Origin of the sequence: Streptomyces sp. NPDC001902 (assembly GCF_042891295.1) — a bacterium.
Classification (GTDB): Bacteria; Actinomycetota; Actinomycetes; order Streptomycetales; family Streptomycetaceae; genus Actinacidiphila.
The window spans coordinates 1-54,736 of the sequence record NZ_JBIATA010000039.1 but is presented as its reverse complement, the minus strand read 5'-3'; the positions used below and the strand labels follow the sequence as shown (position 1 = coordinate 54,736).

57 protein-coding genes and 1 pseudogene (1 of these 58 cut by a window edge) are annotated in these 54,736 nt (G+C 72.9%); 38 read left to right on the top strand and 20 right to left on the bottom strand.

The features are described 5' to 3' along the window. Window positions 1–212, top strand: the 3' portion of a protein-coding gene (locus tag ACFYYN_RS39760) for a DUF5959 family protein (RefSeq protein WP_500549659.1). 22 nt of this gene lie to the left of the window's left edge; the window shows 212 of its 234 coding nt (coding positions 23–234); the start codon falls outside the window, past its left edge; the stop codon is at window positions 210–212. 129 nt (window positions 213–341) lie between these two features. On the opposite strand, the gene ACFYYN_RS39755 is transcribed toward ACFYYN_RS39760, so the two are convergent. Next, window positions 342–1,418, bottom strand: coding sequence for a protein kinase family protein (locus ACFYYN_RS39755; protein WP_500549676.1), 1,077 nt, complete (start codon window positions 1,416–1,418; stop codon window positions 342–344). Window positions 1,419–1,583: 165 nt separating this feature from the next. On the opposite strand from ACFYYN_RS39755, the gene ACFYYN_RS39750 reads away from it, so the two are divergent. After that, entirely contained in the window at window positions 1,584–2,039 is a 456-nt protein-coding gene (locus tag ACFYYN_RS39750) for a hypothetical protein (protein WP_500549658.1), read from the top strand. A gap of 11 nt (window positions 2,040–2,050) precedes the next feature. On the opposite strand, the gene ACFYYN_RS39745 is transcribed toward ACFYYN_RS39750, so the two are convergent. Beyond that, window positions 2,051–2,434, bottom strand: a complete 384-nt coding sequence (locus ACFYYN_RS39745; protein ID WP_500549657.1) for a hypothetical protein — start codon at window positions 2,432–2,434, stop codon at window positions 2,051–2,053. Between the two features lie 169 nt (window positions 2,435–2,603). Between ACFYYN_RS39745 and sigJ the strand changes: the two genes are divergently transcribed. Continuing rightward, window positions 2,604–3,560: an RNA polymerase sigma factor SigJ gene (gene sigJ / locus ACFYYN_RS39740; protein ID WP_500549656.1), complete on the top strand. Its 957-nt coding sequence runs from the start codon at window positions 2,604–2,606 to the stop codon at window positions 3,558–3,560. A 9-nt stretch (window positions 3,561–3,569) separates the two neighbouring features. On the opposite strand, the gene ACFYYN_RS39735 is transcribed toward sigJ, so the two are convergent. From ACFYYN_RS39735 to ACFYYN_RS39720, 4 genes are all read right to left on the bottom strand, one after another. Beyond that, window positions 3,570–3,929, bottom strand: a complete 360-nt coding sequence (locus ACFYYN_RS39735) for a nuclear transport factor 2 family protein (protein ID WP_500549655.1) — start codon at window positions 3,927–3,929, stop codon at window positions 3,570–3,572. 102 nt (window positions 3,930–4,031) lie between these two features. Next, a complete protein-coding gene (locus tag ACFYYN_RS39730; protein WP_500549654.1) occupies window positions 4,032–5,675 on the bottom strand; it encodes a M4 family metallopeptidase in 1,644 nt (547 codons plus the stop codon). Between the two features lie 239 nt (window positions 5,676–5,914). Continuing rightward, a complete protein-coding gene (locus tag ACFYYN_RS39725) occupies window positions 5,915–6,694 on the bottom strand; it encodes a crotonase/enoyl-CoA hydratase family protein (RefSeq protein ID WP_500549653.1) in 780 nt (259 codons plus the stop codon). Window positions 6,695–6,730: 36 nt separating this feature from the next. After that, window positions 6,731–7,927 carry an alginate lyase family protein gene (locus ACFYYN_RS39720; RefSeq protein ID WP_500324061.1) on the bottom strand — a complete coding sequence of 399 codons (1,197 nt, stop codon included), beginning with the start codon at window positions 7,925–7,927 and terminating at the stop codon, window positions 6,731–6,733. A gap of 293 nt (window positions 7,928–8,220) precedes the next feature. On the opposite strand from ACFYYN_RS39720, the gene ACFYYN_RS39715 reads away from it, so the two are divergent. Then, the gene (locus ACFYYN_RS39715; protein WP_500549652.1) at window positions 8,221–9,015 is read left to right on the top strand and encodes an SDR family NAD(P)-dependent oxidoreductase; all 795 of its coding nucleotides are present in this window, start codon (window positions 8,221–8,223) and stop codon (window positions 9,013–9,015) included. A gap of 123 nt (window positions 9,016–9,138) precedes the next feature. Here ACFYYN_RS39715 and ACFYYN_RS39710 read toward each other — a convergent pair whose 3' ends face one another. Further along, window positions 9,139–9,576 carry a subtilase-type protease inhibitor gene (locus ACFYYN_RS39710; RefSeq protein WP_500324059.1) on the bottom strand — a complete coding sequence of 146 codons (438 nt, stop codon included), beginning with the start codon at window positions 9,574–9,576 and terminating at the stop codon, window positions 9,139–9,141. 298 nt (window positions 9,577–9,874) lie between these two features. Beyond that, window positions 9,875–11,443: a cellulose binding domain-containing protein gene (locus tag ACFYYN_RS39705; protein ID WP_500549651.1), complete on the bottom strand. Its 1,569-nt coding sequence runs from the start codon at window positions 11,441–11,443 to the stop codon at window positions 9,875–9,877. Between the two features lie 264 nt (window positions 11,444–11,707). Here ACFYYN_RS39705 and ACFYYN_RS39700 point away from each other — a divergent pair, with 264 nt between their 5' ends. The 18 genes from ACFYYN_RS39700 to ACFYYN_RS39615 all read left to right on the top strand — a co-directional run bounded on the left by ACFYYN_RS39700 (window position 11,708) and on the right by ACFYYN_RS39615 (window position 28,459). Then, on the top strand, window positions 11,708–13,420 hold the full coding sequence (locus tag ACFYYN_RS39700) for a hydrogenase maturation protein (protein ID WP_500549650.1): 1,713 nt from the start codon (window positions 11,708–11,710) through the stop codon (window positions 13,418–13,420). A gap of 132 nt (window positions 13,421–13,552) precedes the next feature. Further along, window positions 13,553–14,638, top strand: a complete 1,086-nt coding sequence (locus ACFYYN_RS39695) for an NADH-quinone oxidoreductase subunit B family protein (protein WP_500549649.1) — start codon at window positions 13,553–13,555, stop codon at window positions 14,636–14,638. 65 nt (window positions 14,639–14,703) lie between these two features. Next, window positions 14,704–16,488 carry a nickel-dependent hydrogenase large subunit gene (locus ACFYYN_RS39690; protein ID WP_500549648.1) on the top strand — a complete coding sequence of 595 codons (1,785 nt, stop codon included), beginning with the start codon at window positions 14,704–14,706 and terminating at the stop codon, window positions 16,486–16,488. Then, window positions 16,485–17,006, top strand: coding sequence for a NifU-related iron-sulfur-binding protein (locus tag ACFYYN_RS39685; RefSeq protein WP_499509583.1), 522 nt, complete (start codon window positions 16,485–16,487; stop codon window positions 17,004–17,006). The genes ACFYYN_RS39690 and ACFYYN_RS39685 overlap by 4 nt, the downstream gene beginning before the upstream one ends. Beyond that, complete coding sequence (locus tag ACFYYN_RS39680) at window positions 17,003–17,650, top strand: DUF5947 family protein (protein ID WP_500549647.1); 648 nt, start codon at window positions 17,003–17,005, stop codon at window positions 17,648–17,650. Before ACFYYN_RS39685 ends, ACFYYN_RS39680 begins: the two co-directional genes overlap by 4 nt. Next, on the top strand, window positions 17,647–18,297 hold the full coding sequence (locus ACFYYN_RS39675) for a DUF6084 family protein (protein ID WP_500324053.1): 651 nt from the start codon (window positions 17,647–17,649) through the stop codon (window positions 18,295–18,297). The genes ACFYYN_RS39680 and ACFYYN_RS39675 overlap by 4 nt, the downstream gene beginning before the upstream one ends. Further along, on the top strand, window positions 18,294–19,658 hold the full coding sequence (locus ACFYYN_RS39670; protein WP_500549646.1) for a hypothetical protein: 1,365 nt from the start codon (window positions 18,294–18,296) through the stop codon (window positions 19,656–19,658). Before ACFYYN_RS39675 ends, ACFYYN_RS39670 begins: the two co-directional genes overlap by 4 nt. Continuing rightward, window positions 19,655–20,173, top strand: a complete 519-nt coding sequence (locus ACFYYN_RS39665; protein ID WP_500549645.1) for a hydrogenase maturation protease — start codon at window positions 19,655–19,657, stop codon at window positions 20,171–20,173. The genes ACFYYN_RS39670 and ACFYYN_RS39665 overlap by 4 nt, the downstream gene beginning before the upstream one ends. 52 nt (window positions 20,174–20,225) lie before the next feature. Continuing rightward, window positions 20,226–20,330, top strand: coding sequence for a DUF6893 family small protein (locus tag ACFYYN_RS39660; RefSeq protein WP_499509588.1), 105 nt, complete (start codon window positions 20,226–20,228; stop codon window positions 20,328–20,330). A 155-nt stretch (window positions 20,331–20,485) separates the two neighbouring features. Next, a complete protein-coding gene (locus ACFYYN_RS39655; RefSeq protein ID WP_499509589.1) occupies window positions 20,486–20,884 on the top strand; it encodes a hydrogenase maturation nickel metallochaperone HypA/HybF in 399 nt (132 codons plus the stop codon). 5 nt (window positions 20,885–20,889) lie between these two features. Next, on the top strand, window positions 20,890–21,675 hold the full coding sequence (gene hypB / locus ACFYYN_RS39650; protein WP_500549644.1) for a hydrogenase nickel incorporation protein HypB: 786 nt from the start codon (window positions 20,890–20,892) through the stop codon (window positions 21,673–21,675). Beyond that, window positions 21,675–24,086: a carbamoyltransferase HypF gene (hypF, locus tag ACFYYN_RS39645; RefSeq protein WP_500549643.1), complete on the top strand. Its 2,412-nt coding sequence runs from the start codon at window positions 21,675–21,677 to the stop codon at window positions 24,084–24,086. The genes hypB and hypF overlap by 1 nt, the downstream gene beginning before the upstream one ends. Continuing rightward, window positions 24,086–24,382 (top strand): HypC/HybG/HupF family hydrogenase formation chaperone, encoded by a 297-nt coding sequence (locus ACFYYN_RS39640; protein WP_500324048.1) that lies wholly within the window; start codon window positions 24,086–24,088, stop codon window positions 24,380–24,382. Before hypF ends, ACFYYN_RS39640 begins: the two co-directional genes overlap by 1 nt. Further along, a complete protein-coding gene (gene hypD, locus ACFYYN_RS39635) occupies window positions 24,379–25,503 on the top strand; it encodes a hydrogenase formation protein HypD (RefSeq protein ID WP_500324047.1) in 1,125 nt (374 codons plus the stop codon). Before ACFYYN_RS39640 ends, hypD begins: the two co-directional genes overlap by 4 nt. 1 nt (window position 25,504) lies before the next feature. Continuing rightward, window positions 25,505–26,572 carry a hydrogenase expression/formation protein HypE gene (gene hypE / locus ACFYYN_RS39630; RefSeq protein WP_500372856.1) on the top strand — a complete coding sequence of 356 codons (1,068 nt, stop codon included), beginning with the start codon at window positions 25,505–25,507 and terminating at the stop codon, window positions 26,570–26,572. Window positions 26,573–26,669: 97 nt separating this feature from the next. Continuing rightward, window positions 26,670–27,041, top strand: a complete 372-nt coding sequence (locus tag ACFYYN_RS39625; RefSeq protein ID WP_500549642.1) for a low affinity iron permease family protein — start codon at window positions 26,670–26,672, stop codon at window positions 27,039–27,041. A gap of 277 nt (window positions 27,042–27,318) precedes the next feature. After that, window positions 27,319–27,756: a sortase gene (locus ACFYYN_RS39620; protein WP_499509594.1), complete on the top strand. Its 438-nt coding sequence runs from the start codon at window positions 27,319–27,321 to the stop codon at window positions 27,754–27,756. A gap of 241 nt (window positions 27,757–27,997) precedes the next feature. Beyond that, on the top strand, window positions 27,998–28,459 hold the full coding sequence (locus ACFYYN_RS39615) for a DUF5709 domain-containing protein (protein WP_499509595.1): 462 nt from the start codon (window positions 27,998–28,000) through the stop codon (window positions 28,457–28,459). Window positions 28,460–28,513: 54 nt separating this feature from the next. On the opposite strand, the gene ACFYYN_RS39610 is transcribed toward ACFYYN_RS39615, so the two are convergent. Next, the gene (locus ACFYYN_RS39610) at window positions 28,514–30,088 is read right to left on the bottom strand and encodes a DHA2 family efflux MFS transporter permease subunit (RefSeq protein ID WP_500549641.1); all 1,575 of its coding nucleotides are present in this window, start codon (window positions 30,086–30,088) and stop codon (window positions 28,514–28,516) included. A gap of 139 nt (window positions 30,089–30,227) precedes the next feature. Here ACFYYN_RS39610 and ACFYYN_RS39605 point away from each other — a divergent pair, with 139 nt between their 5' ends. Together ACFYYN_RS39605 and ACFYYN_RS39600 are read left to right on the top strand one after the other, a co-directional pair. Beyond that, a complete protein-coding gene (locus tag ACFYYN_RS39605; RefSeq protein ID WP_500549640.1) occupies window positions 30,228–30,806 on the top strand; it encodes a dihydrofolate reductase family protein in 579 nt (192 codons plus the stop codon). A gap of 42 nt (window positions 30,807–30,848) precedes the next feature. Next, window positions 30,849–31,895 carry an MsnO8 family LLM class oxidoreductase gene (locus ACFYYN_RS39600; protein WP_500549639.1) on the top strand — a complete coding sequence of 349 codons (1,047 nt, stop codon included), beginning with the start codon at window positions 30,849–30,851 and terminating at the stop codon, window positions 31,893–31,895. 206 nt (window positions 31,896–32,101) lie between these two features. On the opposite strand, the gene ACFYYN_RS39595 is transcribed toward ACFYYN_RS39600, so the two are convergent. After that, the gene (locus tag ACFYYN_RS39595) at window positions 32,102–32,299 is read right to left on the bottom strand and encodes a hypothetical protein (RefSeq protein ID WP_500549638.1); all 198 of its coding nucleotides are present in this window, start codon (window positions 32,297–32,299) and stop codon (window positions 32,102–32,104) included. 142 nt (window positions 32,300–32,441) lie between these two features. Between ACFYYN_RS39595 and ACFYYN_RS39590 the strand changes: the two genes are divergently transcribed. Continuing rightward, a complete protein-coding gene (locus tag ACFYYN_RS39590; RefSeq protein ID WP_500549637.1) occupies window positions 32,442–33,584 on the top strand; it encodes a glutathione-independent formaldehyde dehydrogenase in 1,143 nt (380 codons plus the stop codon). A gap of 30 nt (window positions 33,585–33,614) precedes the next feature. On the opposite strand, the gene ACFYYN_RS39585 is transcribed toward ACFYYN_RS39590, so the two are convergent. From ACFYYN_RS39585 to ACFYYN_RS39575, 3 genes are all read right to left on the bottom strand, one after another. Next, the gene (locus tag ACFYYN_RS39585; protein ID WP_499509601.1) at window positions 33,615–33,854 is read right to left on the bottom strand and encodes a hypothetical protein; all 240 of its coding nucleotides are present in this window, start codon (window positions 33,852–33,854) and stop codon (window positions 33,615–33,617) included. 109 nt (window positions 33,855–33,963) lie between these two features. After that, a complete protein-coding gene (locus tag ACFYYN_RS39580) occupies window positions 33,964–34,203 on the bottom strand; it encodes a DUF397 domain-containing protein (protein WP_499509602.1) in 240 nt (79 codons plus the stop codon). Window positions 34,204–34,208: 5 nt separating this feature from the next. Next, complete coding sequence (locus ACFYYN_RS39575) at window positions 34,209–35,030, bottom strand: Sco1979 family transcriptional regulator (protein WP_500549675.1); 822 nt, start codon at window positions 35,028–35,030, stop codon at window positions 34,209–34,211. A gap of 167 nt (window positions 35,031–35,197) precedes the next feature. Here ACFYYN_RS39575 and ACFYYN_RS39570 point away from each other — a divergent pair, with 167 nt between their 5' ends. Together ACFYYN_RS39570 and ACFYYN_RS39565 are read left to right on the top strand one after the other, a co-directional pair. Further along, entirely contained in the window at window positions 35,198–35,632 is a 435-nt protein-coding gene (locus ACFYYN_RS39570) for an ATP-binding protein (RefSeq protein WP_500324041.1), read from the top strand. 290 nt (window positions 35,633–35,922) lie between these two features. Next, the gene (locus ACFYYN_RS39565) at window positions 35,923–36,093 is read left to right on the top strand and encodes a hypothetical protein (protein WP_500324040.1); all 171 of its coding nucleotides are present in this window, start codon (window positions 35,923–35,925) and stop codon (window positions 36,091–36,093) included. Between the two features lie 94 nt (window positions 36,094–36,187). Here the strand turns inward: ACFYYN_RS39565 and ACFYYN_RS39560 are convergent, their stop codons facing one another. Genes ACFYYN_RS39560 through ACFYYN_RS39550 form a run of 3 tightly spaced genes read right to left on the bottom strand, consistent with a single transcriptional unit; the run spans window position 36,188 to window position 37,476 of the window. After that, the gene (locus ACFYYN_RS39560; RefSeq protein ID WP_500549636.1) at window positions 36,188–36,583 is read right to left on the bottom strand and encodes a (2Fe-2S) ferredoxin domain-containing protein; all 396 of its coding nucleotides are present in this window, start codon (window positions 36,581–36,583) and stop codon (window positions 36,188–36,190) included. Further along, the gene (locus tag ACFYYN_RS39555) at window positions 36,580–36,966 is read right to left on the bottom strand and encodes a PPOX class F420-dependent oxidoreductase (RefSeq protein WP_500549635.1); all 387 of its coding nucleotides are present in this window, start codon (window positions 36,964–36,966) and stop codon (window positions 36,580–36,582) included. The genes ACFYYN_RS39560 and ACFYYN_RS39555 overlap by 4 nt, the downstream gene beginning before the upstream one ends. Before the next feature lie 9 nt (window positions 36,967–36,975). Further along, entirely contained in the window at window positions 36,976–37,476 is a 501-nt protein-coding gene (locus ACFYYN_RS39550; protein ID WP_499509606.1) for a GNAT family N-acetyltransferase, read from the bottom strand. Window positions 37,477–37,548: 72 nt separating this feature from the next. On the opposite strand from ACFYYN_RS39550, the gene ACFYYN_RS39545 reads away from it, so the two are divergent. From ACFYYN_RS39545 to ACFYYN_RS39515, 7 genes are all read left to right on the top strand, one after another. Further along, entirely contained in the window at window positions 37,549–38,352 is an 804-nt protein-coding gene (locus tag ACFYYN_RS39545) for an exodeoxyribonuclease III (protein WP_500324036.1), read from the top strand. A gap of 27 nt (window positions 38,353–38,379) precedes the next feature. Further along, the gene (locus ACFYYN_RS39540) at window positions 38,380–39,558 is read left to right on the top strand and encodes a barstar family protein (RefSeq protein WP_500549634.1); all 1,179 of its coding nucleotides are present in this window, start codon (window positions 38,380–38,382) and stop codon (window positions 39,556–39,558) included. A 93-nt stretch (window positions 39,559–39,651) separates the two neighbouring features. Continuing rightward, window positions 39,652–40,278, top strand: coding sequence for a GntR family transcriptional regulator (locus ACFYYN_RS39535; protein ID WP_499509609.1), 627 nt, complete (start codon window positions 39,652–39,654; stop codon window positions 40,276–40,278). 147 nt (window positions 40,279–40,425) lie between these two features. Next, window positions 40,426–43,101: a pyruvate dehydrogenase (acetyl-transferring), homodimeric type gene (gene aceE / locus ACFYYN_RS39530; protein ID WP_500549633.1), complete on the top strand. Its 2,676-nt coding sequence runs from the start codon at window positions 40,426–40,428 to the stop codon at window positions 43,099–43,101. A 144-nt stretch (window positions 43,102–43,245) separates the two neighbouring features. Next, entirely contained in the window at window positions 43,246–43,725 is a 480-nt protein-coding gene (locus ACFYYN_RS39525) for a MarR family winged helix-turn-helix transcriptional regulator (protein ID WP_500549632.1), read from the top strand. A gap of 32 nt (window positions 43,726–43,757) precedes the next feature. Beyond that, a complete protein-coding gene (locus ACFYYN_RS39520) occupies window positions 43,758–45,506 on the top strand; it encodes an MFS transporter (RefSeq protein WP_500549631.1) in 1,749 nt (582 codons plus the stop codon). A gap of 138 nt (window positions 45,507–45,644) precedes the next feature. Further along, window positions 45,645–47,171 carry a glutamate synthase subunit beta gene (locus ACFYYN_RS39515; RefSeq protein WP_500549674.1) on the top strand — a complete coding sequence of 509 codons (1,527 nt, stop codon included), beginning with the start codon at window positions 45,645–45,647 and terminating at the stop codon, window positions 47,169–47,171. Here ACFYYN_RS39515 and ACFYYN_RS39510 read toward each other — a convergent pair. From ACFYYN_RS39510 to ACFYYN_RS39500, 3 genes are all read right to left on the bottom strand, one after another. After that, window positions 47,140–48,177, bottom strand: coding sequence for a Gfo/Idh/MocA family protein (locus ACFYYN_RS39510; protein WP_500549630.1), 1,038 nt, complete (start codon window positions 48,175–48,177; stop codon window positions 47,140–47,142). The genes ACFYYN_RS39515 and ACFYYN_RS39510 overlap by 32 nt on opposite strands. Window positions 48,178–48,410: 233 nt before the next feature. Continuing rightward, on the bottom strand, window positions 48,411–49,049 hold the full coding sequence (locus ACFYYN_RS39505; RefSeq protein ID WP_500549629.1) for a mycothiol-dependent nitroreductase Rv2466c family protein: 639 nt from the start codon (window positions 49,047–49,049) through the stop codon (window positions 48,411–48,413). A gap of 67 nt (window positions 49,050–49,116) precedes the next feature. Then, window positions 49,117–49,971: an oxidoreductase gene (locus ACFYYN_RS39500; protein ID WP_500549628.1), complete on the bottom strand. Its 855-nt coding sequence runs from the start codon at window positions 49,969–49,971 to the stop codon at window positions 49,117–49,119. Between the two features lie 138 nt (window positions 49,972–50,109). Between ACFYYN_RS39500 and ACFYYN_RS39495 the strand changes: the two genes are divergently transcribed. The 3 genes from ACFYYN_RS39495 to ACFYYN_RS39485 all read left to right on the top strand — a co-directional run bounded on the left by ACFYYN_RS39495 (window position 50,110) and on the right by ACFYYN_RS39485 (window position 53,638). Then, entirely contained in the window at window positions 50,110–50,688 is a 579-nt protein-coding gene (locus ACFYYN_RS39495; protein ID WP_500549627.1) for a helix-turn-helix domain-containing protein, read from the top strand. Next, window positions 50,685–51,275, top strand: a complete 591-nt coding sequence (locus ACFYYN_RS39490; RefSeq protein WP_500549626.1) for a GNAT family N-acetyltransferase — start codon at window positions 50,685–50,687, stop codon at window positions 51,273–51,275. Before ACFYYN_RS39495 ends, ACFYYN_RS39490 begins: the two co-directional genes overlap by 4 nt. Window positions 51,276–51,481: 206 nt before the next feature. After that, the gene (locus ACFYYN_RS39485) at window positions 51,482–53,638 is read left to right on the top strand and encodes an acyltransferase family protein (RefSeq protein WP_500549625.1); all 2,157 of its coding nucleotides are present in this window, start codon (window positions 51,482–51,484) and stop codon (window positions 53,636–53,638) included. Here the strand turns inward: ACFYYN_RS39485 and ACFYYN_RS39480 are convergent. Further along, on the bottom strand, window positions 53,532–54,005 hold the full coding sequence (locus tag ACFYYN_RS39480) for a GNAT family N-acetyltransferase (protein WP_500549673.1): 474 nt from the start codon (window positions 54,003–54,005) through the stop codon (window positions 53,532–53,534). The genes ACFYYN_RS39485 and ACFYYN_RS39480 overlap by 107 nt on opposite strands. A gap of 535 nt (window positions 54,006–54,540) precedes the next feature. On the opposite strand from ACFYYN_RS39480, the pseudogene ACFYYN_RS39475 reads away from it, so the two are divergent. Continuing rightward, window positions 54,541–54,736 (top strand): annotated as a pseudogene (locus ACFYYN_RS39475) (ABC transporter ATP-binding protein); the annotation flags it as partial.

The window sequence follows — 54,736 nt, the reverse complement described above, 5'->3', positions numbered from 1 at the left end:
ACCTCATCTCGCTGACCGACGGGGAGGGCCGTCTCCTCGTCCGGGTGCTGGGGCGGCACGTGCCCGGCGTGCTGCCCCGGCACGACGTCCTTGACGCGGAGATCACCGTGACGAGCGGGTTCGCGCAGCGGCGCCTGGGAGTCTGCCTCGATCCGGACGACCTGGACCGCTGGTCCGATGTCCTTACGGCTGCCCGACGGCTGGTCCGATGAGCACGTCGAGCGCCTGCGCCGGGTGCGCGAGGCATGGCCCCGTGATGGCGGAGACCTCACCGAACGCCTACGAGCGGCCTCGTTGACACGTGCTGCGCGTCGTCGGCTGTGAGACCGCCCTGAGGTCCGTCAGCGAAGGAGGGAGCCGTCCATCGCGCCGAGCCGGCGGATCTCGTCGAGCGGGAACGGGGTCTGCCTGCTCTGACGCTGGAAGGAGAGGTTGAAGTCGGAGATCACCGCGGCGACCGGCGCGTGCCGGGCGAGGATCGCCGTGGCCACCTCCGGGATTCCCGTGGGGCGTTTGCCCTCCGCGTAGGCGCGCACCAGCGCGTAACGGCCTTCCCGGTCCTCCCTCCGGAATCCGTACAGTGCGGTGACCAGCCAGTTCACCAGGTATGTGGCGGTGTAACAGCGGTCGTAGGCCTGATGCCGGTCGAAGAAGTCGGCTTCCTCCTGCGACAGTTCGAACCCGGAGGACAGGGCGAGGCCGTAGTCCGCGAAGTACAGCCGCCGGCCGTCGGTCAGGATGTTCTCGAAGTGCGCGTCGAAGTGCAGGAGCCCGTGGCCGTTCATGAACGAGATGCCGGCCTCCAGTTCCCTCTCCACCATGGCGCAGGCCCGGTCGGCGGTCTCGTCCCCTGCTTCGACCTGGGTGCCCAGCCACTGGTGCAGGTTCTGCGGGATGTACTCCAGGAAGAGCGCGACGCTCGCCGAGGACTGCTGGAGCGCCTCGATCCGGCGGCGCACCTGCGGTCCGCCGCCCCAGTAGGCGACGGCCCTTTCGATGTCGGCCAGTTCTTCGGGCAGGGGCGTCGAGTCCGGCAGCACCCGCCAGTGGTACATCAGGGGGAAGCCCTCGTGTTCCCCCGCGAGCACCCAGTTGGTCGTCATGGTGTGCACGGCGAGCTCGCGCCAGGCCCCGAAGCCCGGCCCGCCGATGGTGCCGACGCCGTACTGGCAGAAGACGGGCATCTCGAACAGGTTCGCCGTGGACCGGACGTGCTCGGGTTGCCTCTCCAGATCGGTGAGGGGCACCCGTTTCACGAAGACCGGGGTTCCGGCGACCTCCAGCAGGGCCGCCTTCCCCCCGATGCCGGACCCGAGCGGTACGGCCGTGTCGACGAGCTCGCGCAGGGCACGGTCACTGCGCAGGGCCAGGGAGGTGGAGACGGCACCATGGGCGGCCAGACGCCCACCACGCGACATGTCGGGGCACTTCACTGCGGCCTCCACCTTGACACTCCCGCCGAGCGCAACGACCACACTCTATGTCACGCTCCACGACGGAATCCGGGGAGGGCCGGCCCCGGCGGACCGCCGCCGGGGAAAAATGCCTGGCCCCGGCGTTCCGCTCCGTCGCAAGATGCCCGCATGGGCGAACGGTTGCGGAACAGCGCATGGCAGTACGTCGCGGGGATCGTGCCCGTCGAGGACCTGCCCATGCTGGCGGCCCACGCGCTCGTGGACGGTGACGATTCGCCGGCACTGAGGGAGCTCGCCGGGCTGTCGCGCCGCGACGACGCGGCCGGGATCCGTGAGCTGTACCACCGGGCCCTGAGTGAGCTGGGCATCCCGGTGCCGGACGAGGAGACCGCCGGCCGGCGGGTGCTCCTCGACCGTGCGCGGGCGCTCGTCCGGGGTGAGCTGACCGCGGTCGAGGTGGCGTGCGGGCTCTACGCGGCCGCGGCGGACACCCCGGAGGAGACCCACTTCCTCGAGACCGCTGCCGTGTACAGCGAATGGCTCCTCCCCGCGCTCCTGCCTGGCTGGGAGCGTGATCTGTGCGCCGCGGCCCTCGCCTTGGTGACGTCCGCCGGCCGGCCGTGACTGCGGGCCGGCTAGGACCGGCGCGCGTACAGCGCGTTGCCCAGCGCCAGCACGCTCAGGCCGAACATCAGCACGCCAAGGGGGACATGGACCGACGGTATGTGGGCGATGCCCAGCACCACCTGTGCCGAGGCGAGGACGAGGAAGCAGGAGGCGTACAGGATGGGGCGGGGCGATCCGCCGCCCGGCCGCCACGCGAGGATCGCGGCGAGCACGTACAGCATCGAGGCGCCGTACATCACGCGTGCTCCCACACCGTGCAGCACCTCGCCGTGGGACGAGGAGAGCAGTACTCCGGCGGTGACCGCCTGGAAGAAGATCGCCGAGGTCTGCAGGACGATCGCGACCTGGAGGAAGGTGAGGCTGCGGTGTTCTGCCGTTGTCCGTGTGGCCATGACGCGGTCCCTCTTCTGTCGCACGGGTGCGGATCGGTACTGTCCCGTCACTCCGACGACCTGGACCCGTGAACTGTCAGGCGGGGCACCGGCCTGACGAACGGGTGCGGTGTCCCGTCGAAGTGACGGGAGCAGAAGCGGACGGGACGAACAGGGAGCGGTCGCGAGGATGAGCAGCACCCCATTCCGGTCAGGGCACGACCGGTCGGAGCCGGACCTGAGCGTGGTCGTCGGCGAGCGGCGCCATCTCATCAACCTCGCCTACCGGCTGCTCGGTTCGCTGGCCGAGGCCGAGGACGCCGTGCAGGAGACCTACGCCCGCTGGTACGCGATGTCGCGGCAGCAGCAGGAGGCCATCGAGTCGCCCGGCGCCTGGCTGACGACGGTGGCGAGTCGCGTCTGCCTGGACCTGCTCGGCTCGGCCCGCGTCCGGCGCGAGCGCTACGTCGGCTCCTGGATACCCGAGCCGCTGCCCGACCGTGCGGAGTGGACCGGCGGGCGCACCGTCGGGGGCGGGGCGGAGTCGGCCGACCCCGCCGACCGGGTCACCCTGGACGAGTCGGTGACCATGGCCTTCCTGGTCGTGCTGGAGGCGATGACGCCGGCCGAACGCGTGGCGTTCGTCCTCCACGACGTCTTCCGGTTCCCCTTCCCGGAGGTCGCCGGGATCGTCGGCCGGACACCGGCGGCCTGCCGGCAGTTGGCGTACTCGGCCCGCCGGCGTGTGCGCGACGAGCGGGACCCGGCGGTGCCGGCTGCCGGACAGGCCGGTGTGGTGCGGCACTTCAAGGAGGCCTGGGAGGCCGGGGACATCAAGGCCCTCGTCGGCCTCCTCGACCCCGATGCCACGATGGTCGCGGACGGCGGCGGGCAGGTCGGCACCGTCCTGCGCCCGGCCGAAGGCGGCGAGCGCATCGCCCGGTACCTGGTCCACATCGCGGCGAAGTCGCCGGGTCTGACGCTCCTGGAGCGGACGGTCAACGGCCTGCCCGGCCTGGTGGCCCAGCACGCCGGGGTCACCGTCACCGTGGCGGCGTTCGGCGTCACCGGCGACCGCGTCACCCGCATCTGGGCGGTCCGCAACCCGGACAAGCTCCGGCCGTGGACGGCGAGCGGATCCGCCTGACGTCGCCGCTCAGGCGACGTCCGCGCTGCCTTCGCGGTAGACCTTCGCCGAGGCGATCCGCCCCTCGCGGAGCTCGTAGAAGGCGGCGATGGGGCAGGTGCGGCGCTCGCCGCGGTAGGTGAGGGTCTCGGTCATCTGGCAGGCCGCACGGTCGTCCGCGGCAATGAGGTCGTGCACCTCCAGCGTCGGGAGCAGCCCGCGCATCGCCTCGTCGAAGAGTCCGGTCAGCGCGGCGCGGCCGCGCACCGTGGTGGTACCGGTGATCCACACGGCGTCGTCGGTGAAGCCGGCGAGGAGCGCGTCCAGGTCCCGGGCGTTGAAGGCCGCTACGTGCGCGTGTATCGCCGCCGCGGCGTCAGTGGTGGTCACGGGTGCCAGTGTGGCAGGGCCCCGCGGGGCCGACCTGGCAGTGGTCGGTCCCCCGGGGCCGGTGGTGCGGTCCCGGCGTCAGTGCCGGCGTCGGCGTCGGCGTCAGTTGACGTTGACGGCGGACCAGGCGGCGGCGACGGCGGTGTACTCGGCGCTCGACGCGCCGTAGAGGTCGGTGGCGGCCTTGAGGGCGGCGGTGCGGGCGCCCGCGTAGTTGGTGCCGGAGGTCATGTACACCGTGAGGGCGCGGTACCAGATCTTGCCGAGCTTGTCGCGGCCGATGCCGCCCACCGTGGAGCCGTTGCAGGTGGGGCTGTCGTAGCTGACGCCGTTGATCGTCCTGGCGCCGCTGCCTTCGGCCAGCAGGTAGGCGAAGTGGTTGGCGACGCCGGAGGAGTAGTGGACGTCGAGGTTGCCGACGCCCGAGCTCCAGCAGTCGGCGGAACTTCCGTCCTTGGAGGGCTTGTCCATGAAGCGCAGCGCTGCCTTGCCGAAGCCGGGCTTCACGATGCGTTCGCCGATGAGGTAGTCGCCGGTGTCGGAGGCGTTGCCCGCGTACCACTCGACCAGCGTGCCGAAGATGTCCGAAGTGGCCTCGTTGAGGCCACCGGACTCCCCGGAGTAGGTGAGGCCCGCGGTGCGCGAGGTGACCCCGTGGGACATCTCGTGCCCGGCGACGTCGAGGGCGACCAGCGGCCCGAAGGTGGTGCCGTCACCGTCGCCGTAGGTCATGCAGAAGCAGCTGTCGTCCCAGAAGGCGTTGTTGTAGTTGTTGCCGTAGTGGACGCGGTTGTACGAGCCCTTGCCGTCGCCGGCGATGCCGCTGCGGCCGTGGACGGTCTTGTAGTAGTCCCAGGTCTCGTCGGTGCCGTACTGGGCGTCGACGGCGGCCGTCGCGCGGTCGGCGGTGGTGCCGGTGCCCCAGTGATTGTCGGCGTCGGTGAAGAGGACCGCGGGGGCCCGGGAGAAGCAGATGCCGAAGATGCACAGGTCGGTCTTGTTCTGCGCGTCGCCGGTGTAGGTGTTGCCGCGGGTGGGGTCCTTCAGCTGGTAGGTGCTGCCGCTGAGGGTGGTCTCCAGGGACACGGTGCCGGCGTACAGGGACTTGCCGTCCCCGGCGGCGGTCTCCAGGGCGTCCCAGGCGTCGATGCGGGCGCCGGTGCGGGCGTCGGTGAGGACGACGCGGGCGGCGGGGTTGCCCAGGCTGTCGAGGCCTACGGCCGTGGTGCGCCAGGCCAGCCGGGGCGTGCCGTGCAGCGCGTCGACGACGAGCTGCGGCTTGGCCTTGGCCTGCCGGAAGGTGGTCCCGCGGTGGGCGGAACGGAGCGCGGCCAGGCCCTTGTCGGCGGCGGTCGCGGCCTTGACTGCGGGGGTGGTGCTCGGGACGGCGAGGTCGGAGCGGGTGGCACGCTCGGCGCCCTCGTAGGCACCGCCCGGGGCGAGGTGGACGACGAGGTCGCCGCCGAGGACCGGCAGTCCGCGGTAGGTCCGGTCGTAGCGGACGTGCTGGGCGCCGTCCGTGTCGGTGACGACGTCGCGGACGGTACGGCCCTGCGCGGACGTGAGGGAGAGCCGGCCGGCGTTGGCCGTGACGGCGGCGTCGGCGCGGGCGACGCCGGTGGCCCGGGAGGGGAGGTCCCGTCCGGACGCGGAGGCCGCGGAGGGCGTCAGGAGGGCGGCCGTGACGGCGGTCGCGGCGAGCGCCGCGGATATGGCGGTCGCGGCACGTCTGGTGCTGGGCTGCATCGTGCTCCTCTGGTGGGGGGCGTGCGCGGTCCCCGCATCTGCGTCCGGCCACGGTGGGGCGGCCCCGGGTGCGGAGGTGAGGCGGTGCCAGATTTAAGTGCCCATGACATACGGATGTCCAGAGCGCGTCCGTGGTCCACACACGGGAACCGGCCGAACCACACACGGCGGACACGCGATGGGCGCAGGTCAGCCGGACGACCGGCGCGGATCGGCCCCCGTCGGACGCTCCGCGCCGGTCAGCTCACCTCGAACGCGCCGTGCCTCCCGGCCCCCGCCGAGAAACGCGCCGCGCCCTCCCCCGCTTCCGCGAGGGACACCCGGCCGTGCCGCAACTCGACCTCGAGCGCGGCCGTTTCCTCCAGACCCTCGGCCTCCAGCACCGCGAGCCGGTCGTGCCGTACGCAGGTCTGCGGGAAGGCCGCGATCTCCGCGGCGAGCCCCTCGGCGGCGGCGCGTGCCCCGCCGACCGGGGCCACCCGGTTGACCAGGCCCATGGCGTACGCCTCGGCCGCGGCGACCGGACGCCCCGTCAGGATCAGGTCCATCGCGCGGGAGGTGCCGATCAGCCGCGGCAGCCGTACCGTCCCGCCGTCGATCAGGGGCACGCCCCAGCGCCGGCAGAACACCCCGAGCACGGCGTCCTCCTCGGCGACCCGCAGGTCGCACCAGAGGGCGAGTTCCAGGCCGCCGGCCACCGCGTGACCCGAGATCGCCGCGATGACCGGCTTGCCCAGCCGCAGGCGGGTGGGCCCCATGGGCCCGTCCCCGCCGCCCCCCTCGGTCACGCCGGTCACCTCGTTGCCGCGCGGGGTGCCGATGGCCTTGAGGTCGGCACCCGCACAGAAGGTGCCGCCCTCGCCCCACAGCACGGCGACCGAGGCGCCGGGGTCGGCGTCGAACTCGCGGAAGGCGTCGGCCAGCTCGCGCGCCGTCGGGCCGTCGACGGCGTTGCGCGCCTCGGGGCGCGAGAGCACCACCGTGGTGACGGGTCCGCTGCGCTCGACACGTACGGGCATGGCCTGTTCCCTCCGCCGCCGGTCACCTCTGCCTGGTCAGGAGAGGTTATCGCCGTGGGTCAGGGTCTCCCAGGCGACGAAGAGGTTGTTGCTGCCGGCCGGGCGCTGGGACTCGGTGAGCGCCTGGGTGTTGGTCATGGCGTAGCCGAGCCGGTTGTGGATCGCGTTGTAGCCGACCTCGGTGACCGGCCCGAGCCCCAGGTTGAGGTGCCCGCCGCACAGCCAGGACGGCACGGCCTCGCCCCGCTGGTACTTGGACTGGAAGCCCAGCGCCTGCCGGAGCCGTTCGCCGACCTGCGGGTAGAGGTCCTCGCCCTGGATGCGGCTGGTCTCCGCGACGTGCGAGATCGACGAGATGCCGTAGCCGGTGTGCGTGAAGTCGCGGCAGGTCTCCTGGGTGAGACCGGTCACGAAGGTGGACTGGCCCTGCCAGTAGCCGACGATCTCGTCGCGGGTGTCGAGCCCGCTGCCGGGCACGGTCCTGGGCAGCGCGCCGTCGGTGTCCAGGTAGACGTACGCGGCGACCCGGTTGAGGTAGCGGGTCACGGCCTTGTCGTACGAGGTGCGGTCGTCGAGGAAGACGGAGATGCCGACGGCGGCCTCCATCATGCTGAGCTCCCAGTTGCCGTTGCTCTTGGAGCCGTTGATGACCTCGGGGAGGTAGACGTTGCGCAGCATGGTGGCGAAGCGGTTCACGTTCGGCCAGCTGGTGTACGTGTAGCGGATGATCTCCGCCGCGCGCGGCCACACCGAGCCCGCCCAGCCGGTCTGCAGCGGGGCGTTGCTGTTGGTGTGGTCGGTGATGGTGGCCGACCAGGCGTCCATCAGCTGGATCGCCTTCTGGGCGTACTTGGCGTCACGGGTGACGTACCAGGCCAGCGCGTTGGTGTAGGCGGCGATCGCGTCCTCGCGCTCATCGGTGCAGCCGTAGTTGGGGTTGGAGTAGGAGCCGCACTCGACGACCGCGCGCGGCTTGGGGGTGCGCGACTGCGAGGCGTACGCCGACGCCATCATCTGGTCGTAAGCGCCCTTCCAGGGCTGCGCTCCGGCCTGCACCTTGCTGCGCGCGAAGTCGAGTTGGGCTCGGCTGACCAGGACGCCGGGGTGGCTGAAGGCAGCGGGCGCGGCGTCGGCGCGACCACTGCCGGGCAACGCGGTCAGGAGGGCGGCGACCAGCGCCGCGACGAGGGCGAAGACGCCCTTGGTGAGGAGACCTTGTGACCTGTGGGACATGGGGGGACGCCTTCCCAGGAGACGGCATATTCACATGGGTGAACCGCGGATGCACCCGTGAACACTGCGATTGACGGATGACGGTAGGACTAGACCAATGCCCCGTCAAGTCCCTTGTCGTGCACGGCTGATACCTGCCACCGCGATGCACACGGCTCGGACGGGCCGACGGGGCGCGAGGACACGTATCTGACCCACCCTCACACCTGCCCCCGCCCGGCGGCGCTCCGATGGCGGGCCCGCCTCCCCTCCCCCAGGCTCGATACGCATGCGCCCATCCCGAAGGGGTCCCCATGGAACTGCAGCTTCAGGGCAAGGTCGCGGTGGTCACCGGAGCCGGCCGGGGCATCGGCCTGACGGTGGCGCAGACGCTCGCGCGTGAGGGCGTGCGCGTCGTCGCGGGCAGCCGCAGCATCACCCCGCAGGCGCGAGGCCTCCAGGACGCCTACGACGTGACCCCCGTGGCCGTCGACCTCTCCACCCCGGACGGCCCCGCCGAACTCGTACGGCAGGCCGCCGAACGCTACGGAGCCGTCGACGTCCTGGTCAACAACGTAGGCTCCGGGACGTCCCGCAGCGGCTTCCTCGAGGTGGACGACGCGGAGTGGCGGCGCGTCTTCGAGATCTCCTTCTTCAGCGCGGTCCGCACCACCCGCGCCGCGCTCCCCCACATGCTGGCGGCGGGCGGCGGCGCGATCGTGAACATCACGTCCGTCAACGCACGCCTCCCCTTCCCCATGGTCGTGGACTACTCGGCCGCCAAGGCCGCACTGGCGAACCTGACGAAGTCACTGTCCGAGGAGTTCGCCCCGCGGGGCGTCCGCGTCAACGCGGTCGCCCCCGGCCCCGTCCGCACGCCCTTCTGGACCGCTCCCGGGGCCTTCGCCGACCAGACGGCCGCGGCCGCCGGGACCAGCACCCAGGAGGCCCTGGACGAGGTCGTGCCGCGCACCATGGGCATCTCCACCGGGCGCATCACCGAGCCCGAGGAGGTCGCCGCCCTGGTCGCCTTCCTCGCCTCGCCCGTCGCGGGCAACGTCACGGGCGCCGAGTTCACCATCGACGGCGGCCAGATCAAGACGACCTGACGCCCCGCCACGACGGGGAACACGCGAAAACAGGGGCGGCCGACCCCGTCCCACGAGTCGGCCGCCCCCTCACAGGGCTCTCCCCCACGGTGAACCCCGTGGCCTTGGTTCACGGCATCGGCGTCAGAAGGCGAAGACGCCGGCCGTGTCGCTGCCGCGCAGCATGCACGGGTTGCCGAAGGTCTGCGCGAAGGTGACGCGCCGGCCTTCCCAGACCCCGTCGGCGGTGACCACGACCGGGTCCCACACCCGGGTGCAGGTCACGCCCCCGGCGTCGGCCGTCATCGCCGCGAAGTCCCCGTGGACCGCGGTGAGCTCCGCGCAGGCGGCCACCGGGTCCGGGTGGTCCCCGTACGGGGTGGGCTTGCACCGCAGCACGACCGCGCGCTGTATCGTCGCCGTCGCGGGGTCCTCCCCCTTCCCCACGGACAGGACGAGCGCGGACGGCGCGTACAGGCTCGTCGCCCCGGCCGGCCGGGCTTCCGCCGAGCCGGCCGCGACCCCCGCCGAACACACCGCCGCCACCAGGGCCAGGCAGGTCCCCACCGCACTGAACCGCATAGCGAACACTCCTTCGGCAATTGATCCGGTTATCGGACGTCGAGGAGTCTTGTGCATCGAACGCCCGCCCGTCACATCGCTCCGCGACTTTCGGTCACCGGTTGTTCACAGTGTGTACTATCCGTTGTGTCGCACTTGCGGTGAGCTGGGCGTCCGGGTGAATGGACTCAGCGGAGCCGGGGCCTCCGTGAAAGCGCCTTCACGGATCGACACATCGTCTCCACATCGGCCGGAAAGCAGCGGGCCGCCGCCGTGTTCTGCACACGCCGACGACCCGCGAGGACGGTGCCAGGGGGCGCTATCCGGTGTAGCCCGCGAAGATCCGCGAGAACTCGTACGGGGACTGCGGGATGTTGGTGCACATGTAGAGCGCGCCGGTGCAGGCGTTGCGGTCCCGGGTCGTCTCCCAGAAGGCCAGCAGGCCCAGGTGCTTGCCCTGGGCGAAGCTCACCAACTGGCGCGCGTCGGCCTGGTCGTAGATCCGGCCGTCGTCGTTCTGCCCGAGCATCGGCGTGACGCCCACCATCGCCCACAGCTGGGCGTCGGACTTGGCGGGGTAGAGCGACTTGAGCTGGGTGAAGGTGCTGTTGGCCGCCTGGATCGCCGCGTCGCCGTAGTCGGCGCTGCGGTAGTAGTCCATCGCCATGATGTTGACAACGTCGAGGTTCACCCCGGCGTCCCGGGCCGAGCGCACGACGCCCAGACCGTCCGCCGTGAGCCCCTCCGGCAGGACGGGCAGGGTGAGCGAGATCCGCAGCCCCGGATGGGCCTGCTGGAGGCGGGCCAGTGCCTGGGAGCGGCGGGCGACGGACGCGGGGTCGGCGGTGGCGGCGCCCTCGATGTCGAAGTCGGCGTACGTCAGGCCGTAGGCGTTGACCACCGCGTTGTACTCGGCGTACAACGCGTCGACGGAGCCGCAGGCCTGCGCGAGTTCGATGCCGCTGGCACCACCGAAGGAGATCTTGACGTCACCGCCGGCCGCGCGGATCGCGTCGATCTGGTCCTTGTTCCAGGCGTCGCGCGGGTCATAGGCGTTGAACCACATCGCCTTGCAGGACGAGGCGGTGATGAAGGCCATCGTGAAGCTCTTCAGGCCGCTCGCCGAGGACAGCGTGGTGAGGCTGGGCGTCGGCCAGGCGCCCATGTCGACGTACGGCGCGGTACGCACGCCGCCCGGGGGCGGGTTGGTGCCGCCGGAGGTGGTCGTGCCGCTCACGGCGGTGCTGTACGCCGAGGTGTTGCCCGCCGCGTCCTTGGCGCGGACCCGGAAGGAGTAGGCGGTGCTCGCCTGCAGCCCGCCGGCGGTGTACGAGGTGCCGGTCACGGCGACGGGCGCGGCGCCGTCCCGGGAGACCTCGTAGCCGGCGACGCTGCCGGAGTTGTCCGTGGAGGCCGTCCAGCGGACGGTGAGGGAGGAGGAGGTGGCCGAGCCGACGCTCACCCCGCCGGGGACGCTGGGCGCGGTGGTGTCCGGTCCGCCGCCGGTGCCCGTGCAGGACCCACCGTTGAGCTTGCAGTTCGCAGGCGCCCCGGTGCCCGAGGAGACCCAGCCGAAGGCGGCGGTCGCGCCGGGCGCGAGGGTGCCGTTGTAGTCGCGGTTCTTGAAGGTGTAGTGGCTGCCGCTCTGGGTCATCAGGGTGTCCCAGTACGAGCCGACGCTCGTCCCCGACGGCAGGTCGAACTCGACGGTCCATCCGCTGAGCGTGGTGGTGCCGCCGTTGGTGATCGTGTACTGCCCCTGGTATCCGGTCTCCCAGGTGGACGTCTTGACGAAGGCCGCGCTCGGCGCCGCTGCGGCGGCGGGCGGGGCGAGGAGCAGGACGAGCGCTCCGACGAGCGCCGTGACCAGGGCCAGAGTTCTTCGCATCCGGGCCTCCCGTGGGGGGAACGCGCAGTTGGTCTGTACCAAATGCATCTGGTGTAGACCTATCGAGTTGATGCGTTCGCGTCAATACGCGGAGCGGTCCGGGATCACGGAGCCGCACCCCCTGAGTGGCGGCCGGCCCGGTGGCAACCGGGTGAACGACGGCCGGGCCGCACCCGCGGACGCCCACGGGGCAGGCATCATCGCTGAAGGCCGGGGCCGGTGCTCCCTCCTCCCCGATCGTGCCGGGCGGCCCGGGAGGTCGTCATGCACATCCTGCTCATGGCGTCGGCGTTCAACAGCCTGACGCAGCGCATGTACGCGGAACTCGGCGAGCTGGGCCACGCCGTCGCCGTGGAGGTGACACCGGACGGCGACGCCATGCGCACGGCGGTCGCCCGCCACGAGCCGGAACTCGTCGTGGCACCCATGCTCAAGGCGGCGATCCCCGCGGACGTCAGGACCGCCCGCACCTGCCTCGTCGTGCACCCGGGGCCACCCGGCGACCGCGGCCCCGCCTCCCTGGACCGTGCCGTCCAGGAGGGCGTCGCCGCATGGGGCGTGACGGTCCTGCAGGCCGAGGAGGAGATGGACGCGGGCCCGGTCTGGGCCGCGGTGGACTGCGCGGTGCCCCCGGTCGGCAAGAGCGACCTGTACCGGGGCGAGATCTCGGACGCCGCCATGGAGGCCGTCCTGCTGGCCGTCGACCGGTTCGCGACGGGCGCGTACGTCCCGCGGCAGCAGGGCGACCCGGCCCTCGGAGCGGTCGTCCGCCTCCGCCCCGCCCTCGGCCAGGACGAGCGGCGCATCGACTGGGCCGCCGACCCGACCACGACCGTGCTGCGCAAGCTGCGCGCCGCCGACTCGCGGCCGGGCGTCCTGGACGAGCTCCTCGGCGCCCGCTGGTTCCTGCACGGCGGCCACCCCGAGGACCGGCTGCGCGGCGAGCCGGGGCGGCTGCTGGCCACCCGCGCGGGCGCGGTCTGCCGGGCCACCCGCGACGGCGCCGTGTGGATCCCCCGGCTGCGGCCCCGTCCCGCCCCCGGCGGCCCGCCCACGTTCGCGCTGCCCGCCGTCACCGCCCTCGGCGCGCTCCTGCCGCCGCTGCCGGAGGAACCGTTGCCCCCGGAGCTCGCCGGCGACCGTGCCACCTGGGCCGACATCCGCTACCGCGAGTACGGCGCGGCGGGCGTCCTGTCGTTCACGTTCGCGGGCGGCGCGATGTCCGCCGCCGACTGCCGCCGGCTCCTCACCGCGTACCGCCACGCCTGCACGCGGCCCACCTCGGTGCTCGTGCTGGGCGGCACCCGGGACGTCTTCTCCAACGGCATCGACCTCAAGACCATCGAGGCCGCCGCGGACCCGGGCGCCGAGTCCTGGGCGAACATCACCGCCATCGACGACCTGGTCGAGGCGGTCCTCACCACCACCGACCGCCTGGTGATCGCCGCGCTCGGCGGCAACGCGGGCGCGGGCGGCGTGATGCTCGCCCTCGCCGCCGACGAGGTCTGGTGCCGCCAGGGCGCGGTGCTCAACCCGCACTACCGCCTGATGGGCCTGTACGGCTCCGAGTACTGGACGTACACCCTGCCCCGCCGGGTCGGCCCCGCCATGACCGCGCGCCTGACGGAGCAGGCGCTCCCGGTCGGCGCGGCCGCCGCCCTGCGGATCGGCCTGGTGGACCGGCTGCTGATGTGCGGCCCGCAGGAGTTCGGCGCCGACGTCGCCCGCCTCGCGGCCCGCCTGGCCCGTACGGCCGGGACCCAGCCCAGGATCGCCGCCAAGAAGGCGGAGACCGAGCGCCGCGAGGCGGAGCGCCCCCTGGCGTCCCACCGCGCCGAGGAGCTGTCCCGCATGCGCGAGGCCTTCTTCGACCCCCGCTCCCCGTACCACGCCCTCCGCTCCGCCTTCGTCCACCGCCGCACCCCCGCCGGCACCCCAGCGCACCTGCGGGAGGCGTCGGCGGCCTCCTGCCCCTGAGGGGCGGCTGCGCGGATCGCGGGGCGGTCACCGTATTGGCCCTCTTCGACGTCCCCTCCCGGCGAGCCACTCGCTATCAAGGGGGATAGATGCCTTTATGTGGCATTTGTCGCTCGATGAGGAGGCATCCCGATGGATGCGACTGCTTCGACCAAGAACGACGCCGCGCGTACCCCGGCAGCCGGGGACGAGCAGGCCCCGATCCACATTCTCTGGATCAACGCGGGGCTCAGTTGCGACGGCGACTCGGTGTCGCTGACCGCCGCGACGTTGCCCAGCATCGAGGAGATCGTCCTGGGCGGCCTTCCCGGGCTCCCCAAGATCCAGGTGCACTGGCCGCTGATCGACTTCGAGTGCGGTCCGGTCGGGGGCGCCGACACCTTCATCGAGTGGTTCTTCAAGGCCGAGCGCGGCGAGATCGATCCGTTCGTCCTGGTCGTCGAGGGGTCCGTCCCCAACGAGGCGATCAAGGCGGAGGGCTACTGGTGCGGTTTCGGCGACAACCCCGAGACGGGCCAGCCGATCACCACCAGCGAGTGGATCGACCGGCTCGCGCCCAAGGCCCTGGCCGTGGTCGCCATCGGCACGTGTGCCACCTACGGGGGCATCCACGCCATAGAGGGCAACCCGACCGGCGCCATGGGCGTGCCGGACTACCTGGGCTGGGAGTGGAAGTCGAAGGCGGGCATCCCGATCGTCTGCGTACCCGGCTGCCCCATCCAGCCGGACAACTTCGCCGAGACGCTGACGTACCTGCTCTACCAGGCGGCCGGCTCCGCGCCGATGATCCCGCTGGACGACAAGCTGCGCCCGGCATGGCTGTTCGGCGCGACCGTGCACGAGGGCTGCGACCGGGCGGGCTACTACGAGCAGGGCCAGTTCGCCGACCGCTACGACTCGCCGCAGTGCCTGGTGAAGATCGGCTGCTGGGGCCCGGTCGTGAAGTGCAACGTCCCCAAGCGCGGCTGGATGGACGGCATCGGCGGCTGCCCCAACGTCGGCGGCATCTGCATTGCCTGCACCATGCCCGGCTTCCCGGACATGTTCATGCCGTTCATGGACGAGCCCCCCGGCGCGCGGCTGTCCAGCACCGCCAGCGGCGCGTACGGCGCGGCGATCCGGCGGCTGCGCTCCATCACGGCCAGGACCGTGGACAAGGAGCCCAAGTGGCGTCACACCGGCCGGAAGCTCACCACCGGCTACAAGGCGCCCTGGTGACCTCACGGCACCGCCCCGGCCACTGACCACCCCCTCCCCCGCTTGACGAAGGGCACGCACACACCATGGCTCCGAAGACGAAGACGGCCGGAGACGGCAGTGGCCTGATGGAGATGTCCTGGGATCCGATCACCCGGATCGTGGGCAGCCTCGGTATCCACACGAAGATCGACTTCAAGCAGAAGCGCGTCGCGGAGTGTTACAGCACCTCGTCGGTCTTCCGCGGCTACAGCGTCTTCATGCGGGGCAAGGACCCCCGCGACGCGCACTTCATCACCAGCCGGATCTGCGGCATCTGCGGCGACAACCACGCCACCTGCTCGGTCTACACGCAGAACATGGCGTACGGGGTGAAGCCGCCGCACCTCGGCGAGTGGATCATCAACCTCGGCGAGGCCGCGGAGTTCATGTTCGACCACAACATCTTCCAGGAGAACCTGGTCGGGGTCGACTACTGCGAAAAGATGGTCCGCGAGACCAACCCGGGCGTCCTGGAGCAGGCCAACCGCACCGAGGCCCCGCACGCCGCCGAGCACGGCTACCGCACCATCGGCGACATCATGCGCTCGCTCAACCCGCTCGAGGGAGAGTTCTACCGCGAGGCGCTGCAGGTCAGCCGCTACACCCGCGAGATGTTCTGTCTGATGGAGGGCCGGCACGTCCACCCCTCCACCCTCTACGCGGGCGGCGTCGGCACCATCGCGTCGGTGCAGTTGTTCACCGACTACCTCACCCGGCTGATGCGGTACGTGGAGTTCATGAAGCGCGTCGTGCCGCTCCACGACGACCTCTTCGACTTCTTCTACGAAGCCCTGCCCGGCTACGAGGAGGTCGGCCGCCGCCGCGTCATGCTCGGCTGCTGGGGCGCGTTCAACGACCCCGAGCACTGCGACTTCACGTATGCCAACATGACCGACTGGGGACGGAAGATGTTCGTCTCCCCCGGCATCGTGGTGGACGGGAAGCTGGTCACCAACGACCTCACGCAGATCAACCTGGGCATCCGCATCCTGCTGGGCAGCTCCTACTACCAGGACTGGGAGGGCCAGCAGCAGTTCGTCACCCACGACCCGCTCGGCAACCCGGTCGACCCGCGGCACCCGTGGAACCAGCACACCATCCCGGCGCCCCAGAAGCGCGACTTCGGCGACAAGTACAGCTGGGTGATGTCCCCGCGCTGGTTCGACGGCAAGGAGCACCTGGCGCTGGACACCGGCGGCGGACCGCTCGCCCGGCTGTGGTCCACCGCGCTCAACGGACTGGTCGACCTGGGGTACGTGAAGGCCACCGGGCACAGCGTGGTGATCAACCTGCCCAGGACGCTCACCAAGCCGGAGACCACCTTCGAGTGGAAGATCCCGCAGTGGAGCAACGCCCTGGAGCGCAACCGGGCCCGCACGTACTTCCAGGCCTACGCCGCCGCCTGCGCCCTGCACTTCGCCGAGATGGGGCTGGAGGAGGTCCGCGCGGGCCGCACCCAGACGTGGGAGAAGTTCGAGGTCCCGGACGAGAGCATCGGCGTGGGATTCACCGAGGCGGTGCGCGGTGTGCTCTCGCACCACATGGTCATCCGTGACGGCAAGATCGCCAACTACCACCCGTACCCGCCGACCCCGTGGAACGCCAGCGTGCGCGACAGCTACGGCACCCCGGGCCCGTACGAGGACGCGGTGCAGAACACCCCGATCTTCGAGGAGAACTCCCCGGAGAACTTCAAGGGCATCGACATCATGCGGGCCGTGCGCAGCTTCGACCCGTGTCTGCCGTGCGGCGTCCACATGTACGTCGGCGGCGGGCGCACCGTGGAGAAGCTCCACGTCCCCACCGGTCTGAGCGGCATGGCCGGATGAGCGCGGAGCAGACGGCGCGGCGCGTCGAGGAGATCCTCGACGCGTTCGCGGCCTCCGGTGACGGCGAGACGGCACGCGCCGCCGAGGAACTGGTGCGCACCCTCATGGAGTTCTACGGCGCGGGCCTGACGCGCGCCGTCACGCTCCTCAAGAACGGCACGGCCGACCCGCTCGCCGTGCTGATCGCCGACGAGATGGTGGCGGGTCTGCTGACCCTGCACGACCTGCACCCCGAGGACACCCTCACCCGGGTCGGCCGCGCCGTCGAAGCGGCGCGCGCCGGGGCGACGGTGGGCATCGAGCACTTCGACCCCGAGACCGGCACGCTGCGGCTGAACGCCCGCGAGGACGGCGGCTGCGGCTGCCCCAGCACCATGGACGCCACCCGGCAGCGCATCGAGGCCGCACTGTCCTGCTTCGCGCCCGAGGTGACGGTGGTCGAGATGCCGCGCTCCGGCCCGGCGGCGGGCGAGCCCGCGCTGCTGCAGATCGGCAACCGTCCACCGGGGGCGCCGTGAGCCCGCGGACCCCCGCGGCCGGACTGCGCCGTTTCGTGGCGCCCCGGCAGCCCGCGATCGAGCGCTGCGAGCTGTGCGGGGTGGAGCTGACGGGACCCCACCGGCACCTGGTCGACACCGGCAAGCGCGCGCTGGCCTGCGCCTGCGTACCGTGCGCGCTGCTCTTCGAACGGCCCGGCGCCGGCGGGGGCCGCTTCGCCTCCGTGCCCGACCGGATGCTCAGCGACCCGGGCTCGGTGCCCGGCACGGCCTCCTGGCAGCGGCTGCGCATCCCCGTCTCGGTCGCCTTCTTCTTCCACAACTCGGTGCTCGACCGGCCGGTGGTCCTCTACCCGAGCCCGGCCGGCGCCACCGAGAGCGAGGTCGATCCGGGCACCTGGCGGGAGGTCTTCGGCGACTCGCCGCTGGCGGCCGCGCTGCGGCCGGACGTGGAGGCGCTGCTCGTCCGCCGGGACGGCGACGGGGGCGACGGGGGCGAGTGCTTCCTCCTCCCGGTCGACCGGGCCTACGAGCTGGTGGGCCGGCTGCGCCTGAACTGGCAGGGGTTCGACGGCGGTTCCGGCGCCCGCGCCGAACTGGCCGCCTTCTTCGACGACGTACGACAGCGGGCCGCACCGGTGCCGCGGGAGGGGTTGCCGACGTGACCGAGCTGGACTTCGCCTGCACGGGCGTACGGGCGGACCGGTACGCCGCCGGACCGACGCTGGTCTTCCGGCTGCGCATCACCGCCCCTGGCGGGGAACGGGTGCACGCCCTCGCGCTGCGCTGCCAGTTGCGCATCGAACCGGCGCAGCGGGCGTACGGCGAGGCCGAGGCGCAGGGCCTCGGCGACCTGTTCGGCGAGCGCGAGCGGTGGGGCAGCACGCTGCAGCCGATGCAGTTCGCCCAGGTGTCGCTGATGGTGCCGGGCTTCACCGGCGAGACCGAGGTGGACCTGCCGGTGCCGTGCACCTACGACATGGACGTCGCCTCGACGAAGTACTTCGAGGCCCTGGAGGACGGCGAGGCGCCGCTGCTGCTGCTCTTCTCCGGCACCGCCTTCCTCGGCCCGGCCGGCTTCCAGGTGCAGCCGGTGCCCTGGGACAAGGAGGCCGTGTGCCGCATGCCGGTGGCGGTGTGGCGCGAGACCATCGACGCCCACTTCCCGGGGTGCGGCTGGATCCGGCTCCCGCGTACGGCGCTGGAGTCGCTGCGGTCCTTCCGCAGCGCGAACGCGCTGCCCTCCTGGGAGGCGACCGTCGAGGCCCTGCTCGCCGGCGCCGCCGCCCCGGCGGGAGGTGCCGCCCGGTGACGGCCGCCACGGAACGCTTCGCGACGGCCCGTCAGGCCGCCGACGCCGTCCTGTTCGAGGGCTACGTGCTCTACCCGTACCGGGCGTCCTCGGCGAAGAACCGGATGCGCTGGCAGTTCGGGGTGCTCGTGCCCCCGGTGTGGGCGGACGCGTCCGGCGAACCCGTCCTGCAGCGGACCCAGATCCTCATGGAGCCGCGCGCGGACGCCGCGCTCCACGCGGAACTGCGCTTCCTGCACACCCAGCGGCGCACGGTGGAACGGATCCTGCCCGACGGCGAGTTCGAGCCCACCGACGAACTCCAGCTGCCGGACCGGGTGCTGGTCCCGTGGGACGAGGGCGTGGAGGAACGCGTCGAGGTGTCCGTCGACATCGCGGCGCTGACCGCCGAGGACGTCGTCCTGCCCTTCACCGTCCCCGCGACGGAGGAGAGCGAGATCGTCACCGGCGCCGACGGCAGCCCCGCCGGGCGCGTCCTGCGCCGCCGGGCACGCCTGGAGGGCGTCCTGCGGATCTCCGCCGAGGAACTGCCCGGCCCCTACCGGGTGCTGAGGCTCACCGCCGTCGCGGAGAACACCGGGTGCGCCCTGGCCTCCAGCCGCGAGGAGGCACTGCCGCACGCGCTGGTCTCGGCCCATCTGATGCTGGGCCTGACCTCCGGCTACTTCGTGTCGATGACGGACCCGCCGGAATGGGCGAAGGCCGCCGTCGCCGAGTGCCGCAACGAGAACACCTGGCCGGTGCTGGCGGGCGACCACGGCGCGGCGAACGTGGTGCTCTCCTCCCCGATCATCCTGGAGGACCATCCGCGGATCGCCCCGGAAAGCCCGGGGGCGCTCTACGACGCCACCGAGATCGACGAGATCCTGGCGCTGCGCACCGCCGCCCTCACCGACGAGGAGAAGCGGCAGGCGCGCGGTACGGACGACCGGGCCGCCGCGGTGATCGACCTGGCCGAGTCCATGCCGCCGGAGGTGATGGAGCGTCTGCACGGGGCCGTGCGCGCGCTGCGCGAGGTCACCGCTCCGGCAGGCCCGCCCTCCGCGGCTCCCCGGACCCCCTGGTGGGACCCCGGCGCCGACGCCTCGGTCGACCCGGCCCGGGACCGCGTGATGGTGGGCGACACCTGGGTGGCCGCGGGGAGCCGGGTCGTACTGCAGCCGGGACGGCGGCGCACCGACGCACAGGACCTGTTCCTGCACGGGCGCAGCGCCCAGGTGGAGGCGGTGCTGCACGACGTGGACGGCGGGGTGCACCTCGCGGTCACCGTCGACGGCGACCCCGGCGCGGAGATCCGCCGCGAACAGGGCCGGTTCCTGTACTTCCAGCCCGACGAACTCGCTCCCCTGGAGGACGCGTGAGCACGGGCGGCGTGCTGGTCGCCGGCATCGGCAACATCTTCCTGGGTGACGACGGCTTCGGCGTCGAAGTGGTGCGCCGGCTGTCCGGGCACCCGCTGCCCGACGGCGTCCACGTCACCGACACCGGCGTGCGGGGCGTGCACCTGGCCTACCAGCTCCTCGACGGGTACCGCAGCGTGGTCCTCGTCGACGCCGTCGCGCGCGGCGGCTCCCCCGGCACGCTGCACCTCATCGAGGCTCCGCCGCCCGGCGGCGAAGGCCCGGGCGAGGCCCTCGTGGACGGGCACCGGATGACCCCGGACACCGTACTGGCGCTGCTCGACACCCTCAGCGCCGGGACGGATGCCCCCAGGCCCTCCCGGGTCCTGGTGGTGGGCTGCGAGCCGGCCTGCCTGGAGGAGGGCATCGGTCTGAGCGCTCCCGTGGCCGCCGCCGTGGACGAGGCCGTACGCCTGGTGCTGCGGGTCGTCGGCGAGGAGTGCGACCGGCCCGCGGACCCGCACGCGGTGGCCTGACCGGCCCGCCGCGCCACAGATCCCGGCAACGAGCAGAAAGGAGCACCCCGCCATGTGGAAGATCGCCCTGAGCGCGGTGGGCGCGGCCGTGGCCGCCCTCGCCTTGTCCCGCGTCCTGCCCGACGTGAAGCGCTACCTGCACATCCGGTCCATGTGAGGCCGAACGGGTAGGCCGTCGCCGCCCCGGCGGCGTGGCGGGCCGGGTGCCCCGGGCGCCGGGCCTTCAATGAGCCGCGTCAGCCGCCGGCACCGCCCACCGGGCGCGCCGGCAGCCGGGGCCCGGCCGGCACCCGCACACCGGAGAAGAGACCGATGCACGAGATGTCCATCGCAGTGGCGGTGGTGGAGCAGGTCGAGGAGGCCGCCGCCCGGCTCGCGGACGGTACGGGGGCGGCGCCCTCCGCGGAGTCCGTCCACCTGGAGGTCGGCGAACTCGCCGGTGTCGTGGCGGACGCCCTCGCCTTCAGCTTCGACCTCGCCTGCACCGGCACCGTACTGGAGGGCGCGGCCCTCACCACCGAGACCGTCCCCGGCCGGGCCCGCTGTGCGCGCTGCGCGCGGGACTGGCCCACCGGCATGCCCCCGCGGCTGACCTGTCCCGGCTGTGACAGCGCGGCGACGGAGCTGCTGTCCGGCCGTGAACTGCGGATCACCGAGGTGCGGTGGGCCGCGCAGCGCCGGCCGGCCGCCACACTCCCCGAGGAGCGCTGAGGACCATGTGCAAAGTGACCGATCTGCAGCAGTCCGTGCTCGCCAGGAACGACCGCGGCGCACAGGACCTGCGCCGGGAACTGGCCGCACGCGGAACCGTCATGGTGAACCTGCTGTCGAGCCCGGGCAGCGGCAAGACGGCGCTGCTGGAGTCGGAACTGGGGCTGGCCCGGTTGCGGGGGGTGCCGGTGGCGGCGCTCACCGCCGACCTGGCCACCGAGAACGACGCGACCCGGCTGGCCCGCTCAGGTGCCCCGGTGCGGCAGGTGCTCACCGACGGGCTGTGCCACCTGGAGTCGGCGATGGTGCGGTCGCAGGTGGACTCGTGGCTGCCGGAGGGCACGCACCTGCTGTTCGTGGAGAACGTCGGCAACCTCGTCTGCCCCGCCTCGTACGACCTCGGCGAGTCACTGCGCGTGGTGCTGGCCTCGGTCACCGAGGGCGAGGACAAGCCGCTGAAGTACCCGACGGCCTTCGGCCTGGCGCATCTGGTGATCGTGACGAAGCACGACATCGCCGAGGCGGCCGGCTTCGACGAGGCGGCCTTCCTGGCGGCCGTCGCCCAGGTCAACCCGGGCGTGGAGGTGGTCGTCACGTCCACGCGGGACGGCGACGGCGCGGGCGTGCTGCTGGAGCGGGCGCTGGCCGTGCACGCGGGGGCCGCGGTGCACCGTCCGGTGATGGCGCGCACCGCCGTGGAGAACGGCCACGCGCACGGGCACACCCATGCGCACGGGCACCCGCACCAGGACGCCGCCGGGCACACCCACTCCGTGGGCCACACGCACTGATGCCGGGTCAGCCGGGGCCCGCGGCCCGGACCGCGCAGCGCCGCAGGGTGCTGGTCCGGGGGGTCGTGCAGGGGGTGGGCTTCCGGCCGTTCGTGTTCGGTCTGGCCCGTGAGCTGGGGCTCGCGGGCCACGTCGGCAACACCGGCGACGGGGTGGTCGCCGAGGTAGAGGGCGCCCCCGGCGCGGTGGCGTCCTTCTGCACACGGATCGGCTCCGAAGCGCCGCCGCTGGCGGTGGTGGAGTCGGTCTCCCATCATCTGCTCCCCCTCGCGGGCGGCACGGACTTCACCATCAGCCCCTCGCGCCCCGGCGACGCGGCCTCCCGCACCCTGGTCTCCCCCGACACCGCCACCTGCGAGGCGTGCCTGGCCGAGCTGCGCGACCCCGCGGACCGCCGCCACCGGCACCCGTTCATCACCTGCACGCACTGCGGGCCGCGCTTCACGATCGTCACCGGCCTGCCGTACGACCGGCCCAACACCACGATGGCCCGGTTCCCGATGTGCGCGACGTGCCGGGCCGAGTACGAGGACCCCGCCGACCGCCGCTTCCACGCCCAGCCCGTCTCCTGCCACGACTGCGGTCCCCGGCTGCGGCTGGTCCTGCCCGGCCCGAAGGGCGCGGACGGCACGAAGGGCGCGGACGGCACGGACGGCACGACATGGCAGGGCGAACCGCTCGCGGAGACACGGCGGCTGCTGGCGGCGGGCGCGGTCGTCGCGGTGAAGGGCCTGGGCGGCTACCACCTGGCCTGCGACGCGGGCAACGAGGAGAGCGTACGGCTGCTGCGGGCCCGCAAGGACCGCGGCGACAAGCCGTTCGCCCTGATGGCGCGGGACGTCGCGGACGTGGAGCGGCTGGCCCACGTCGGCCCGGCGGAGCGGGAGTTGCTGACCGGCGCGCGTCGGCCGATCGTCCTGCTGCGGCGGCGCGCGGGGGTGCGCGGGGTCGCGGAGGCCGTGGCGCCGCGGGTCGCCGACCTCGGGGTCATGCTGCCGTACACCCCGGTCCACCATCTGCTGCTGGGGCTGCCGGGCGATCCCCCGGGGCCCCGGCTGCTGGTGATGACCAGCGGCAACCTGGGCGGGGAGCCCATCGTCACCGACGACGAGCAGGCGCTGGAACGGCTGGCGGGCCTGGCCGACGCATGGCTGACGCACGACCGGCCCATCCATGTGCCGTGCGACGACTCGGTGGTGCGGATCTGCGACGGCGAGGAACTGCCCGTACGCCGCTCGCGCGGTTACGCGCCCTTCCCGGTGCCCCTGCCCGTGCAGGTGGCACCGGCGCTCGCCGTGGGCGGCGACCTGAAGAACACCTTCTGCGTGGGCGAGGGACGGCACGCCTGGCTGTCGGCCCACGTCGGCGACATGGACGACCTGGCGACGCTGACCGCCTTCACGGCCGCCGAACGCCAGTTGGAGGAGATCACCGGAGTCAGGCCCGTGCTGCTCGCCGCGGACCGGCACCCCGGTTACCGCTCGGTGGGCTGGGCCCGGCGCTCCGCGGGCGAGCGGCCGCTGCGGCTGGTGCAGCACCACCACGCGCACGTCGCGGCGGCGATGGCCGAGGCAGGACTGGACGGGACACGTCCGGTGATCGGCGTCGCCTTCGACGGGACGGGCCACGGCGACGACGGCGCGGTGTGGGGCGGTGAGTTCCTGCTCGCCGACTACGACGGCTTCCGGCGGCCCGCGCACCTGGCGTACGTGCCGCTGCCCGGCGGGGACGCGGCGGTGCGCCGCCCCTACCGGATGGCGCTGGCGCATCTGCGGGCGGCCGGTCTGCCCTGGGCGCCGGAACTGCCCTGCACGGCCGCCTGCCCGGAGGACGAACGACCGGTGCTGGCCGCCCAGTTGGAGCGGGGGCTGCACTGCGTCCCGACCTCCAGCATGGGCCGGCTCTTCGACGCCGTCGCCTCGCTGGCCGGGGTGTGCCACGAGGCGGGGTACGAAGCGCAGGCCGCCGTCGAACTGGAGGCCGCGGCGGTGGCGGCGGGCCGACTGCCCACGGAGGGCTACGCCTTCACCCTGCGCATCGGCGCCGGCGCCGACGGAGCGACCGCCTGCGACCCCGGCCCGGTGCTGGCGGCCGTCGTCGCCGACCTGCACGCGGGCGTGCCCGCCGGGGTGGTCGCCGGGCGCTTCCACCGGGCGGTGGCCGACCTGGTGCACCGGGTGTGCGCGGCGGTTCGGGAGGCGGAGGGCACCACGACCGTGGCGCTCAGCGGCGGCGTCTTCGCCAACGCCCTGCTGTCCTCCGCGTGCGCGCGGGACCTGCGCGAGGACGGGTTCACGGTGCTGCGCCACCGGCTCGTCCCGCCCAACGACGGAGGCCTGGCGCTCGGCCAGTTGGTCGTCGCCACCCGCGGCGGCCCCACGAACCCCCACCCACAGCGAGGAGACAGCTGATGTGCCTGGCGGTACCCGGCAAGGTGCTGGAGATCGAGGAACGGGACGGCACCAAGATGGCGACCGTCGACTTCGGCGGCGTGGTGAAGGACGTGTGCCTGGAGTACCTGCCCGACCTCCAGGTCGGCGAGTACGCCATCGTCCACGTCGGCTTCGCGTTGCAGCGGCTCGACGAGGAGTCGGCGCGGCAGACGCTCGCCCTCTTCGGGAACCTCGGGCTGCTGGAGGAGGAGTTCGGCGACCCCTGGCAGCAGGCGGCCGCCGAGGCGGGAACGACGGCGGAGGCGGAGCGGTGAAGTACATCGACGAGTTCCAGGACCCGGAGCTGGCGCGGAGGCTGCTGGACGACATCCACGCGACCGTGACCAGGCCCTGGGCGCTGATGGAGGTGTGCGGCGGCCAGACCCACACCATCATCCGGCACGGCATCGACCAGCTCCTGCCGAAGGAGGTGGAACTCATCCACGGCCCCGGCTGCCCGGTCTGCGTGACCCCGCTGGAGGTCATCGACAAGGCACTGGAGATCGCCTCCCGCCCCGGGGTGATCTTCTGCTCCTTCGGCGACATGCTGCGCGTCCCCGGCACCGGGCGCGACCTCTTCGGCGTCCGCGGCGAGGGCGGTGACGTGCGCGTCGTCTACTCCCCGCTGGACGCCCTGCGGATCGCCCGGGAGAACCCCGACCGCGAGGTCGTCTTCTTCGGCATCGGGTTCGAGACCACCGCCCCGCCCAACGCGATGACGGTGTACCAGGCCCGGAAGCTCGGCATCGCCAACTTCAGCCTGCTGGTGTCCCACGTGCGCGTCCCCCCGGCGATCGAGGCGATCATGCGCTCGTCGGACTGCCGCGTGCAGGGGTTCCTGGCGGCCGGTCATGTGTGCAGCGTGATGGGGACGGAGGAGTACCCGGAGCTGGCGGACGGGTTCGGTGTGCCGATCGTCGTCACCGGCTTCGAACCGCTGGACATCCTGGAGGGCGTGCGCCGGGCGGTGCACCAGCTGGAGCGCGGCGAGTACCGGGTGGAGAACGCCTACCCGCGCGCCGTGCGCCCAGAGGGCAACCCCGCGGCGAAGGCGATGCTCGCGGACGTCTTCGAGGTCACCGACCGCGCCTGGCGCGGCATCGGGGTCATCCCCGACAGCGGGTGGCGGCTGTCGGAGCGGTACCGCGAGTACGACGCCGAGCACCGGTTCTCCGTCACGGGCATCACCACGCGGGAGCCGGCCGCCTGCCGCAGCGGCGAGGTCCTGCAGGGCCTGATCAAGCCGCACGAGTGCGAGGCGTTCGGCGGTGCCTGCACGCCCCGCACGCCTCTGGGCGCCACGATGGTCTCCAGCGAGGGGGCCTGCGCCGCGTACTACCTCTACCGCCGGCTCGGCGGGACCAGCGCACCCCTGGAGGCGAGCCCCGTTGGCTGACATCGCAGAGACCCTCGCCGCCCCGGACTTCTCCGGCTGGACCTGCCCGGCGCCGCTGCGCGACCAGCCACGGGTGGTGATGGGCCACGGCGGCGGGGGCGCGCTGTCCGCGGAACTCGTCCGGTACGTCTTCGCCCCCGCCTTCGGCGGCGAGGTGCTGGCCGGGCTCGCCGACTCCGCGGCCGTGACGCTGGGCGGGGCCCGGCTGGCGTTCTCCACCGACTCCTACGTGGTGCGGCCGCTGTTCTTCCCCGGCGGCAGCATCGGCGACCTCGCCGTCAACGGCACGGTCAACGACCTGGCGATGAGCGGGGCCAGGGCCGCCTACCTCTCCTGCGGCTTCATCCTGGAGGAGGGGGTGGAGATGCCGCTGGTGGCGCGGGTCGCCGAGGCGCTCGGCGCGGCCGCGCGCACCGCGGGGGTGGAGGTCGTCACCGGCGACACCAAGGTCGTCGAGGCCGGCCACGGCGACGGGCTGTACGTCAACACCGCGGGCATCGGCCTGATCCCCGACGGTGTCGACATCCGTCCGCAGCGCGCGGCGCCGGGCGACGTGGTCATCGTCAGCGGGGAGATCGGGGCGCACGGCGTCGCCGTGATGAGCGTGCGCGAGGGCCTGGAGTTCGGGGTCGAGATCGAGAGCGACACGGCGGCGCTCGGCGGGCTCGTCGAGGCCGTGCTGCGCGTCACGACGGACGTGCACGTGCTGCGCGACCCCACGCGTGGCGGTCTGGCGGCGGCCCTCAACGAGATCGCGGCCGCCTCGGGTGTCGGTGTCGTCCTGCAGGAGCGGGCGGTGCCCGTGCCACCCGCGGTGGCCAACGCCTGCGCGGTGCTGGGCCTGGACCCGATGTACGTCGCCAACGAGGGCAGGCTCGTCGCCTTCGTGCCCCGCGCGGTGGCCGAGGAGGTGCTGGCCGCGATGCGCGCGCATCCGCTCGGCGCGGACGCGGCGGTCATCGGGGAGTGCGTGGCGGACCACGCGGGCATGGTCGTCGCCCGTACGGGCCTGGGCGGGACGCGGGTGGTGGACCTGCCGCTGGGCGAGCAGTTGCCGCGCATCTGCTGACCGCGGACCGGATCCGGCCGGTCCGCGGACGCGGGCCGGCCGGGCACGTCCCGCGCACCGCACCGCCCATCGTCGACGACCCCCCGGGGAGGACGGCGTGGCGTTCCGGCATCCGGCCGAGCGGACCGACGAGGACGGCGGACGGGGCCGGTTCGAGCGGCTCGCCGAGGCGACGTCCAACTTCACGGCGTCGCCGCTCTTCTACTGCCTCTGCCTGCTCCTGGTGGCCGGCTTCCTCGTCGTCCACGCCCTCGGGCTGCCCTTGAAGTGGCAGCTGTTCGCCGCGGATCTGATGACGGCGGTCACGCTGCTGCTGCTCGCCCTGCTCAAGAACGCCGAACGCCGCGCCGAGCACGCCGTCCAGCGCAAGCTGGACGCGATCGCCGCCGCGCTGCTGGAGCAGGGGGGCAGCTCCCGCGAGGCACGGGACGCGCTGCGTGAGGTGATCGGCCTCCACGAGGAAGCATGACCGCCCCCATTTTCTGATGCTCCGTCAATCCTGTTTCGGCGGAGCATCCCTGTCGGTCCGTCACCTGATTGCGGGTAAGGCAGCCCACTTTCGCCGGCGATCGTCCGCAGGGCGCGTGACCTGCGGTGACGTGGCGAGCCGGGGCTGCGCGGGGACGCGTTCGGCGCCGTGAGCACCGCTTTCGGGTGGCAGGCGCCCCGGGGTGCTGTTTTGCTCCGCGTGGAGCGGACGCCCTGGGACCGCTCCTCTCCCTGCCCGTTCGACCTGGAGCTGCCTCATGCCTACAACACGCGTTCTTGGCGGTGTCGCCATGGCCGCGGCCGTCATCGGTCTCACCGTTCCCACCGCCTCCGCCTCCGCCCCTGCCTCCGACTTCCCCAATGCATGGGTCACCCCCTACTACGCCGTCCCCGGAATGCGGCTCATGGTCACCACCACGGCCTGCGGCCGTGACGCCAACTACTCCAAGGGTCAGTCCGAAGCCGGCGGCCAGGTGAACCTGCTGCCCCTGGGCAGGGGCGGCGGCCTGCTGGCCGGCAGCTTCCGGGTGCCGAAGCACACCCGGCCGGGCTGGTACACCGTGACGCTGCGGTGCCCGCCGCGCGTCCAGACCACCGCCTCCTTCCGGGTGGTCAGGGGCTTCGCGCACGGGTTCTCCGGCCGCGACTGCGACGACGACTTCGGTCCCGTCGGCCGGCGGTCCGCCCGACGCTGACCCCCGGTGCCCGGGTCCTCGGACCGCTGCCCCGGCCGCCGCTCAGGATGACGGTGGCGCGGCCGGGGCGGCGGGGGCACGGGACGGCGGGTGAAGGTCCGGGGAACGCTCCCGCACCGACCTTTTTCACGCTTCCGGGTGGCGATCGGCGTCCGGACGGAAGAGTGTGGAGGGAAAGAGGGGGCGCGCGGCCCGCGAGGCGGCGCCGAGGCGGTGGCGGCGCGTGAGCGAGGAGACGGACATGCGAGAGAACGAGATGGGTGACGAGGTCTACCAGCCCGACGGGTCAGAGGTGCAGGACGACGCCGGGCTGCTGGAGCCCGAGGACACCCTGGACTACCACGGTGTCGACCAGATACTCGACGAGGGCTACTCACCGCCGGAGCGGCCCTGGGCGGTGAACAAGCCCGCCATCACCGCGGCGGGCCGCCTGCGGGGCGAGACGCTCGACGAACGCCTGGCCGAGGAGCTCCCGGACCTGCCGGTCCCCGACGGGGACGGCATCGGGGACGCGTGGGACACCGACGGGGAGCTGATCGACGGCGAGGTCGGGGGCCCGCGCGCCGGGCGTCTGGTCGCCCCCGACGAGGGCGCGCACTACGAGACCGAGGGCATGGTCGCCCAGGACATCGGCATCGACGGGGCGGCCGCCTCCGCCGAGGAGGCCGCGATGCATCTCGTACCGGAGTCCGAGGAGTACTGACCCCTCCTGACCCGGTCGCGCCGGGACCCGGTGGCGCGGACCCGGTCGCACGGGTCACCCGGCCGGGGGGCGGTCCTTGCGCATGTCCGGCCCGCCGCCGGTCACCGTCCCGCATGCGGACTCCTCGCCGCTCTGCAGGGGCGGAGCGCCGATGGCGCAGTAGTGCTTGCACGCCGGAGCCGGCTTGGCCGGCTCCTCGGGGGTCTCGCGCAGCACGTCGGAACGGATGCCGAACCAGGCGAGGAGCGAGCCCACCACGAGCATCCCGGCGCAGATCGTCACGGCGACCCGGAACCCGTGGCCGAAGGCCGCCGGGTCCTCGTAGTCGTCGCCGGAGAGCCCGGCCATGAGCGGCAGGGCGGCCACCGCGAGGAGGCCCGCCGCACGGGCCACGGCGTTGTTCACACCGGACGCGGTGCCCGCGAGCCGTACCTCGGCGGCGCCCAGGACGGTGGCGGTGAGCGGGGCGACCGTGGTCGCCAGGCCCAGGGCGAAGACGCACACCGCGGGCAGGACGTCGGCGAGGTACGACGCGTCCGCGCCGATCCGCAGCATCAGCAGCAGGCCGACGGCGGAGACCGCCGGCCCGACCGTCATGGGGATCCGCGGCCCGATGCGCTCGGCGAGCCGGCCCGCGCGCTCGGACAGCGCCAGCATGATGACGGTGATGGGCAGCAGCGCCGTCCCGGAGGCCAGGGGGGAGTACCCGGCCTCGGTCTGCAGTTCGAGCACCAGGAAGAAGAACAGGCCGCCGAGCGCCGCGTAGACCGCGAAGGTGACCAGGTTCGCGGCGGTGAACTGGCGGTTCGAGAAGAGCCTCGGCGGCAGCATCGGGTGCGGGCTGCGCCGCTCGGTCACCACGAACCCGGCGAACGCGGCCAGGCCCGCCACGCCGGAGACGCAGACGGCGGCGATGTCCGGGTGGCTTCCGCCCGCGGAGATCAGGGCGTAGGTGACCCCGGCGAGGCCGACCGCACCGAGCACCGCGCCCGCGACGTCGAAGCCGCCGGTGACGCTCTCGTCGCGGCTCTCCGGGACGTGCCGGGAGGCGACCGCGATGACCAGGACGGCCAACGGGAGGTTGATGAAGAACACCCAGCGCCAGCTGACGGCGTCGACCAGCCAGCCGCCGAGCAGCGGCCCCAGGGCCCCCGCGATGCCACCCAGGCCCGACCACACGCCGATCGCGCGGGCCCGGTCCTGGGACGCGAAGGACGCCTGGATCAGGGCCAGCGACCCGGGGGTGAGCAGCGCCCCGCCGACACCCTGCAGGGCGCGGGCGGCGATCAGCACCTCGATGCTGGGGGCGATGCCGCACAGCAGGGAGGCCAGTGCGAACCACACCGTACCGATCATGAAGACCTTGCGCCGCCCGAAGCGGTCGCCGAGCGAGCCGCCCAGCAGGATGAGCGCGGCGAGGGTCAGCGTGTAGGCGTTGATCGTCCACTGGAGGCCGGCGAGCGTGGCGCCGAGCTCCTTGCCGATCGTCGGGAGCGCGACGTTGACGACGGTGCCGTCGAGAAGGGTCATGCCCGATCCCAGGACCACCGCCGCGAGGACCCATCGCCCGCTCGCCCCGCCCAGCGTCAGCGTGCCGGCCCGGTCCGTCGCGCCCGCGGCTTCCGTCATCCCAGCCTCCGCCATCCCCCGCCGTCCCCCGCGGGTCGTCACCGAATCTACTCTGAGGGCCGGGGTATCGCGTGGCGGTGGGATCCGTCCACGGACTACCTTGGCCCCGGTCGACGATCATCGCGTACCTGGGGGAAGCATGCGCAGGCTGACGTATTTCGTGGCGTCCACGATCGACGGTTTCGTGGCCGGGCCGGAGGGCGAGTACGACTTCCTCGCGGCCGTGGGCGACCACATGGAGACGGTCCTCGCCGAGTACCCGGAGACCCTGCCGGCGCAGGCCCGCGGCCCGCTGGGCATCGCCGACGCGCCGAACCGGCGGTTCGACACGGTACTGATGGGCCGGGCCACCTACGAGGTGGGGGTGCCCTTCGGGCTGACCAGTCCCTATCCGCACCTGCGGCAGTACGTGGTGTCCGGGAGCATGACGGCGAGCCCGGACCCCGCGGTGGAGCTGGTCTCCGGTGACCCGCTGGAGTTCGTGCGCGGGCTGAAGCGGCGGGACGGGGCGGGCATCTGGCTGTGCGGGGGCGGCCGGCTGGCGGCCTCGCTGCGCCCGGAGATCGACGAGCTGGTCGTCAAGCTCAACCCCGTGGTCGCGGGCGCCGGCGTCCCGCTGTTCGCGGGCGGTTTCGCCCCGCAGGCGTACGACGTGACCGGGGTGCGGGCGCACAAGAGCGGCGTGCTGATGGTGACGTACGCCCGCCGGGAGGACTGAGCGGCGTCCGGGGCGCCGCGACCCGGGGAATCCCGCGCCGCGGTGGGCGTTGCACCAAAGGTGATCGCACCGCAGCTCCCCCCGATTCCGTTCTCGATCCTCGACCGCTCCCCCGTCCGCGAGGGCGCCGAGGCCGCGCAGGCGTTGCGGGACACGGTGTGGCTGGCGCGGCACGCCGAGGAACTGGGCTACCGGCGCTTCTGGGTGTCGGAGCACCACGGGGTGCCGGGGGTGGCGGGATCCTCGCCTGCGGTGCTGGCCGCGGCGGTCGCCGCAGCCACGTCCCGGATCCGGGTGGGCACGGGCGGGGTCATGCTGCCCAACCACCGACCGCTGGTGGTGGCGGAGCAGTTCGGGGTGCTGGAGTCGCTGTTCCCCGGGCGGATCGACATGGGGCTGGGGCGGTCGGTGGGCTTCACGGACGGAGTGCGCCGGGCGTTGGGGCGCGATGCCCAGGCCGCCGGGGACTTCGAGGAACTGCTGACGGAGCTGCTCGGCTACTTCACCGGCACGGCTAGCCCCGGCGCGGTGCACGCGCGGCCGCCGGAGGGGATGCGCGTCCCGGCGTTCGTACTGGCCACCGGCGCGGGAGCGGCCACGGCGGCGACCTTCGGGCTCCCCCTGGTGATCGCCGCGGTGCGGGGCGAGGAGCGCATGCGGGAGGCGATCGAGGGCTACCGCGCGGCGTTCCGGCCCTCGGCGTGGGCGGCGCGGCCGTACGTCGTGGTGTCGACGACCGTGTCCGTCGCGGAGACGACGGAGGCCGCACGGCGGCTTCTGGTGTCGGAGGCCTGGTCGCTGGCGCACTCGCGTACGCAGGGCGAATTCCCGCCGCTGGCGCCGCCGGACGAGGTGCTGGCCAGGCACATGACGTCGCGCGAGCGCGACGTGTTCGAGGGGACGCTGTCGGGGGGCGTCCACGGCACCGAGGCCGAGGTGACGGCCGCGCTGTCGGGCCTGGTCGGACGCACCGGGGCGGACGAGGTGCTGGTCACCACGGCCGGCTACGACCGGTCGGCACTGCTGGACTCGCACCGCCGACTGGCGCGGCTCGCGGGGCTGGGCACACAGGCCGTGGCGGCGCGCTGACCGGTGGCGGGAAGGTGCCTGCGGTGGTCGCCGCCGTCACGGCGGCCGAGGCAAGCACCCGCGCCCCCAACTCGGCCGCCACAGGCCGGTCATGGTCCGCGAGGACGCCGACCTCGGTGGCCCGCTGGGCGAGTTGCCGTTACCGGCTGGGCAACTCGTCGCCCTGCGACGGCTGCCGAAGCGGCGTCACGGGCACGGGAGGGACGTCAGGGGGTGGGGCCCTCGTACACGTCGTCGTTGCGGCCCTCGGCGAACTCCCACCACGACAGCGGCAGCCAGTCGCCGTCCACGAAGGCGTCGACGGCCGAGCCCCGTCCGCTGATGGCCACGCGCGTGCCCACCGGGTACACCGTGCCGGACAGGCCGGGCACGGGGACGAGCAGCGTTCCTGAGCGGTGGGCCATTCTTCCCGCCTTTCCTCGCGGTCAATCACAAATCGCCATATTCCACGTGAAGAATAGCTGGCTTGTCTCGCACTGCCCAAGGGGGCAGCATGAGAAATAGGTCACGTAAGCCGCGAATCAGACACCAATCGGAGGTGTCCACGTGAAGGCCGTCGTCTACAAAGGACCGTTCGAAGTAGCCGTCGAGGAAGTCGACAATCCACGCCTGCAGCACCCCAACGACGTGATCGTCAGGGTGACGTCGACCGCGATCTGCGGCTCCGACCTGCACATGTACGAGGGCCGGACCGCCGCGGAGCCCGGCATCGTGTTCGGCCACGAGAACCTGGGCATCATCGACCAGGTCGGCGAGGGGGTCACCACCCTCAAGCAGGGCGACCGCGTGGTCATGCCCTTCAACGTCGCCTGCGGATTCTGCAAGAACTGCTCGGCGGGTTTCACCGGCTACTGCCTGACGGTCAATCCGGGGTTCGCCGGAGGCGCTTACGGCTATGTGGCCATGGGCCCCTGGCCGGGCGGTCAGGCGGAATACGTGCGCGTACCGTACGCGGACTTCAACTGTCTGAAACTGCCGGAGGGCACTGCCAACGAGTCCGACTTCGTGCTCCTCGCCGACATCTTCCCGACCGGGTACCACGGCTGTGAGCTCGCCCAGGTCTCCCCCGGCGAGAGCGTCTCGGTGTACGGCGGCGGCCCGGTCGGGCTGATGGCCGCGTACTCGGCGATGCTGCGCGGGGCGGCCAAGGTGTTCGTCGTGGACCGCGTGCCGGAACGGCTGCAGAAGGCCGAGGAGATCGGCGCGGTCCCGATCGACTTCACCAAGGGCAGTCCGGTGGACCAGATCAAGGAGCACACCAAGGGCGAGGGCACCGACAAGGGCGTCGACGCGGTCGGCTACCAGGCCCAGGCCGGCGGCGCGGGCCGCGAGGAGCCCGCGGCGGTGCTGAACTCCCTGATCGACACCGTGCGCCCCACCGGTGCCCTGGGCATCCCGGGCCTGTACGTGCCGTCCGACCCCGGCGGCCCGGACGAGCAGGCCAAGAGCGGCCGGCTGCTGGTCGCCATCGGCCGGCTCTTCGAGAAGGGCCTGCGGCTGGGCACCGGGCAGTGCAACGTCAAGCGCTACAACCGGCAGCTGCGCGACATGATCATCGAAGGCCGCGCCCGCCCGAGCTTCGTGGTCTCCCACGAGCTGCCCCTGACGGACGCGCCGTCGGCATACGAGAAGTTCGACAAGCGGATCGAGGGCTACACCAAGGTCGTCCTCCACCCGGGTCAGAGCTGATCCGGCGCAAGCGCGGCGCCCGGGGTCCGGTCAGCAGCTCTCCGGGCCCTGGGCGTCGTAGGGCCCGGAGGGGCTGACCTCCTCCAGGGTGTACGTGTACAGGTCGAACTCCACCAACCCGTCCGCGTGCGTGGTGACCCGCGGCGGGCGGGTCCCCGGATACCGGGAGGCGATGACGTCGGCGACCCTGTGGGCGGTCGCCGCGTCGGCAGCGGCGATGCGCACGTAGGCCACTCCCGGTTCGTACAGCGGTCCGAGTTGTCCGGTCATGCTGCTCCCCTTGTCCCGTCCGTCCGGCGGATTACCGCTGGAGACAGCCCGTCGGTCGTCGCGGTTGCCCGCGCGGGCTGGGTTCACTCGAAGATGTCAATGCGGGGGCTCAGGACAGCAGGAAGTCGGCCTTCCCGTCCTTGGCGCCCTGGATGAACATCCTGATCTCGTGGTCCGTGTAGATGAGGGCCGGCCCGTCGGGGTCGGTGGACTGCCGCAGCGCGACCCTGCCGTCGGCCAGTTTCATGGCCTCCACGCAACTTCCCCCGTTGCCGCCGCTCCACGGCTTGTGCCAGCCCTCGGTACCGAGGTCGACGGCGCGCATGCCGTTGTATATGCGGTCGTCCATGTATGTCAGATCTCCTTGCGGATGCCATCGAGGATGGCTGCGGTGCTGTGTGCCGGCGCGGCTTGCGCGCACATCCGGTCGAGGGCCTCGAGGAACGCCGAGACGTCGTCCACGTCGTCCAGGTAGGCGGCGCCCACCAGGCTCTCGGTGAACACGACGTCCGGCAGCTCGCGGATCTGGAACCGGAAGATGTGGAAAGGCCCGTACATCGCCGGGTGCGGCCCGGCGTCGAAGGGCATGATCTGCAGTCTCACCTGCGGCAGCTCACAAGCCTCGGCCAGCCGGTCCAGCTGGGCGCGCATGATGCCGGGACTGCCGATGGGGCGGCGCAGCACGGTCTCGTCCATCACCACCCACAGCAGCGGGGCCTCGGGCCGGGCGATCAGCGCCTGCCGTTCCCGGCGGAGCGCGACCAGGCGCTCGAGTTCCTCCGCGGAGGCGCCCGGGCGTCCGGCCTTCAGCACGGCGCGGGCGTAGTCCTCGGTCTGCAGCAGGCCGGGGACGTAGTGCGGCTCGTAGGCGCGGATGATGGCCGCCTCGCCCTCGAGGCTGACGAAGGCGCTGAACCAGGACGGCAGGACGTCACGGTAACGGTGCCACCAGCCGGGGCGGTTGCCCTGCCGGGCGAGGTCGATGAAGGTCGCCGCCTCGGCGGCGTCGACGCCGTACAGCGCCAGCAGCTTCTCGACGTACGGGATGCGCAGGCCGACCTCGGCCTTCTCCATCCGGCGCACGGTGGCATGGGTGACGTCCAGCTCGCGCGCGGCCTGTTCGTACGAGCAACCCGCCTTCTCCCGCAGGTCTTGGAGGCGTTTGCCGAGGATCACGCGGAGGACGGTCGGCGCCCCGCTCGCCTTCGCCTCACCCACGTCGCAACTCACGCATGGCAGCAGTGTGCCATGTCAGGAATGGAACCCACACCCTGATACTGGCGATTGTGCAATTTGCAGAATGACCCTTGCCTTCTGTGCAAGCAGTGGCCATAGTTGCGTGTGTGCTCTTTGCCCTCAGCGCCCGGGACACCTTTCGGCTCCGACTGCCGGCGCAGGCCTCGTCGGTCGGCGTCGCGCGGCGCCAGGTGCGTTCCGCGCTGAGCAGCTGGGGCCTGGAGGAATTGGGCGACGACGCCGGCCTCGTGGTGAGCGAACTCTTCACCAACGCGGTCGTGCACAGCGGCAGCGACCACGTCGCGTGCCTGCTCTGGACGGCGGGCGGCACGCTGCACATCGAGGTCGTCGACGAAGGGCGCGGGCCCGCGGGTCCCCAGGCACGCGCAGCCGCCGACGCCGACGAGAACGGCCGCGGGCTCGCCCTCGTCGCCCATTTGGCCCAAGGCTGGGGCGTGCGTCCGCCGGCGCACGGCACCGGTCGCGCGGTGTGGGCGACCCTCTCCTGCGCCCGTCCCGGGGCGGTCCGGCGCAGCGGTTGAACACCGGGAGACGACCGCCCGGCGTCCGCGGGAAGGGTGGCCGTCGCCGCGGCGCGCCGTATTGGGATGGTGGCACCCCGCGTCCGGGCATAGGCTTCTCCCGACGGAAAGGCCCTCGGGGGAGCACCAACACCCCCTGCCTCCGCCCCGGGAGGAACCGCCCACCGCGGTCCCCGCCCGGTTCCGCAACCGGCGCCACCGCGTCCGCTCAGCCATCAGCCCGACCGGGCGGTCGGCGTCCGGCAGCGGCCGGGCCGGCGTCCGGCTCACCCGACACGAAGGAGTGCGCGGTGACACCCGAGAAGTCAAAGCGGAACCAGCTCCCCAAGGAGCCTGACGATCAGCCCGCGCAACAGCGGGAGGTGCGGAACCTGGACGTCTGGGCCAGGTCGGCACCGATCCGACTGGCCGGCTACGAGGACGATCTGAACGAACCGCACATCCTGCGCGGCATCGACTGACCCTCCGGCACGGCCGGTTCACGGGCCGTACGGGCAACGAAGCCCGTACGGCCCCTGCCGTGTCCCGGGCCTCCCGGCGGCGTTTCCGGCCCGCTCAGCCCGCCGCGTCCACGGCGCCCACGCTACGGCCGCCCGGCAGTTCGATGGCGTAGAGGTCCAGGACGTCGGGCGGTACGGCGCGGCCCGGTCCCCCGGCGCGCACCCACGCGACGATGTCGCCGAGGGCGCCGGAATCGTTGACCAGGCCGAGCCAGACCGGCCGGCCTCCGGCCGCGCGCCCCTCCGGCGAGGGCTGCACGACGACGACGTTGGCCTGTTCGCACACGTCGAGGCACTCGGTGACGCGTACCCGGCAGACCCCGGCGAGTTCCCGCCGGAGCAGGTCGAGTTGAGCGTCGTGGTCGACGCCGGGGACCTTCTCCGTACCGCAGCAGCAGTCGCGGCAGACGCTCACCGTGCAGGCGCCCTGCCGCGGCGCACCGCCGCTCACGTGAGGGTGATCCGCACGCCCACCGAGCCCTCGCGGCCGCGGCGCAGCCGGCTGCCGAACAGGGTCAGCCGTCCGAGCAGGCCGTACTTGCGGGCGACCAGGGAACGGTAGCGCTCGGTCTCCTGCGGTCCGAGGATCTCGGCGCGCGCGGGCACCTGCTCCCCGGTGGGGTTGCCGCGTACGTCGCAGGGGCCGACCAGCACGTCGGCACGGTTGCGGATCCGCTTGACCTTGCCGGAGTCCGCCGCGGTCCAGGCACCGACCGCCTCACCGTCGCGGACCACCCAGACCGGGGTGGCAACGGTACGGCCGTCCCGCCGGTAGGTGGTCACCAGTAGGTACTTGCCCGCCGCGAGCCGGGCGGACGCGCTGTCCTCGATCACGGACCAAGGCTACGCGGGAACGGCCTCCTCGGCCGGTGCCCGGAGCGTTTTGCCCAGGCACACGCTGAGCGGACTGTCCTTGTAGTGGCCGAACTTGGTCACCGGCGTGTAGCCGCAGGAGGCGTACAGGGCGATCGCCTCCGGCTGCATCTGCCCCGTCTCCAGCACCATCCGGGTGCGGCCCGCCGCGGCGGCGCCGGCCTCCAGTGCGGCGAGCATCCGGCGTGCGAAGCCCCGGCCCCGGGCCTGCGGCACCACGTACATGCGCTTGACCTCGGCGTCGCCGTCCTCGAAGCCCTCCGGGGAGGCGTCCTGACCGCGCCAGCCGCCGGTCGCCACGGGGGCGCCGTCGAGGTAACCGACCATGAACTCGCCCTGCGGGCCGTCGAAGTGGTCGGGGTCCATCGCCGTCTCGTCGGGGCCGCCGTACCGCACGACGTACTCCTGCTGCACCTGCTCGGTCAGCAGCACGGCGTCGGGGTGGTCGTAGCGCGTCTTCCGGATCTCCACCCGCACATCGTACGGGTGTGCGGCCTACGCCCCGGTACGGGCACCCTCCGGCGGGCCGGTATCGTCCCCGTCATGCTCACCGTGACCACCGTGAACGTGAACGGGCTGCGCGCCGCGGCCAAGAAGGGCTTCCTCCCCTGGCTGGAGGCGACCACGGCCGACGTGGTGTGCCTGCAGGAGGTCCGCGCCGAGGCCGCGCAGCTGCCCGAGGAGGTCCGTGCCCCCGAGGGCTGGCACGTGCTCCACGCCCCGGCGGCCGCGAAGGGCCGGGCCGGGGTGTCCCTCTACTCGCGGCAGGAACCGTCCGCGAGCCGGATCGGCTTCGGCTCGGAGGAGTTCGACGGCTCCGGCCGCTACGCGGAGATCGACCTGCCCGGCGTGACGGTCGCCAGCCTCTACCTCCCCTCGGGCGAGGTCGGCACGGAGCGGCAGGAGGAGAAGGAGCGCTTCATGGCCGCGTTCCTGGAGCACATGGTCAAGCTGCGGGAGAAGGCCGCCGCCGCCGGCCGCGAGGTGCTGATCTGCGGTGACTGGAACATCGCGCACACCGAGCGCGACCTCAGGAACTGGCGGGCCAACCAGAAGAACGCCGGCTTCCTCCCCGAGGAACGGGCGTGGCTCTCCCGCGTCTACGACGAGGCCGGGTACACCGACGTCGTGCGCCACCTCACCCCGGAGGGCGAGGGCCCGTACACGTGGTGGTCCTACCGCGGCCGCGCGTTCGACAACGACAGCGGCTGGCGCATCGACCTCCACGTCGCGACCCGCGGCCTGGCGGCCCGGGCCTCGCAGACCCGGGTCGAGCGCGCGGACACGCACCCCGAGCGCTGGTCCGACCACGCGCCGGTGACGGTCGCCTACGATCTCGGCCGGTAGATCCTCCAGGGGGGAGCAGGGGGGAGCATGCGGCGGCACCACTGGCCGCGGGGCGTCGAGCGCGGGGACCGTCCGGGCTTCGCCCTGTCCCGGTCCGGGGACGGCCTGCTGTGGGGCGTGTGCGCGCGGGTGTCGGGGCTGCTCGTGGACCCGTACCGGCGTCCGCACCAGCTCGTCGCGTGCGAACCGTCCAGCCCCCTGCTCGACGTCCTGGACGGGCCGGGCACGGGGTTCCTCGGTGACCTCTGGCTGAGCCCGCGGGACTGCGGGCGGCACGCCGCGCCGGATCCGTTCGACGACCCGCACGCGCCGTGGCGACTGGAGGACGCGCGGATCACGGGTCACCGCCGTCGCCCCGGCGCGCCCGCCGCGTGGGACGTGTTCCTGGACGCCGTGGACGGGTGGCCCGAACCGCCCGGCGAACCCTGCCTCTCGGCGGGGCTGCTGATCCACGACGGACACCGGGCGCTGGGGCGCTGCCGGGACGCCTCGGACGTCGTCCCGCCGGACGGAGAGCCGTCCCGGACGCCGCTGCGGCTGCTCGGCTGCGCGCCCGGCGCGGAGCTGCGGGCCGCCCTCGCAACCGGCACCCGCCGCGCCCTGCGCCTGGACGAGGCCGTGCTGGAGGTCCTCGGCGGCGGAGGCGAGGTCGTCCTGGACCGGTACGTGACCGCGGAGGTCGCCGGGTGGCGGCCGTCTGCACTCGGCCCCGGGCTCGTCGACGTCGATCTCACCGACGGCGTGTGCGAGCCCTTCCCGGCTCGCGCCCGGGCGCTGTGGGACCGGTGGCTCGCCGGGCCCCCGGCGGAGTCCGGTACCTGGTCCGGGTACGCCACCCGTGACCGGTCGTTGTGGCTGGGCCTCGTCCGGGACCGCGGCTGCGCGGACCCGCGTCCGGCGCGGCCCGCCGGGCTCGTGCACGACCTGGACGGCCGGCACGTCACTGACGAGCCCGGCCTCTACCTCGCGCTGGGTGAGGCGATGAACGGTCCGGGCGGCTACCTCGGATGCAATGCGGACGCCCTGGCCGACTGCCTCCGCGGCGGCTTCGGGGTCACCACACCGTGCACCCTGGTGTGGCGGGATTCCGCGGTCGCCCGCCGGGCGCTGGGCGGGACGCTGAACTCCCACGGGGAGCCGGACAGCCGCTTCGGCCTGGTCCTCAAGGTGCTGGCCGAGGGCGGCGTGGAAGTCGTCCTCGCCTGAGGGCGCGGCGGCACCCGGTGCCGCCGTACGGGACCGCCGGAGGGCGCCGTCGCCGTATCGTCTAGTCAGCTGCCCTTTTCCGGAGGAGTACCCATGGCGCCGCCCGTCGTCCGCTCTCTGCGCGAGCAGATCCGCGAGTTCATCGTGGACGGCATCGTCAGCGGGCGGTGGAAGCCCGGGGAGCGGATCGTCGAGCGGGGCATCGCCACCGAGCTGGAGGTCAGCCAGACGCCCGTACGGGAGGCGCTGCGGGAGCTGGAGGTCATGCGGCTGATCGAGTCCGCCCCGAACAAGGGGGTGCGGGTGCGCCGGCTGACCGCCGGGGACCTGGAGGAGATCTACCCGGTGCGGGCGGGCCTGGAGCAGATCGCCGCGGAGCTGGCGGCGCCGCGCCTGCGGCACGACCTGTCGGCGCTGGAGGCCGAGGTCGCGCTGCTGCACGAGGCGGACGAGGAGGGCGACGCCGGGGCGCAGGTTCGGCACACCGTGGCGTTCCACCGCGAGCTGGTGCGCGCCTCCGGCAACAGCGTGCTGCTGCACACCTGGGAGTCGCTGGGCATCGAGGTGTGGACGGCGCTGTCGATCCGCTGGCTGGGCACCCGGCAGCGGCTGTACGCCGAGGAGCACCAGGCGGTGGTGGAGGCCTTCCGCAGGGACGACCCGCGGGTCGGTGAGCTGGTCAAGGAGCATGTGCTGGGCTGTGCCCCGCAGGGCGGCTGACGCCGGCCCGGAACACCCCGCCGGCAAGGCCGGAGCTCCCCCTTTGTGACCCTCGCCACAAGGTATTTGATCGATCATCGATCAGTCTTACTCTGTGAGACACGGGGACACCCCTGCCCGCACGGAACCAACTGGGAGGCGTTCACCATGACCGACGCCACGCTGAGCGCGCTCGATCACCTGCCGGACCCGGACCCGGAGGAGACCGGCGAATGGGCCGCCTCACTCGACGCGGTCACCCACGCCGCCGGCCCCGATCGCGCGGCGTACCTGATGCGCCGCACCTTCGACCACGCGCAGGCGTCCGGTCTCGCGGTGCCGTCGCTGCTGGAGACCGAGCACATCAACACCATCCCGACCGCCGCGGAGCCCGAGCTCCCCGGTGACCTGGAGATGGAGCGGCGCATCGCCGGATGGAACCGCTGGAACGCCGCCGCCATGGTGACCCGCGGCAGCCGGCTGGGCCTGGGCGGCCACATCGCCACCTTCGCCTCCGCGGCCTGGCTGTACGAGACCGGCTTCAACCACTTCTTCCGCGGCAAGGAGGGCGACGGCTCCGGCGACCAGCTGTACGTCCAGGGCCACGCCTCCCCCGGCATCTACGCCCGCGCGTTCCTCGACGGCCGGCTGACCGAGCGGCAGCTGGACAACTTCCGCCAGGAGGCCGGCGGCGACGGCCTGCCGTCCTACCCGCACCCGCGGCGGCTGCCCTGGCTGTGGGAGTTCCCGACCGTGTCGATGGGCCTCGGCCCGCTCGCCGCGATCCAGCAGGCGCGCTTCAACCGCTACCTGACCCACCGCGGCATCAAGGACACCTCCGGCTCGCACGTGTGGGCCTTCCTCGGCGACGGCGAGATGGACGAGCCGGAGTCGACCGCCGCCCTCGGCCTCGCCGGCCGTGAGGGGCTGGACAACCTCACCTTCGTGATCAACTGCAACCTGCAGCGCCTCGACGGGCCGGTCCGCGCCAACTTCAAGATCGTCCAGGAGCTGGAGGCGAAGTTCCGCGCCGCCGGCTGGAACGTCGTCAAGTCGCTGTGGGGCTCCGCCTGGGACGAGCTGTTCGCCCTCGACACCACGGGCGCGCTCGTGCGGCGGCTGCGCGAGGTACCCGACGGGCAGTTCCAGACCTACGCCACCCGCGACGCCGCGTACATCCGCGAGCACTTCTTCGGCGCCGACCCGGCCCTGGCCGAGATGGCGAAGCTGCTGACGGACGCCAAGATCGCCGAGTGCTTCCACACCTCCCGCGGCGGCCACGAGCCGCGCAAGGTGTACGCCGCCTACCGCGCGGCCACCACGCACAAGGGCGCGCCGACCGTGATCCTCGCGCAGACGGTCAAGGGCTGGACGCTGGGCCGCGGTTTCGAGTCGCGCAACGCCAACCACCAGATGAAGAAGCTCACCCTCCCCGAGTTCCGCGCCATGCGCGACCTGCTCGAACTCCCCATCCCGGACAGTGCGCTCGCCGGGGACCTGGTGCCGTACGCCCACCCGGGCGCCGACTCCCCCGAGGTGCGCTACCTGCAGGAGCGCCGCGCCGAGCTCGGCGGCCCCGCCCCGGCCCGCCGGGTGCACCCGGTGGCGCTCCCCGAGCCGTCCGCGAAGCCCTTCGAGGCCCTGGCCAAGGGCTCCGGCAGCCAGGAGATCGCGACCACGATGGCCCTGGTCCGGCTGATGAAGGACCTGATGCGGGAGAAGGAGAGCGGACGCCGCTGGGTGCCGATCGTCCCCGACGAGGCGCGCACCTTCGGCATGGAGTCGCTCTTCCCGAGCGCGGGCATCTACTCGCCGCTCGGCCAGACCTACGACCCGGTCGACCGCGACATGCTCCTGTACTACCGGGAGGCGGAGAACGGGCAGATCCTCAACGAGGGCATCACCGAGGCCGGTTCGATGGCCTCCTTCACGGCCGCGGCGACCTCGTACGCCACGCACGGCGAGCCGATGATCCCGCTGTACATCTTCTACTCGATGTTCGGCTGGCAGCGGACGGCCGACCAGATGTGGGCCCTCGCCGACCAGCTCGGCCGCGGCTTCCTGGTCGGGGCGACCGCGGGCCGCACGACGATGACGGGTGAGGGCCTGCAGCACGCCGACGGCCACTCGCACCTGATCGCGTCCACCAACCCGGCGGCGGTCTCGTACGACCCGGCCTTCGCCTACGAGGTCGGCGTCATCGTCCGCGACGGCCTGCGCCGCATGTTCGGCCCGGACGCGGAGGACGTCTTCTACTACCTGACGGTCTACAACGAGCCCAAGATCCAGCCGGCCATGCCCGCGGAGCCGGGCGTCGAGGAGGGCATCGTCAAGGGCCTGTACCGCTTCCGCGCCGCCGACACCGCCGGGCTGTCCGCCGACGCGCCGCGACTGCAGCTGATGGCCTCCGGCACGGCGATCCACTGGGCCCTGGAGGCGCAGCAGCTGCTGGCCGCGGAGTGGGGCGTGGCGGCGGACCTCTGGTCGGCGACCTCGTGGAGCGAGCTGCGGCGCGGTGGCCTGGCGTACGACGCGGCCCGGCTGCGTGGCGAGGACGCCCCGCTCCCCCACGTCACCCGTGTCCTGGAGGGCGCGCCGGGCCCGGTGCTGGCGGTCAGCGACTGGATGCGCGGGGTGCCGGACCAGATCAGCCAGTGGGTGCCGCAGGAGTGGCACTCGATCGGCACCGACGGCTTCGGCCTGTCGGACACGCGCGATGCGGCGCGCCGCCACTTCGGCGTGGACCCGCAGTCGGTGGTCGTCGCCGCGCTGGCCGCGCTCGCCGGGCGCGGCGAGGTCAAGCGGGAGACCGTGCAGGAGGCCCGGGAACGTTACGGGCTCTGAGCTCCCCGCTCCGCCCCGGGCGGGGGCATGAGGGCCGGGTACGCCGTCACAGGCGTGCCCGGCCCTCTTCCGTGCCCGGCCCTCATCCGTGTCCGCCCCCTGCGCCCCCTCCCCAGATATATAAGGCAGTGATATAAATTCCTTATGCATCTTCCCGACGACGACCCAGACCACGGCCCCGCCGTCGACGTGGCGCGGGCACTGGAGCGGCTGTACCGCATGCTGCGCAGGCTCAGCCAGCCGAGCGAGCTGTCGCTGACCACCGTGGCGACGCTGTCCACGCTGGAGCAGTCCGGCCCGCTCCGGCTGACCGAGCTGGCGACCCTGGAGGGCGTCACTCAGCCGGCGATGACCCAGGTCGTGTCACGGCTGGCGGAGGCGGGACTGGCCGGTCGCGCGGCCGACCCCGCGGACGGGCGTGTGGTGCTCGTCCACATCACCGACGCGGGCCGGGAGGCCATCGCCCGGCGTCGCGCCGTGCGCGCCGAGCGGCTCGGGGAGTTGCTGGAACAGCTGAGCCCGGACGAGCGGGCGGCCCTGGTGGCCGCGCTGCCGGCCGTGGAGGCACTGACCCGGCTGGGGCCGCCCCCGGCCCCGTCGCGCCCGGCCCAGCGGAGCAGTTGATCAGGCATCGGTTTCTACGTCGGAGCACCTACATGACCGCGCATGCGCAATCGTCCCGTTCCGTGAATCCGTTCAAACAGTCGAAGGCCGTGTTCGCGGTCGCCTTCGCCTGTGTGGTCTCGTTCATGGGGATCGGTCTGGTCGACCCCATCCTGCCCGCGATATCGCAGCAACTGGACGCCACTCCGAGCCAGGTGACGCTGCTGTTCACCAGCTACCTGGTGGTGACCGCGGTCGCCATGCTCATCACCAACTGGGTCTCCAGCCGGATCGGCGCCAAGCGGACGCTGATCGCGGGCCTCGCCCTGATCGTGGTGTTCTCCGCCCTGGCCGGCACCTCGGGGAGCATCGGCGGCATCGTCGGCTTCCGGGCGGGCTGGGGCATCGGCAACGCGTTGTTCATCGCCACCTCCCTGGCGGTGATCGTGGCCTCGGCGAGCGGCGGCTTCGTCGGCGCGATCATCCTGTACGAGACCGCGCTCGGCGTCGGCATCGCGGTGGGCCCGCTGCTCGGCGGCCTGCTGGGCAACGTGAGCTGGCGCGGCCCCTTCTACGGCGTGGCCGTCCTGATGGCCATCGCGCTGGTCGCCACCGTCGTCCTCGTGGAGCCGATCCCGCTGCCGGCCCGCAGGACCGGGCTGAGCGAGCCGCTGCGCGCGCTGCGCCACCGCGGCCTGCTGACGATGTCGCTGACGGCCCTCTGCTACAACTGGGCCTTCTTCACCGTGCTCGGCTACGCGCCCTTCCCGATGGGGCTCGGCGCGGTCCAGCTCGGCCTGGTCTTCACCGGCTGGGGCGCCCTCGTCGCGGTCTTCGCCGTCTTCGGGGCGCCGCGGCTGCAGGCCCGGCTGGGCATCGCGCGGACGCTCTACGCCAACCTCGCGCTGTTCGCCCTCACCGTGCTGGCCATCGCGATCTGGACCGACGACCGGACCGTGCTGATCGTCTGCGTGATCGTCGCCGGTGTCTTCATCGGCGTGAACAACACCGTCACCACCCAGGCCGTCATGACCGTCGCGCCCGTCGACCGCGCCGTCGCCTCCGCCGCGTACGGCTTCGTCCGCTTCATCGGCGGCGGTCTGGCGCCGTTCGCCGCGGGCAAGCTGGTCGAGGCCTTCGGGATCCACGTGCCGTTCTACATCGGCGCCGGGGCGCTCGTGCTGGGCATCGTGATTCTCTCCACGGCTCACGGGCTGCTCAAGGAGGCCGAGAAGGTCCAGGCCGAACAGGTCGACGCCGCCTCGGAACCCGCCCCGGAGCCTCTCCCCGGGGCCGACGCCGCCCCCTCACTGGTACCGGTCGAGCACGACGCCGCGGCGCACCACGACCCGGGGCGCGGCGCCATCGTCGCCGCCGTGGACAGTTCCCCGCACGCCGAGCGGGTCGCCGCGGCCGCCGGCCGCCTCGCGACGATCAACGGCCGTACGGTGCACGTCGTCCACGTCGAGGAGTCCGCCGTCGCGGGTGAAGCGGCCGCGGACACGGAGGACCTGGAGTCCGCGCGGACCGCCGTCCGCAAGCACCTGGACCGGCTCGCCGCCCTCGACATCCCGGCCGTCGGGTACGTGCTGCGGAACGCCACCGGCCATGGCGAGGTGGGCCGTATGGTCGCCGAGCACGCGGAGCGCACCGGGGCCCGCGCCATCGTCGTCGGGGCGCCCACCCACGGCGGGCTGTCCGCGCTGCTGGACGCCGGCGCCGGGCAGGCCCTGATGCGCTACGCGACCTGCGACGTCGTACTGATCAACCCGCGTTCGGCGGAACTGGAGGCCGCCGCCTGATCCCACGGCGGAAGATCACGGTGGCCGCGCCATCGAAATACCGGCAAACCCGACGTATGGTGGCCTGACGGTGCCATGTGCCGGGGGACGCGGTCACCGTGCCTCCCCATGATCGTGACGGCGGCGCCGGAGGCGGCCATGGCCGATCCCAAGGGCTTTCTCACCACCCCCCGCCGCACCCCCGCGCGGCGCCCCGTCTGCGAGCGCGTCGAGGACTGGCAGGAGGTCTACACCGGCCAGGGCCTCCTGCCGATCATCTCCGCGCAGGCCGGCCGGTGCATGGACTGCGGCATCCCGTTCTGCCACGACGCCTGCCCGCTGGGGAACATGATCCCCGACTGGAACGACCTGGTGTACCGCGAGGACTGGGCCGCCGCCGCGGAACGGCTGCACGCCACCAACAACTTCCCCGAGTTCACCGGCCGGCTGTGCCCGGCGCCCTGCGAGAGCGCCTGCGTCCTGACCATCAACGCCGACCCCGTCACGATCAAGAACGTCGAGGTCGCCATCGCCGACCGCGCGTGGGAGGACGGCCTCGCCCTCCCCCGTCCCCCCGAGCAGCACTCCGGCCTCACCGTCGCGGTGGTCGGCTCGGGACCCGCCGGACTCGCCGCCGCCCAGCAGCTCACCCGGGTCGGCCACACGGTGACCGTCTACGAACGGGCGGACCGGCTCGGCGGCCTCCTGCGCTACGGCATACCGGAGTTCAAGATGGAGAAGCACCATCTGGACCGGCGCCTGGCGCAGATGCGCGCGGAGGGCACGCTCTTCCGCACCGAGGTCGAGGTGGGCGCCGACCTCGACGCGGAACGGGTCGTCGCCGAGCACGACGCGGTGCTCCTGGCGGTGGGCGCCACGGCATGGCGCGAGCTGCCGGTACCCGGACGGGAACTGGCGGGCATCCACCAGGCGATGGAGTACCTGCCGCTGGCGAACCGCGTGCAGGAGGGCGACCTGACCGAGTCACCCGTCAGCGCCGAGGGCAAGGACGTCGTCATCGTCGGCGGCGGCGACACCGGCGCCGACTGCCTGGGCACCGTGCTCCGGCAGCACGCGGCCTCCGTCGTGCAGCTCGACATCAACCCCCTGCCGGGCGAGTACCGCCCCGAGCAGCAGCCGTGGCCGGTGTACCCGCACGTCTACCGGGTCTCCCCCGCCCACGAGGAGGCCCGCGAACTGGCCCGGCGCGGCATCTGGGACCCGGCGGAGCACGGCGGTGTGCCGCTGCCCGGCCCGGAGGGCGACATCCGGGTGTTCTCCGCCTCGACCTTCCGCTTCGAGGGCGACGACGAAGGGCACGTACGGTCGCTCCACCTGGTCGGGGTGGAGCCGCGGCACCGCCGCCCGCAGCACGGCACCGAGCGCGTCATCCCCGCCCAGCTGGTGCTGCTGGCGCTGGGGTTCTCGGGGGCCGAACGCGACTGCGGGCTGGTCACCCAGCTCGGCCTGGACATCGACCGGCGCGGCCACGTCGTCCGCGACGCCTGCTTCGCCACCGGGGTGGAGAAGGTCTTCGTCGCGGGCGACGCGGGCCGCGGTCAGTCGCTGATCGTCTGGGCGATCGCCGAGGGCCGGTCGGCCGCGGCGGCGGTCGACCGGTGGCTCACCGGCAGCACGTGCCTGCTGGCACCGATCACGCCGACGACCCGGCCGCTGGTGGCGTGACGGCGGCGGAACGCGGGCGCGGCTCGAAGCCCGCGGCGCGGTAGCAGGCGTCGATCATGCGCATCGACTCCACGGCGTCGTCGGCGTCCGTGGGCAGCGGGGCGCCGTCGCGCAGGGTCGCCGCGAACGCCTCCAGCTGGTAGGTGTACGACAGGCGCCTGCCCAGCTCCTCGACCCGCTCGCCGTCCGGCGTACGGACCACGACCCGGTCGTCCTGGTGCGGCAGCACGAAGCACGGCGCGGTGGCCTCGCCGCGGCTGCCGACGATGCGCCAGCTCATCTCGAGCGCCTCGGCGTCCATGTGGCAGCGGGCCGAGGCGGTGGCGCCGCCGGGGTACTCCAGGTCGGCGTCCAGCCATTCGTCGACACCCGGCGCCTTGGCGCGCTCCCCGCCGCGCGCGGCCACCAGGCGCGGGGCGCCGCCGGCCCACGGGGCCAGGGACCCCGCCGCGTGCAGGGAGTAGCAGCCCAGGTCCATCAGGGCGCCGCCGGCCAGCGGCAGCGACCAGCGGGGGTCCTCGTCCGCGGGCGCGGGGATGTTGACCACGGCTTCGACGTGCCGCAGCTCGCCGAGCTCACCGGACGCCAGCAGCTCGTGCAGGCGCCGGGTGACCGGGTGGTAGAGGTAGTGGAACGCCTCCATGACGACCACGCCCGCCTTGGCGGCCGCGTCGCGCACCTCGACGGCCTCCTCGAGGTTGCTCGCGGACGGCTTCTCGCTGAGCACGTGCTTGCCCGCCGCGATGGCGGCCAGGTTCCAGGGGCCGTGGAGACCGTTGGCGAGCGGGTTGTAGACGGCCTCGACCTCGGGGTCGGCGATGACGTCGGCGTAGGAGTCCAGCACGCGCTCGACGCCGTGCTCGGCGGCGAAGTCCGCCGCCCGGGAGCGGTCGCGGGCGGCCACGGCGACGAGCCGGTGACCGGTCGTGCGGGCGGGGGCGGCGATGGCGGTCCCGGCGATGCGGGCGGCGCCGAGCACGCCGATGCGCAACGGTTCGGTGGTCATGCGGTGCGTACCTCTTCCATGACTGCGGGTCGGTGGTCCCCGTGGAACAACGTGCAGGCCTCGGCGATCCATCCGGCCTCGACCCCGTCGGCGACGCTACACCGCGCAGGCGAACGGCCCGCGACGGCCTCGGGGAAACCGGGCCAAGCGGGGCCCACCTCGGCCGGGGGCGGCGGCGGGCCCCTGGCCGCCACCGCCCACGCCACCGCCGCAGTCGCCGCAGTCGCCGCGCCTCAGTCGAAGACGGGACCGGCGGTGCGGGTGCGCTTCATCTCGTAGAAGTCCGGCATGGAGGCGAGGACGATCGCGGCGTCCCAGAGGCGCCCTGCCTCCTCGCCCTTCGGGGCGGGACTGACCACCGGGCCGAAGAACGCGGCCCTGTCACCGTCCTGACCGGGCAGGGCGACGACGGGGCTGCCGACGTCCTCGCCGACCAGGTCGACGGCCTGCTGGTGGGAGGCGCGCACCAAGACGTCGAAGGTGTCGGTGTCGCCGGCGTCCGCGAGGCTCTCGGGCAGGCCCGCGTCGCGCAGCGCGGCCGCGATCGTCGGCTTGGTCCGGGGCTGCTGGTGCAGGTGGAAGCGGGTGCCCATGGCGGTGTACAAGGGCCCCGTCACCTCGGGTCCGTAGGCCTGCGAGGCCGCGGTCAGGACCCGGACCGGCGCCCATGCCAGGCCCATCAGCTCGCGTATGCGCTCCGGCAGTTGGTCGAGGCGGTCCTCGTTGAGCACGGCCAGGCTCATCACGCGCCAGGTGACGTCGACCGGCCGGATCCTCTCGACCTCGAGCATCCAGCGCGAGGTCAGCCAGGTCCAGGGGCACACCGGGTCAAGCCAGAAGTCGACGGCCGTACGGGGGCGGGATGCGTTCACAGGAGGGTCCAAACTCGGTAGCAGGAACCCTGGCGGAGGGGCCAGGGAGACGTCGGGTTCACGTTGTTCACCGGTCGGCGGGGAAATCGGTGGAGACCGTGAGGTCGGCCCAGGCGGCGAGGTCCTCGCGCAGCAGCCGCTGCCCCTCTTCGACCAGACGCAGAGCATCGGTGCCGAGGACGAGGTGGACCGGGGGGTTGTCGGCATCCAGGACCCGCAGCAGCGCCCGGGCGGCGCGGGCCGGATCACCGGCCTGGTTGCCGCTCTTGGCCTGCCGGGCGGACCTGATGGGGTCGAACAGCGTGTCGTAGTCGGGGATGCTGCGCGGCACGCGGGTCATCGAGCGGCCCGCCCAGTCGGTGCGGAACGAGCCGAGCGCGAGGGAGGTGACGTGGATGCCAAAACCGGCGACCTCCTGGGCCAGGGACGCGGCGATCCCCTCCATGGCGAACTTGCTCGCCCCGTAGAACGCGACTCCGGGGAGGGCGGTGAGGCCGGCCATGGACGAGAGCGTCACGATGTGCCCGCCGCGGCGCCGGCGCATGTGGGGCAGGACCGCCTTGATGACGGCGACGCTGCCGAAGACGTTGACCTCGAACTGCCGGCGCAGGTCCGCCATCGCCGACTCCTCGACGGTGCCTTCGAGGCCGTAGCCGGCGTTGCTGATCAGCACGTCGACGGGGCCGATGTTCCGTTCCACCTCGTCGACGAGGGGGACGACGGCCTGTTCGTCCGTCACGTCCAGCAGCCTGGCGCTGGCACGCCCCGGGGCCAGGGCCTCGAACTCGGCGATCCGCTCCGGTGCGCGGACCGTGCCGACGACCCGGTGACCGGCGGCGAGTGCCTCCTGGGCGAAGGCGCGGCCGAGGCCGCCGCTGACACCGGTGATCAGAAACGTCTTGCTCTGGCCCTGAACGCTCATGGTGTTGCTGCTCCGAGGGAGGTGAGGAGGCTAGTAGACGATCGGTCTACTACACGATAGGCGACCCGCCGGAGTGCGTCAAAGGCGCGGGCCCGCTCACCCTTGGTCTTGTCCCGGATCTGGGATACCGTCCCGGATGTGAGAGAACCCGCCCCCACGTCCGTCGACACCCGCCTCGCCGCGCGCCTCGCCGAGCTGCGCGACGAGCGCGGCTGGTCCCTCGACGACCTCGCGACGCGCACCGGCATCAGCCGCTCGACGCTCTCCCGCCTCGAACGCGCCGAGATCAGCCCCACGGCCGCCCTGCTCGGGCGCCTGTGCACCGCGTACGGACGCACCATGTCCCGACTGCTCGCCGAGGTCGAGAGCGGCGGCGAGCCCGCGCAGCTCGTACGCGCCGCCGACCAGCGCGTCTGGACCGACACCCCGTCCGGCTTCGAGCGGCGCTCCGTCTCACCCCCGCACCCCGGACTGCGGGCCGAGATCATCGAAGGGGTGCTGCGCCCCGGTGCGGACATCGCGTACGAAGGCCCACCCGTGCCCGGGCTCGAACACCACGTGTGGCTGCACGAGGGGGCCCTCGCGGTCACCGTCGAGGACCGCTCACACCACCTCGCCCCCGGCGACTGCCTCCGCTACCGCCTGTGGGGCACCTCCCGCTTCCGCTGCCCCGGCCCGGACCCCGCCCGCTACACCGTCGTGGTGGTACTGCCATGAAGGACAGCCGCGCCCCCGCCCCCGCCCCCGCCCCCGTGCACGCCGTCGCCCCGCTCTCCGCCGAAGCCCTGCTGGAATCCGCCGACGACCTCGCCGCCCTCCTCGTGGACGCCGTCGAGGGCGGCGCGTCCCTCGGCTTCGTGACCCCCTTCACCCACGCCGAGGCGGCCGCCTGGTGGCGCGCCCGCGCCCACGTCGTCGCGGACGGCGGTCTCACCGTCTGGGCCGCCCGCGACACCGCCGGTCTCACCGGCACCGTCAGCCTCGCCCACGAGGGCAAGCCCAACGGCCGCCACCGCGCCGAGGTCCTCAAGCTCATGGTCCACCGCCGCGCCCGCGGCCACGGCCTCGGCCGCGCCCTCCTCACCGTCGCCGAACACGCCGCGGCGGCCGCGGGCGCGACCCTCCTGCTGCTCGACACCGAGACCGCCAGCCCCGCAGAACAGCTCTACCGCAGCGCCGGCTGGACCCCCTACGGCACCGTCCCCGCCCACGCCGCGAACCCGGCGGGAGTGCTGCGGCCGACGACCTTCTACTTCAAGGCGCTGCCGTCCGCGCAGGAGCGCGCGTCGAGCCACCGGCCGTAGGCCCGCGCGCCTCGCTCCCGCCCGTACTGCGAGCGCGGATCCGCCGGTACGCGACCTCGCGGTGAACGGAAGGACAAGGACGAGCGGGCAGCCGGCGAAGAACGGCCGAACCCGGCCGATCGCGCGCAACCCTCCCCGGTCATCGCGCGTCTGGTCAGCGGCGTCGCACGGTTCGGCGCTCGTCCATCAAGACCAGAGGAGATTCCGTGTCACGTGCGTCGTGGCCCGCGGCAACTGCGACGCAGGCACCCCCGCCACCGGAGGCGAACGCCGGAACACCGGTCCGTCCGGCCGCCGGAGCACCGCTGCGCCTGGACATCCAGGGGCTGCGCGCGCTGGCGGTCGCGCTCGTGGTGCTCTCGCACGCCGGAGTCCGGCGGCTGGCGGGCGGCTACATCGGGGTCGACGTCTTCTTCGTGATCTCGGGCTTCCTCATCACCTCGCTGCTGCTGCGTGAGCTGGCCCGGAACGACCGTGTGTCGGTGCGGAGGTTCTACGCCCGCCGGGCCCTGCGGTTGCTCCCCGCGTCGACCCTCGTCGGGGTCGTCACACTCGGCGGCGCCTGGCTGTACCTGTCGAAGGTCCGCTTCGCGGAGTACGTCGGGGATGCGCTCGGCAGCACCTTCTACGTGGTGAACCTCCGGTTGGCGAACGCCGGCACCAACTACCTCAACGCGGACAGCCCGCCGTCGCCGTTCCAGCACTTCTGGTCGCTGGCGGTCGAGGAGCAGTTCTACCTGGTCTGGCCACTGCTGCTGTGGGCGAGCTGGAAGCTCGCCCGGCGCCGGACCGGACTGCTGGCGGCGCCGCTCGCGGTGCTGTGCGCGATCTCCTTCGCCCTGAACGTGTGGGTGACGGGCACCTCGGTGTCCTGGGCGTACTTCGGCTCGCACACCCGCTTCTGGGAGCTCGGTGCCGGCGCGCTGCTCGCGCTCTCCGCCGGCCGGCTGGAGCGGTTGCCGGCCCAGGTGGCCGGGCCGATGAGCTGGGCCGGGCTGGTGTCGCTGGTGGTGGCGGCGGTCTGGTTCGATGACGCCACGCCGTTCCCCGGGCCCTATGCGCTCGCGCCCGTGCTCGGCACCGTGCTGGTGCTGGCGGGGGGCTGTTCCCCCGCGCGGTACGGGGCCGGCGCGCTGTTGTCGCTGCGGCCTCTCACTTGGGTCGGCGGCCTGTCGTACGGCTGGTACCTGTGGCACTGGCCGATGCTGGTGATCCTGCCGATGGCGTGGGAGCGGCCGGCGACCGTCCGCTTCGGCCTGGTGTGTGCGGCGATCTCCCTGCTGCTGGCCTGGGGGACGCTGCGTCTGGTCGAGAACCCGGTGCGGTTCCACCACGTCTTCCGCGGCCGTCCCGCACGGGCACTGGGGCTGGGCGCGGGGCTGACGGCGTGCGCCACGGCGGCGGCGCTGGTCGCGACGGCCTTCCCGCCACTGATCAGTTCGGGAGCGGCCGCCCCGGAGCTGAGGGGCGCGCTCACCGGGGTGACCGACCCGCAGACACGTCTGACCGAGCTGCTGGAGGCACCCGAACGCAGTCTGCCGGTCAATCTCACGCCCGGGATCACCAAGGTCAAGGGGACGTTGTCCGCGGTCTACCGGGACGGCTGCCACATCGGCTACCAGAGCACGGCGACACCGTCCTGCGTCTACGGCGACCGGTCCGCGACGAAGACGGTCGTCCTCTTCGGGGACTCGCACGCGGCCCAGTGGTTCCCCGCGCTCGACCGGCTGGCCCGCGAGCGCCACTGGAGACTGGTCTCGCTGACCAAGGCGTCGTGCAAGGTCGCCGCGGTCACCACGGTCTACCAGGGCGAGCCGTACACGTCCTGCGACCGGTGGCGCACCAAGGCACTGGCCCGGATCGGGTCCCTGAAGCCCGCGCTGGTGATCGCCTCCTCCTCGGACTCGGCCGACCTGGCCCGGCCGTCCGCCGACCCGCGCCGGCAGTGGACCGACGGTTTCGAGCGGACCTACCGGGAACTGGCGAGGAGCGGCGCCCAGGTGCTGGCCATCGAGGACACCCCCTGGCCGAAGGGGGACGCGGTCGACTGCGCGGGGACCCATCCGCAGGAGCTGGAACGGTGCGCGTCCGAGATCGGGCAGGCGGTCAGGGATCCCGACAAGAAGCGGGAGATCACCGAAGCGGCCGCGGCCACCGGCGTCTCGGTGGTCGACCCGGTCCCCTGGCTCTGCGGCACCGGCGGCGACTGTCCCGTCGTGGTGGCCGACACCTTCGTCTACCGCGACGACAGCCACCTCACCGAGTCCTACGCCGAGGCCATCGCACCGGTCCTGGACCACGAGATGACCGTCCTCTACGGTGCCGACCTGAGCCGGCACCCCGTACGGCCGACCGGCCCTTAGGCCCTCTCGCCGGCCGGGAGTCAGGCGGGCAGGGTGAAGAGCCGGTACTCGGAGACCGTGGTGAAGCCGAAGCGGCGGTAGAGGGGTTCACCGGACGCGGGCTGGCGATGAGGGCGGCCAGGTGCGTGCCCCGGTCGTGGGCGACGTCGAGGGCGGCCGAGGTCAGTGCGGCGCCGATGCCGCCGCGGCGGTGGGGCGCGGCGACGTGGACGAGGAAGATGCCGGCCACGTCGTGCGCCGTGATCAGCACCGTCGTACCGACGACGTCACCGTCCAGCACGGCGGCCAGGCGGACGATGTCCGCGTTGTCCGCGCGCCGCGCTTCTGACCGTACGAGGCCGGGCTGCAGCTCGGGCGCGATGCCCATGGAGGTGCGGTACGTGCCGACCAGTTCGGCCGGCCGGTCCGGGGTCTCCACCACCTCGACGCCCAGCCGGCCGGCGGGTCCTGGGCGTCCGGGGCGCGGTCGAGGGGGGCGCACCATCAGGGGCAGGGCGCCGAGCGGGACCGCGCCGTGCCGGGTCAGGGCGGCAGGGGTGCCTTCGGGGCTGTCCGGGCCGGCCCACCACCAGGGGACGCTCGCGAGTTCGGTGCGCGCGGCGGTCACGGACTGCGCCACCGCGTCCAGGGACCGTACCCGGGCCACACCGTTGAACAGCGGCGTGGCGAGACCGCTGCGATAGCGGTCGAGGTCGCCGTCGGCTCGCTGCGTCCGGCCCCACCCCGCCAAGTACTGGCGGAAGTTGGCGGTGACCCGTGCCAGCGCCTCCGTGCTCGCCGCGCCCAAGGCGTCTCCTTCGTCTGCGATCTCGATCAGGCATGGTGTCACACGTGTCACATGCCGATGCAGTGCGGTGACGGTCCTTCCTTGTGGGCGGTGACCTCCCCTTATGCTGGCGGGCATGAGCGAGGGACTGCTGGAACGGCGTGAGGGCCCGGCGAGCGGCGGGGCGGCCTCCGAGGCGATGGTGGTGGTCGAGGACCTGGTGCGCACCTTCGGCGCCGGGGACACCGCGGTGCACGCCCTGGGCGGGGTGTCCTTCTCCGTGGCCCGCGGTGAACTGGTCGCGCTCAAGGGCCGCTCCGGCTCGGGCAAGA

Excerpts from the sequence above, each read along its gene's own strand:
- ACFYYN_RS39755 (WP_500549676.1), bottom strand. The coding sequence starts at position 1,418 with ATGTCGCGTGGTGGGCGTCTGGCCGCCCATGGTGCCGTCTCCACCTCC.
- ACFYYN_RS39750 (WP_500549658.1), top strand. The coding sequence starts at position 1,584 with ATGGGCGAACGGTTGCGGAACAGCGCATGGCAGTACGTCGCGGGGATC.
- ACFYYN_RS39745 (WP_500549657.1), bottom strand. The coding sequence starts at position 2,434 with ATGGCCACACGGACAACGGCAGAACACCGCAGCCTCACCTTCCTCCAG.
- sigJ (WP_500549656.1), top strand. The coding sequence starts at position 2,604 with ATGAGCAGCACCCCATTCCGGTCAGGGCACGACCGGTCGGAGCCGGAC.
- ACFYYN_RS39730 (WP_500549654.1), bottom strand. The coding sequence starts at position 5,675 with ATGCAGCCCAGCACCAGACGTGCCGCGACCGCCATATCCGCGGCGCTC.
- ACFYYN_RS39725 (WP_500549653.1), bottom strand. The coding sequence starts at position 6,694 with ATGCCCGTACGTGTCGAGCGCAGCGGACCCGTCACCACGGTGGTGCTC.
- ACFYYN_RS39720 (WP_500324061.1), bottom strand. The coding sequence starts at position 7,927 with ATGTCCCACAGGTCACAAGGTCTCCTCACCAAGGGCGTCTTCGCCCTC.
- ACFYYN_RS39715 (WP_500549652.1), top strand. The coding sequence starts at position 8,221 with ATGGAACTGCAGCTTCAGGGCAAGGTCGCGGTGGTCACCGGAGCCGGC.
- ACFYYN_RS39710 (WP_500324059.1), bottom strand. The coding sequence starts at position 9,576 with ATGCGGTTCAGTGCGGTGGGGACCTGCCTGGCCCTGGTGGCGGCGGTG.
- ACFYYN_RS39705 (WP_500549651.1), bottom strand. The coding sequence starts at position 11,443 with ATGCGAAGAACTCTGGCCCTGGTCACGGCGCTCGTCGGAGCGCTCGTC.
- ACFYYN_RS39700 (WP_500549650.1), top strand. The coding sequence starts at position 11,708 with ATGCACATCCTGCTCATGGCGTCGGCGTTCAACAGCCTGACGCAGCGC.
- ACFYYN_RS39695 (WP_500549649.1), top strand. The coding sequence starts at position 13,553 with ATGGATGCGACTGCTTCGACCAAGAACGACGCCGCGCGTACCCCGGCA.
- ACFYYN_RS39690 (WP_500549648.1), top strand. The coding sequence starts at position 14,704 with ATGGCTCCGAAGACGAAGACGGCCGGAGACGGCAGTGGCCTGATGGAG.
- ACFYYN_RS39685 (WP_499509583.1), top strand. The coding sequence starts at position 16,485 with ATGAGCGCGGAGCAGACGGCGCGGCGCGTCGAGGAGATCCTCGACGCG.
- ACFYYN_RS39660 (WP_499509588.1), top strand. The coding sequence starts at position 20,226 with ATGTGGAAGATCGCCCTGAGCGCGGTGGGCGCGGCCGTGGCCGCCCTC.
- ACFYYN_RS39655 (WP_499509589.1), top strand. The coding sequence starts at position 20,486 with ATGCACGAGATGTCCATCGCAGTGGCGGTGGTGGAGCAGGTCGAGGAG.
- hypB (WP_500549644.1), top strand. The coding sequence starts at position 20,890 with ATGTGCAAAGTGACCGATCTGCAGCAGTCCGTGCTCGCCAGGAACGAC.
- hypF (WP_500549643.1), top strand. The coding sequence starts at position 21,675 with ATGCCGGGTCAGCCGGGGCCCGCGGCCCGGACCGCGCAGCGCCGCAGG.
- ACFYYN_RS39640 (WP_500324048.1), top strand. The coding sequence starts at position 24,086 with ATGTGCCTGGCGGTACCCGGCAAGGTGCTGGAGATCGAGGAACGGGAC.
- ACFYYN_RS39620 (WP_499509594.1), top strand. The coding sequence starts at position 27,319 with ATGCCTACAACACGCGTTCTTGGCGGTGTCGCCATGGCCGCGGCCGTC.
- ACFYYN_RS39615 (WP_499509595.1), top strand. The coding sequence starts at position 27,998 with ATGCGAGAGAACGAGATGGGTGACGAGGTCTACCAGCCCGACGGGTCA.
- ACFYYN_RS39610 (WP_500549641.1), bottom strand. The coding sequence starts at position 30,088 with ATGACGGAAGCCGCGGGCGCGACGGACCGGGCCGGCACGCTGACGCTG.
- ACFYYN_RS39605 (WP_500549640.1), top strand. The coding sequence starts at position 30,228 with ATGCGCAGGCTGACGTATTTCGTGGCGTCCACGATCGACGGTTTCGTG.
- ACFYYN_RS39595 (WP_500549638.1), bottom strand. The coding sequence starts at position 32,299 with ATGGCCCACCGCTCAGGAACGCTGCTCGTCCCCGTGCCCGGCCTGTCC.
- ACFYYN_RS39585 (WP_499509601.1), bottom strand. The coding sequence starts at position 33,854 with ATGACCGGACAACTCGGACCGCTGTACGAACCGGGAGTGGCCTACGTG.
- ACFYYN_RS39580 (WP_499509602.1), bottom strand. The coding sequence starts at position 34,203 with ATGGACGACCGCATATACAACGGCATGCGCGCCGTCGACCTCGGTACC.
- ACFYYN_RS39545 (WP_500324036.1), top strand. The coding sequence starts at position 37,549 with ATGCTCACCGTGACCACCGTGAACGTGAACGGGCTGCGCGCCGCGGCC.
- ACFYYN_RS39540 (WP_500549634.1), top strand. The coding sequence starts at position 38,380 with ATGCGGCGGCACCACTGGCCGCGGGGCGTCGAGCGCGGGGACCGTCCG.
- ACFYYN_RS39535 (WP_499509609.1), top strand. The coding sequence starts at position 39,652 with ATGGCGCCGCCCGTCGTCCGCTCTCTGCGCGAGCAGATCCGCGAGTTC.
- aceE (WP_500549633.1), top strand. The coding sequence starts at position 40,426 with ATGACCGACGCCACGCTGAGCGCGCTCGATCACCTGCCGGACCCGGAC.
- ACFYYN_RS39525 (WP_500549632.1), top strand. The coding sequence starts at position 43,246 with ATGCATCTTCCCGACGACGACCCAGACCACGGCCCCGCCGTCGACGTG.
- ACFYYN_RS39520 (WP_500549631.1), top strand. The coding sequence starts at position 43,758 with ATGACCGCGCATGCGCAATCGTCCCGTTCCGTGAATCCGTTCAAACAG.
- ACFYYN_RS39515 (WP_500549674.1), top strand. The coding sequence starts at position 45,645 with ATGGCCGATCCCAAGGGCTTTCTCACCACCCCCCGCCGCACCCCCGCG.
- ACFYYN_RS39510 (WP_500549630.1), bottom strand. The coding sequence starts at position 48,177 with ATGACCACCGAACCGTTGCGCATCGGCGTGCTCGGCGCCGCCCGCATC.
- ACFYYN_RS39500 (WP_500549628.1), bottom strand. The coding sequence starts at position 49,971 with ATGAGCGTTCAGGGCCAGAGCAAGACGTTTCTGATCACCGGTGTCAGC.
- ACFYYN_RS39490 (WP_500549626.1), top strand. The coding sequence starts at position 50,685 with ATGAAGGACAGCCGCGCCCCCGCCCCCGCCCCCGCCCCCGTGCACGCC.
- ACFYYN_RS39480 (WP_500549673.1), bottom strand. The coding sequence starts at position 54,005 with ATGGGCATCGCGCCCGAGCTGCAGCCCGGCCTCGTACGGTCAGAAGCG.